Source organism: Candidatus Seongchinamella marina, assembly GCF_026262685.1.
Classification (GTDB): domain Bacteria; phylum Pseudomonadota; class Gammaproteobacteria; order Pseudomonadales; family Halieaceae; genus Halioglobus; species Halioglobus marinus.
In genome coordinates this window covers 519042-576712 of record NZ_SHNP01000002.1, presented here as the reverse complement: position 1 = coordinate 576712, position 57671 = coordinate 519042, and the positions used below count along the sequence as shown (strand labels likewise).

Genomic DNA, 57671 nt, shown 5'->3' with positions numbered 1-57671 from the left:
AGGGTACCCAGCCCGATATACTCTTTATTGATGGCGGTAAAGGTCAGGTGTCCCAGGCCATGGGGGTGCTGGAAGATCTGCAGATCAGTGACGTATTGGTTATTGGGGTCGCCAAAGGCGCAACACGTAAAGCGGGGTTCGAAACCTTGATCGATGGGTCCACCGGGCGCGAGTCGCAGTTACCGGGGGACAGCCCCGCGCTGCATTTGATTCAGCAGATTCGTGATGAGGCGCACCGGTTTGCGATTACGGGGCATCGCGCACGCCGGGATAAAGTCCGGCAACGATCAGTGCTCGAAGATATTCCCGGGGTTGGAGCCAAGCGGCGCAGGGAATTGCTGCGCCACTTCGGCAGCGCCTCTGGTGTTGTTAATGCGAGCGTTGAAGAGTTGAAGAAAATTTCTGGAATAAGTGCCACAATGGCGGCACAAATTTACGATCATTTACACGACGTGGGTGCTAATGCAGACAGGAAGTAGGTTTTTGACGATCAATGTACCCAATACGCTGACTTTGCTCCGTATCTGCCTTATCCCAGTGCTGGTCGTTGTGTTCTACATGCCCTTTAAAAATCATTTATTAGTGGCGGCCGGTATTTTCGGTTTCGCCGCAGCGACCGACTGGGTTGACGGTTATCTTGCCCGCAAATTAGGCCAGATGACGGCTTTTGGTGCATTTCTCGACCCTGTCGCTGACAAGCTCATGGTTGCGGTCGCACTGGTGCTGTTGGTAGAACGCCACGATACGCAGCTGTTTACTCTAGCGGCCTGCGTCATCATTGGTCGGGAGATCGTGGTCTCGGCTCTGCGGGAGTGGATGGCAGAGCTTGGAGAGCGAACCTCAGTAGCCGTGTCCTACGTTGGCAAGGTAAAAACCGCTTTCCAAATGATTGCAATTACGGGTCTTTTGGCCATTGATCCTGCCACTCATGAGAGCTGGCTGCTGGCACTGTGCTACGTGGTTTTGTATGTGGCGGCGATATTGACCCTGTGGTCTATGTTCGTCTACCTGAAAGCGGCCTGGGTGGTGATGAAAGAACGCGATAATTCTTTTTAATTCAGATGCTTGCGAGATTATTGTGGAATTGCTGTTGACACTTGGCTCTCGGTGCATACAATAGGCGCCTCTTGAACGTACGCCGCCCTGCGGGGTACGCCTTAAGCGGGAATAGCTCAGTTGGTAGAGCGCAACCTTGCCAAGGTTGAGGTCGCCGGTTCGAACCCGGTTTCCCGCTCCAAATTCTCTTCAACAAGACTGGTCCTCAGTCGATATGGCTCGGTGGCAGAGTGGTAATGCAGCGGATTGCAAATCCGTCAACGCCGGTTCGATTCCGACCCGAGCCTCCATTTTTGATACAGGTATCCAAAGACCGAATCATGCAGCAAGCGCACATTGTGTCGCGCGTCCTGGTGCTTGCTTTGGGCTGTTGGTGCCATTTTGGTGCTAGTTTTCTATGCTTAAAGGTTCCAAAATGCCCGCGGATGTTTGCTATGCTAAAAGCAGAGCAAAGCAACGTTTTTACAAGAGGATGGCAGTAGATGACAGCAAGTGGCCCCTGGGGTTTGGATGAAGTCGCACAGTGGTTAGGAGAATGTAGATTCCCGATTCGGCTCGCATGTACCGCTGCCGATGGCTTTCCGCGCGTCGTATCAGTCTGGTTTCTATATAAAGAAGGATCCTTCTTTAGCGTTTCCCATCGCAATTCATCGCTGGTTAAGTTGCTTGCGGCATCGCCTCGCGTTGGTTTTGAAGTTTCGCCGAACGAACCTCCGTATCATGGCGTGCGAGGTCAGGGAATGGCTACGCTGATCTCTGAGGGCGCCGGCGATGTGCTCAACCAGGTGATTGACCGATACCTCGGAGAAACCAACAGTTCACTGGCGCAGTGGCTGCTGTCTCGGGTGGATGACGAGGTCATCATAAAGGTGGAACCGCAACGCTTTTTCAGCTGGGACTATCGAAACCGGATGGAATCACCTACGCAGGAGTAACGCCAGCAGCAATGTTGGGGAGCAGCGTTTCGGCCACTTCATCCAGCTTTAGTGTCGCCATAGAGTCGGCTCGGGTTGCGCCAGGGTTGATAATCGCTATCGCTTTGCCGGTGGCTTGCGCGTGCTTGCAGAAGCGGAAACCTGAATAAACCTGCAGCGAGCTGCCAATCACCAGGAGAGCATCGGCTCGGTCCAGGGCAGTCATGCTGGACTCAACCCGAGCCCGAGGGATGTTCGCTCCGAAGAACACGACATCAGGCATCAGGTTGCCGCCGCACTGAATGCAGGGTGGAACGTCGAAATCGTCTAGCTCAGTATCAGGTAGTTCACTGTCACCGTCGGGGCGCATGTCCCCTCTAGACAGCACCTGTGCTGAATTGTGGGTTAACAAACGTTGTTGCATTGTCTGTCTTTCCGTGAGGTCCTCGCAGGATAAACAGCGCACCCTATCCAGTCTGCCATGTAAATCCAGTACACTGCGACTACCTGCGCGCTGATGCAACCGGTCTACATTTTGCGTAATTAAAAACTCCAGGCGACCGTCGGCTTCTAATGCAGTGAGTGCCTTGTGTGCGGCATTGGGTTGGGCATCGTTAATCGTTGGCCAGCCGGCCATTGACCTCGCCCAATAGCGTCGCCGGGTTGCTGCATGATTAACAAAATCGTTGTGCTGGATAGGCTTGCGATGCTGCCATTGCCCCAAACCGTCGCGATAGGCGGGGATGCCGGAAGCGACGCTAATGCCTGCGCCGGAAAGGACTACCAGCTTGGGATGGAGCTGTAGGAATTCGACCAATCTGCTGGTGGGGCATTCTTCTGTGTTCATATCAAAAGTATACGTCCCAGGGTTTGTTAGCAGATCTCTGATCCACGCGAGAGTTTAAGCGTACATAATAAAAAACGGAGTAACGTTCGATGCAAATTCTGGTCACAGGCGGAACGGGGTTCATTGGCGACGCGCTGCTGCCCGCATTGCGGGCAGCAGGCCATGAGCTCATTGTCCTATCACGACAAACATTATCGAACACCACAGACACCACCTATGTTCGTGCATTGACGCAGTTATCAGCAGAAACGCAAGTGGACGCTGTTATCAATCTTGCTGGGGCATCGCTTGCCGGCAAGAGATGGAATACTCGTTACAAGAATGAAATTGTCGATAGCCGGATGAATATTACCGGAGAACTGATCCTTTGGATCGAGTCACGGGAGCAGAGACCATTGGTGTTACTGAGTGCCAGCGCGATTGGTTACTACGGTCATCACGGGGACGAAAGGCTCGACGAGCAGGGGAGCAGAGTTCCTGGTTTTTCCCAAAACTTGTGCGAGGAGTGGGAGTCAGCTGCAGAGAAAGCGGCGACATTAGGTGTTCGAACTTGTCTGCTCCGGCTCGGTGTTGTTCTCGATAGTGATGGCGGTGCATTCCAGCAAATGGCACCACCGTTCAAGCTTGGCGTCGGCAACTGGATCGGAAGCGGTCGGCAATGGCTCAGTTGGATTCACCGCACAGACGTTGTTGCAGCGATGCTGTTTTTGCTGGCAGACGATGCTTTGGAAGGGGCCTACAATCTCACTGCCCCCGAACCGGTGACGAGCAAGGGCTTTAGTGAGGCTATGGGGCAGGTGTGCAAGCTCTGGATTAGCCTGCCGGTGCCCGCGATAGTGATGCGCCTAATGCTGGGTGAGATGGCCCAAGAGCTGTTGATTAACGGGCAGCGCGTGGTCCCCGACCGATTGCAAGCGGCTGGTTTTGAATTCATGTACCCCGATTTGGATCAAGCTCTAGCTAAAATTGTGAGCACCTAAAACTGCGTTGCACACTGGCTTAGGCCGCCGTAGCAGATAGGGCTGCTCGCGCGGCCAGTGAGCGCGGGGTCACGGCGGGCCCATAGGTGGCGCGTCCGAGCAGCACGAGCGGCAGTGAAACGCGGGTCCCAGGGAAAAATGGGATTGACGAAACATCCATATTTTGAATGGCTGCGTACTATTACTGAAACCTTCATTTGGTGTAGTAAAATGGCAGAGCAACAACTTCAAGCAAGACCACTGTACGGCATTGGCACGGTTGCCAGATTGACTGGTCTAAAGCCTGACACCCTGCGTGTCTGGGAGCGGCGTTATAGTCTGGGAGCAAGCCAGAAATCGGAAACCGGAAGGCGACAGTATACCCAGGCAGATCTTGAGCACCTGCAGCTGGTATCGGCATTACTGTCTTCTGGCTCGCGCATCGGTGAGATCGCGTCGAGCGAGAGAAAAACGCTTGAGAGGTTGGTCGAAGCTTGTACCGACAAGTCGAGGACACAGGTCGCCAAAAAGCCCAGTGTAGTATTCGTGGGTGAGGCAATTTGTGAATGGTTAGGTGATCACCAGGGCTGTCTGACCGGGGTGAGCGCCCAACTGGCCTCTACGAGACTGGAGGCAGTCGACTTAGATATTTTCGCCGGCGTCGAAGACGTGGACCTGCTCGTAGTAGCCTGCGAGCGGATGAACACTGCGCAGATGAGTAAGCTGAACCAGGTGCGAGAAGTTGTAAACCCAACGTCCGTGCTGGTGTTGCAGTCAGGAATGAGCGAGAGCTGGTTGAACGAGCTGAGCGCTGAAGGCATTGCGAACATGGCGTTTCCACCGGACCGCGCGGAGTTAGCATTTCACATCACTCGCAGCTCTGCGGAAAAAGCAACACGCGACGGCATCAACAGCCTTGCGGATTTAGTGGCAGCCAGGCCGCGATTGCACGCAGAGGCTGTTTTAGCCGAGGCTTTGACGATGGAAACCAGCATCGCCTGTGAATGTCCGCAGCACTTATCAGGCCTAATTACTCAGTTGGCCAAATTCGAGGCTTACTCAGCGGAATGTTCGGCTGACAGCTGGAAAGACGCGGCAGTTCACTCGTGCATTTACGCCTACGCCAGTCAGGCGCGGTGGCTGATGGAAAAAGCTTTGGACATGGCTCTACAAAGCCACGAGGATGAAGTGGGCCAGAAGCGTCTAAAAGGCGCCTGACAGGAAGGTTGCAATAGGCCTCGTTGAGCATAGAATTGATCTGGCAAGCCCGCAGTGCGGGTTCACCAGAGGGACCAAGGCTTGAGTAAAACAGGGAAGTTTGTAGGAGTAGTTGGGACGGCAGTAATGTTTGCCTTTAGTGGCTGGATGTTTCAGCAAACGGGCGACTGGGTGGCGGCGGTCTTTGTTGTAGGTAGTCTCGCTTACGGCGTGTTCTTTTTTCTCCAAGAGGTTTCGGAGTGAACGTAGGTGTGCGCCGGCATTTTCTTGGCATCATCGTTTTGCTACTCTCGGGCTGTGCGACGCTGATTTCAGAAGTCGATCCACCAAAGATATCGCTTGAGAGTTTTCGCCCTCTGCCTTCCGAGGGTGCTGTCCCACGCTTCGAAATAAAGCTACGTATTGTCAATCCAAATAGGCAGAGTTTTGACATTGCGGGGATCAGTTATGGGGTGGAGATTCAGGGCAAAGAGTTAATAAGCGGTGTCACTAATGAGGTCCCGGTATTAGCTGCGTATTCTGAAGAGGTGGTAACACTCGATGCTGGCTTGCAGTGGTTCCAGCTGGTGCGCCTGCTCACTGGAGCCGGTAAAGTGGCCGGCGACAGTCTCGATTATCGTTTTACTGCGAAAGTGGATTTTAATGGCTTTGTGCCAACGCAGCGGGTTGAGGAAACAGGGTCCTTTACGTTGAACTGACCTCTAGCCGAGCAGTGACTGGGCAAAGATTGCCAGAATAATAACCGGGCAAAAGAACTTTACATACCAGGGCCAGATCTTCCAGAAAAGGCCCTGCGCCACTTCAGGATTGCCTTTGCTTAATTCCTCCAGCAAGGTATTGCGGTGCATGACCCAACCTGCGAACAAGCAAAGCATAAAGCCCAGCAGAGGCTGACTGTAGCGTGTCGTGAGCGCAACGACAAAACCAAAGAGTGTGTTGAAGTTCAGCAAAATGATGGTGCTGGCAACTGCAATCAATCCTCCAATTGCCCAGACTGCGGTACTTCGCCTCACGCCGTGCTCTTCAATGGTGTAGGCCACCGGCACTTCCAGCATTGAAATAGAGGAGGTGAGGGCAGCGATGCTCATCAGGAAGAAAAAAGTGAAACTCACGACTGTGCCGGTAATGCCCATGGTTCTAAAAAGCTCTGGCAGTACGGTAAAGATAAGTGTGTCTTCAGAAATCAGCGCACCGGCCTCGTTAAAGATTTCAACCCCGTTGTGCAGGGCTACATACATAGCAGGCAGAACCAAAAAACCCGCAAGAACAGCGATGGAGATATCGACCAGGGTCACCAGGCCTCCCAGCACAGGGAGATTTTCACTGTCGGAGATGTAAGAGCCGTAAACCAGCATGGTGCCTACTCCCAGGGACATTGAAAAAAACGCAGCTCCCAGTGCGGCGATGATTAGCTTGGGAGACAGTGCTTTCTCAAAATCGGGTAGCAGGTAGATTTTTAGTCCATCTGACGCTCCATCCAGAGAAAGGACATAGGCTACCAACAATGCCAGAGTGATGAGTAAGGCCGGCATCAATCGCTCAGACCAGCGTTCGATGCCCTGGCGGACTCCAGCGGAAATAATACTGATCGTCAGCACCATGAATAGCAACATGAATGCGATGTTGCGAGTGATTGAGAATGTTGTCAGCCAATCTGACATCTCCTGCATACCCAAAAGACCTGCTAATGAGGACAAACAAAAAGCGATCATCCAGCCCGCTACAATGGCGTAAAAACTAAGAATAAGGCTGGCCACTAAAAAGCCAACAACACCCGTGGTGACCCCTATTCTTCGCAGCAAATTAGTGGGGGAAATCAGTCTCAGTGCACTGACTGCATTGGCGTGCGCATGGCGCCCTATGATCAGCTCCGCCATTAGGGCGGGATAGGCGAGCGTGAATGCCAGGATCAGGTAAACCAGAAGGAAAGCGGCTCCACCGTTACTGGCTGCCTGGGTTGGGAATCCCCATATATTGCCAAGACCGACAGCCGAACCAGCGGCCGCCATTACAAAACCAAAACGGGAAGAGAATTCGCCACGTACTGATGCCATGATTTACCTTAATCGATTGTTATTAGCGCCGGAGTGTAACACGGCGTCGGGTAGCGCCAAGTCGACTCAGGCCGGGGTCGGATCACACGGTCGTTCGATGCGTTTTCGCCTGTCGGATCCGAATATTCTTCGTACTAACTGTGGTAACAGAGACAGTATTTCAGCATAGGCATCTGCGGCCGCCGCCACTGGAGAAATAGTCACCTTGGGCTTTTCGAAGTTGCCTTTGACCCTAATGGATGAGGGCACCTGTAGCTTGCGGGTTTTGGAGCGCGGCGTAAATCTTACATCCAGCGATTGGTCAGCCAGATTAAGCAGCGCAGAGCCGGTGGCGACCATTTTGCTGGTTTCAATGTATAAACTGTCAGTGGAGGCAACACCATCATTGAGTAAAAATAGAGCCATAGTGCAGTCAATTTTCGTTGAATCTTCCAATGCCGCACCCGAGTAAAACCATGCGAGAAGATCGGTGGCTAAAATATCGTAGGCGGCTCCCTCAACAACCGCATTTTTTAAAGAAACAGCAAGATTGCCATTCAGTGTTTCCAGAAGCCTTTGATAAGAGCTACCTTGCGAGGTGATGCCTCCGCGCAAGTTCGCGATCCCGCTAATATCGAAGTCGATTCCCAGGTCTTTACTAATAAGCTCTACTGGTATGGCAAGGGCTTCACCTGCCAGGCTTACATAGGGTGGGGAGGTGTTGAGGTCGATAATGCCCCGTATCTCGGTATTGGACTGGTCATAGGCCGCTGAAAGCTGGCGCAGGGTGTAGCGGCGTTCGTTGCCCGTGAAGTGCATAACGAAGCTTTCTATATTGATGTTATTGCCCTCGATGCCGCCGAAATTGAGCATGATGTCCGTGTCATAGTTTGGTGTGTTCTGCAGGGCATTCTGCAAGCGAACTGCGTGGTCTATCTCGTTCAATTGCTCGAGTGGTTTGTATTTTTTTTCTTGTTTTGTTGTCGCTTGCAGGCCGATATCCTGTAGCTGAACGACCGGGCTATCGAGCTGCAGTGACAGGCTTTGCACAGTATCAGCATTGAGCACAATTGCAGCAACAGCCGACAGTTGAGTTTCGCCGAAACGGGTACTCGCTCGGGCACTTATCTTGCCTTTATTCGATTGCAGCTGCAGCACGCCACTGCTGGGGCTCATGTCCAGCCCGGTTATGGCCCGCAGGAACGAGGGGTCCCGAAGCTTGTAGTCAAGAGTCAGGTCCGCAGATGGCAGCCCGGTGATATCCTCTACATGGCCAAGTAGACTTGTTTCAAAAGGTCCGTCTGTCTGGGCGCTATGTATGTTCAACTTGCTGAGGTTCCAGCTTTCTGTGGGCTTGCTTATCTCGAATGAACCTTCCAGTTGCCCCAGGTCGCCCTCGTAAGTCAGATCTTGCAACACGGTCAAGAAAAGGGCTTTGGTATCAATCCCGGAAAATGTATTTCGCAGACGAACTCCCCGAAATTCGCCCAGGTCAAAAATGCTGCCCGAAGCGCGCAATTCAGCACCATCGTCACTCAGTGTTAACAAAATATCATCAAGACTAATCCGGGCGTCCTGCTGAACCAGAACAGCCCGACTATTAACTTCACCAAAAACCGGCACGGGAAACGCAACATATTGGGAGAGGGCGCTGGTATCGCTCAATTGGACGGACACTTTGCCCTTAAGCAGAGAGAGTGGAACTTGCTCCTGCAGGCGAATTACTCCAGCGTGTGGCTCCAATGTTGCATTAATGTCGCTTGATTTGGCGGTAATGATGCCGCCGGTGATATTTAGCTCGTCTCCATTACCCCGCAGTAGCACCTGGCCATCAACTTCAAAGCCCTCAGGCACCCCCGCCAGATTGTAGTCGGAGAGGTGTTTGGAGTCGGAGGTAAACAGGGACAACTTCAATCGAGAGTTTTCTATCTTTGAAAAACCGACTGAAGAGGGTGCGTTACTAATACTTGCGTCGCCTGTAATTCGCAGCAGCGCAGTTTCAGCTGTGCCGACCTCGGCGACAAAATTTTCCAATCTTAGCGCCGCGAATGACCCGAGTAGTACCCCACTGGCACTAAAAGCGCCCGGGTCATGGGGTAGTTTCCCGGTCCATGGCGACAGGGCGGTCAGAGTCGGGCCGAAAATGTCGATCGTTACCTTGTTTTGGATAGCATTGCTCAATTGCGGATTCAGGCGCCCCTGAATATTAACCGTCAAGCCTTGATCGTTCTCGCTGCGTAAAATGAACTGCTCCACAAGGGGATTCTCCAGGGTTCCGGAGATGGTAGCGCTGCCCATAGCGCCACCAAACGGGCTTAGGTCAATGCTAAGCCAGCCCAGTGCAGCCTCCAGGGAAGTGAGCTCGCCTGAGGCAGTCAGCTGTATTTCTTTGCTGCCGCCTAGGTCGTACTTCATATGGCCGTGGGCCTCTATCCCATACTCGGGCATGTTGTCGAGTACAAATAACGCATCTGACAAGACGAATCCTTGTGTATCACCTCGCATTCGAGCGCGAACTGTAAGGCTCCCTTCCAGCGGTCTAGGGGTATTGAACCCGCGCATGAACTGCGAAACGTCGTGGTAGTCGGCATCAAGGCTGAAGTCATAATTGAATTCATCGACTGTACCTTGAAGCTCGCCTTGCAGAACAACTGAACTGCCACTCTCAGGTGCGGTGAATGCGGCATTCAGTATGAGACCTGCCGATTGTTGCTCTTCAAAAGCGGCGGCAATATCGACTTGGACTGCCAGTGGTTCACCCTCGTACTCGGCGGTTGCCGTCGCCAGAAAGCGAGTTCGGTCTAGTCTTTTACCGACGATGTACTGCAGGGGAAATATCAGGGTTTCTTCAGCGGCGGTAATAAAGTGTAAACGTCCGATCTCTAATTCCTCAGGCAGCCAGCGCAGGTGTTTCAGAGACTTCACTGGCGAAGGCTTACTGGAATCATTGGACGATATATAAATGGTGACTTGAGAGGCCGTCAGCGTACTTTCCGCCAAAGTTCCTCGGTAGATGTCCATGACGTTGACGTCCCCTTTGAAGTTGAGGACGCTCAGGAATGGTGGGCCGGCACCAGTTTTAGGGTAGAGATGAATCTCGCTGGCAGAGGCCAGTCCGCTAAAGGGTTTTATTACGGGCCTGCTAAGCTCGAGACGCAAGTCAGTAAAGGTATTTACCGACCAGTGAGACACAAACAATAGGGCGCGCTCGTAACTCATCAGTCCTAAAGGCACCAGCAACATCACAAGCAACAGGCTGATAGCGGTTATCACTGTGCGCATGTAGTGTCGGATTCCGGGGGGACGAATACCGCAAATTGTAACACGGTGGATTTTTCGCAAAACCTAATGCGAATTTGCCTTGCACCGGGGTGAATATGCTATGATGCCGCCGCCTTCCAGGGGAGCCTTTTAGCCCCTTTGTAGCCCGGATGGTGGAATTGGTAGACACAGGAGACTTAAAATCTCCCGGCTTCACAGCTGTGCGGGTTCAAGTCCCGCTCCGGGCACCATGTTGCTTGCAGGCAAACCCTAATGCCTGCCTCAATTATAGCGGGACTGGACTGAATGCGTCTTAGGCCCCGTATCTAATCTATCTGCTTTAACTCATCGTTACAGACCCGCGCGCCTGCTTAATATATTTTGTAACGGTGTAAAGAGAGGTCGTGGCAAGTATGTAAGATATCGGGTACACCGGGATCGAATAACGAGGCAACCAGTGCACAATACTCAAACCCGCGATGAAGGAGAACCACACCACTGCGATCGGGAAAATATGAGCATACAGCCCGGATTTTTTCCGCTGTAGGAATGCGATTATTGCGAAAACACCGGAAAAGATAGCCAAAGCATATAATGGCCAGTGGAGCCATCTCATCAAAGTACGCAGGCTGCCTAGCAGTTCACTCGAGTCGAAGGTCGAAGCCCGCATGGGGTAAATCTCTGCACCCCCATTGTATGTATTATCGAAATGCCAGGCATAAAGCCAGCGAGCGCAGCAATTCCAGCTTAGATACTTCTCGGTAATTTCTGAAAAACTTCTCTCAGTTCTGAATCGTGAATCGGGATCTTTGTTATCGACAATGACATGAGTGTGCCCTGCTACGTAAAAATTTGGCGGTTTGGCACTGTTGCTAAGGTACTCCAGAGGCGTTTTTAGATTGGTGTAGTCACGCTGCAGCGCGTCATTTTTCCCAGCGACATCCATAGCGGTCGCGGCGAACCATTGAAAAGTGACGTAGACGGCGAGCGCGCCTACGCAGGCTGCTCCACCTACCGATATTCTGGCTTTCATACCTCGTGGTTCAATCCCGCCTGGCGATAGCAAGAGAATGGGTGCGAGCGCAAGCGGCACGACAAAGCCAATCGTGCGCACGTGCCCAGAGAAGCACAGTATCAGCATGCCCAGGAACGACATTGTCATGCTCGATCGGCGCCAGCCGTAAATCGAAGTAGCAAGACCTGTCATCAGCATAGAGGTATACAAAGTCTCCGTGAGAATAACTTCCGATAAGGCTATATGGTGAGGGGAAATCGCAACCAGGAATGCTGCAAAGAAAGCCCACCCGAGAGGCACAAAAGCATAGGCTAGTAACAAAGCCGACACGCAAGTTAGCGAGCCCAATATTGCCTGAGCCAATTGGACCCTGGGTTTTATTTTTCGCGAGTCCGGTGGGTCGGAAAAAAATAGAGATAGAAAAATGGGGTAGCCGGGCGCCAAATCGGTACGGGTCGACGGTGCACGAGTGCCGTTAGGCGGATCGAGAGAATGGGCCCCAAACTTGAAATTGTTATAAGCTGCTGTGAAATATTTTACGGAATCCGCACGTATATCGATGGCCTCTTCAGCGCCGGCAAGATATTGCCACCTTAAAAAAAAACTAAAAACAAATAAAGCGACGCATGCCGCGGCTAGTGGCACTATGCGTGAGTCATTGCGGTACACTTTCCTACTCCTGATGTATCGATAAGTGCTTTCCATGCCAGCTATTGCGCATGACATAAGCTGCGCAGCGCCAGTGTAACACTAGAATTCTATAGCCAGAAATGCGGAATACTGTTGCCTTACTTCCGGTTGACGAAGAGTTCAGAGCCAATTGCGGGGTTTGCTATGGCACGCTTTGGCGCCGCCGAAGTCGAGGTGCCGCTGTCGCATCGACGGTGGTGGTTTGCGATAAGCGGGTATCGTCGAGAGTTCTGCATATGAATATATGCTTGCTCGAGTCCCTTTATAAGCACCACATCGATGTACCTTGCCTTCTTTTTGTGCTGCAGCGCTGCTATGCTTTGGACTCTTTGCGATCCATTCATCGAGCGAGGCACGCTTTGAAACAAGCTCTTATCAACATGTTGACCATGCAGGACAAAATGAACACTCGCGTCCATGAGAACTGGGTGAGCCAGGGGTTCGAGTGGTATCGGGCTGCCTGGATAGAGTGTGGAGAGCTCATTGATCACTATGGTTTCAAATGGTGGAAGAAGCAGGAACCGGACCTTGAGCAGGTGCGCCTGGAAGCAGTCGACATTTGGCACTTTGGAATGTCGGCACTGTTTGTAGCTGGTAAATCCATCGAGCACATTGCCGATGATATACATGCTGAGCTGCAGGCGCATGAGCCATCAGGCTTGGGTGTTCGGGAAGCCACCGAGGCACTCGCGCTGCATTGTTTGGGGACCAAAGGCTTTTCCCCCAGTTTGTTCTGGGATCTCATGTTGGCATCGGGTTTAGATTTTGACGGCCTTTACCGGTCTTACGTGGGTAAAAATGTGCTCAATTTCTTCCGCCAGGATCACGGCTATAAGGCGGGCACCTACATTAAAAATTGGGACGGCAGAGAGGATAACGAGCATCTGGTGGAATTGCTGGAGTCTCTTGATGCCCAGGATGATCAGTTTGCAGAGCATGTGTATGCTGCGCTTGAAAAACGCTACCGGGAAATGGCTCTGGGTTAATCTATGTCTCAGGACGACGGCAAACTGTCTACCACCGCGCTGGCACGAAAGCTGGATATACCGGTTCAGCAATTGTTCGCCACTTTGCGCGACTATGGCTGGATTCAACGTTCTGAGGAGACTTGGGTATTGTTGCCCAAAGGAGAGTTTGAGGGCGGTTCCTACCAAAACAGCCGCCGCTTTGGGCGCTATATCGTTTGGCCCCAAACCCTCGATCGTCACCCCTTATTAGCTGCTATTGAGTCTAACAAGCGCATTACTGCTGCTTCTATGCGTCGCTATTATTCGCGGCTGCATGCGCGGCAGATCAACAGGGCGCTCGCGGAGATAGGCCTGCAGCATCACAGCATTCTCGGATGGGAGTTGACCGATCTCGGGCGGTCGATGGGCGGTCAACAAGAAGAAAGCGAGGCATCAGGTGCATTTTACGTGACCTGGCCACATGAAGTTATTGATCATCCTGTGGTGCATAGGGAGCTCACTCGCCAGTCTGACCAGATGCCGACCCTGGAACCGGGTGACTCCAGCGCCGAACCTGATCTATTCGCCAGCGCAGAGACAAAATTAAACTGTGATGGCATTGACGGACACCTGCTGAGAACCCCTTTACAGATGCGAGTATGTAACTGGTTGTATCTCGCCCAACTGGTGCATGCTTACCGACGAGCTTTGCCTACCGAAGAATTAGTTTATGCGGATTTCTATCTGCCGGCAGGCAGTGTCTATATCGATTGCTGGGAGGAGGAGACTTCAGCCAGTGATCTGCGGGAGCGTTTAAACAAGCGCGAGGTATATCGAGACCTGGGCTTGTGCTCTCTTGAAGTGAACGCCAGCGATGTCGACAGTCTGGACGAAGTTCTGGGTCGTGGTCTATTGGCACTGGGGATTCGCTGCTAAATCAGGGCTCTTTTTGCTTCAGTAACACACCGCACTCCATGTGATCGGTGTAGGGGAACTGGTCGAACAGAGCAAACATTTCTACCGTGTGTGTATTGCACAATACTGCGAGATTGCTCGCAAGCGTTTCCGGGTTGCAGGAAATATAGATAATTGTTTCAAAATGGCTCACCATTTCTACCGTTTGATCATCAAGTCCAGCCCTCGGCGGGTCGACAAACACCGTTCGTAAGTCGTACTCGTGCAGCGGTTTGGAAAGATCCTGCAATCGCCGAAATTCTCGTACCTGATTCATAGCCTGGGTTACTTCTTCTGCCGCCAGACGAATGATTTGAGTGTTTCTTACCGCGTTCATGTCCAGGTTGTTCCTGGCGGCGCGCACCGAAACTTTGGCAAGTTCAGTAGCAATAACGTTATCAAAACGCAGCGCCAAAGGCAGTGTGAAGTTGCCGTTGCCACAGTAAAGTTCCAGTAAGTCTCCGCTTAGATTGAGAGCCTGCTCGCAAGCCCAGGCAATCATTTTGATATTGACGCGAGCGTTGGGCTGGGTGAAAGCTTGTTCGTATTGCTGATAGCGAAAGCTCTGGCCTTCTATGTCCAACGTTTCACAGACCCATTCCTGTCCCAGTATAATTTTTTGTTTGCGACTTCGACCAATCAGGGAAAGCTCGGGGCACAGCGTACTCAAATCATCACGAAGTTTTTGCGCCTCGGCTTCCCAGGAAGGCTCAAGTTTTCGGTGGTAGACCAGGGTAATGAGTGACTCTCCTGCCAGCGTCGAAAGAAATTCCACTTGAAACAGTTTTCGGCGTAACTCCTGATTGCCCTTAATAACGTCTAGCAGGGCAGGCATGAGCTGCCGTATCGAATCGCATGCGATGGGGAAGGCTTTGATGGGGACCGGCGTTTTTGGATCGTCGCGGCGAAACATCACATAGTCTAGTGCATCACCCTGGTGCCACATGCGGAACTCCGCTCGCATGCGAAATCCGGTCAACGCAGAACGGAAAATGGAGGGCTCAGGCACAGCATAGGGGTCAAGAAGACGGCTGACTCGCTCCACTTTTGCTGCCAGCAGCTCCTCATATTGCTCTGGTATTACCCTTGATAAGGGCATTAGTTCAGCCTCCCTTGATCTCGCTCTTGCCACAGCCTCTGGCTGTACTGCTGACATTGCTCTAGATTCCACTGGGGCTCTAAAACCAGTAAAGCTGCGCTGGCGGTAGCAAGCACTGCGTCAAGACCAAAGGAATCTGGCTCCCGGTCATGCCACAGCTTGCGCAGGGGCTTGGTGTCGGGTGCGCTAACTGCGGCGACTTTGCGCTGAACACTGCGCGACATAACAAGTTCACTGCAGACGTTGCCCTGGAGGATCTGAAGTTTCGTATCGGCCTGTGGCTTAATTTCTATCTCGCCACTATCGCCTTTGAAAACCAGGGAGTGCGGTTGACCCAAGGCAATGTCGGCTTGCTGATGAAGTGCCGCATAGGCAGGATGGAAAACACTCTGGATGCTCGCCGTTGCTCGCAGGGGGTTTAGCATTCGAACCAGCGTATTGACCGGCGAACGCAGGCCAAGAAGCGGGCGTAACTGTATTAGGTCGTGTAGTTTCGGGCAAAAAGCCCGTAACGGAAGATAGCTCAAACTGTACTGCTCTAGCTGTGCTGAAACCTCTTGCCAGTCGGCGGCAACAGGAAGGCCTAATTCGTGCATTGCTTGTTCTGTATAAAGTCGGCCGACTGTGTGGCCGTCGCCGCCATGAACAAAGACTTTATAGCCGGCCTGCGAAAGTAATAACATCGACAGCAGGTACCAAGGGTGTTGATGCTTTTTCCCCGCGTAGCTTGACCAATCCAGGTCCGCGCTCAACCTTGGTAGCGGCTGTATCATCGCTGTTCTGCAGGCATCGACAAAACCAGCCAGCTCTTCACCGGTTTCTTCCTTGACCCTTAGCAGCATTAAAAATGCACCGAGTTGCAGTGGGTCAACTTCATCTCGCAGTATCATGCCGAAGGCATCGGCAGCCTCCTTGCGATTAAAAGAGCGACTGCCGGTTTTGCCTTTACCCAGAATGCGCACATAGGTCGCGAAGGGGTGCTCCCTAGAGGGTGTCTGGAATGCTTTTGGGCTCACGGACAGGGTCTCGGTTACAAACAATTGTCAGGTTTAGGAAGGCCCGCGATCTTGCTGCCGATTTTAGCGGGGGAGCCGGGAAACAGTCCTAGTAAATAGATGCTTTTACCTTTTTCAATACCCAGCTTCAGTGTGCAGTACTTTACTAGCGGACGCATTGCGGGCGATGCATCGTATTGTGCATAGTAGGTCCTCAGAAGATTCAGAACCTCCCAATGTGCAGGTGTAAGCTGGATGCCTTCGCCGGTGGCAATTTGCGCCGCCACCTCGGGCGTCCAATCGTCAAGGTCACGCAGGAAGCCTTCTTTGTCAAAAGCCATAGCATCCAGCATGTCTTAATACCACGCCAGCTGGCGGGGATAAAATTCACTGAGCGCGACAAAAGCATCCATATCGATAAGAGCCAAATCGCCAACGCTATCAGCAATACCTGCGGCGAAAACATCGCTGGCGAGCGCCAGTAGTCTAGCGGGGCAGTCATCCAGTGCCTGGCGCGCTGCGCTGTTTGCCAATGCGCAATAAACACCTTCTCCCAGCAACACAATGGCATCGCCGCTTTGTGAACTGCGTAAGCAATCCCGAAAACTATCGGTGCTCGAACCAGCGTTAAGAGTGTGCAGCAGCATGTTTAGCAGCCTACCAGGTGATCAGCGTCATTGAGAAAGCTGCGCAACCCGCTTTCATCCAATAGAGAGACAGGAAGTACGAGGTCAGCCTCGTTCAGGCCGTAGCGGTCAAGCGCCGCGGCATCGACATAAACCGATTCCATATCGTAAAGCGGCAGGGAGGTGAGTATACGGCCAATGTTCTTGGCACCAATTTTTTGACTGTCCTGGCCAGTGACGAGTTGCAGGACACCGGCACCCATAAATAGCAGATCATAGTTTTGTTCAAAAGCCCCCATTGCCAAAGCGAGGTCGACGGATGCACGTGCCAGGCTGCCGCCATAGGGCGATTGTCGCATGACGACGAGACTTCGCTTTTTCTCCGCTGCGCTCATTTCAATCACCGAATGTCATTAATCGATCAGAGTTAGACACTGCATCTATCAGCTGGCCCAGCCCTGAAATGATGAAAGCGGGGTGCACGGTGGCGCCGGCTCTTGCGTAGCGATCAGCCTCGTTTTCATCCAACATGCCGTGCTTCAGTGCGGAGGCAATGCACAGCACCAACTCGACGCCATGCTCGTCGGCGAGCAGTGTCCACGGCTGCAGTTTGTCTGCTTCGTCCTGCGGAAATACCGCCGCTTGGGAGCCATTGGTGGTGCCCTCGTCGAGGAAAAATATACGCTCGATGCTATGCCCCCTGACGATAACGCTATGCGCAAATTTCGCAGCCGTTTGCGCGCTGTGGCCAGAGGTGGGGGAGGACAGAACCAATAGGGTGTAGTTCATGATTGAGAGGCTATAAAAACAAAAAACCCCGGTGTTAACCGGGGTCTGGTGCCGCCATAGGCTGTATTAGTCATCACCACTCAGCGCGGTCAACAAGTGCAACATGTGAATGAACAGATTATAAATGCTCAAGTACAGGGACACGGTTGCGCGGATGTAGTTAGTTTCGCCACCATTGATAATGCGGCTCGTGTCAAACAGTATCAGGCCAGACATAATCATGATCACTGCGGCTGATATCGTTAGTGACAGGGCGGGGATATTCAGGAAGATATTAGCGATCATTGCCACTACTGCAACCAACAGCCCAACCGTCAAGAAGCCGCCCATATAGGAAAAGTCCTTGCGAGTCGTCAAGGCATAGGCAGAAAGGCCGAAGAACACCACTGCTGTTCCACCTAATGCCTGCATAACTAGTGCTGAGCCGCCTGGCATGGACAGGTAGTAATTAAGCATTGGTCCGATAGACGCGCCCATTACGCCGGTGAATGCAAAGATCGCTAACAGCCCCTTACTACTATCTGCCATTTTGTGAACCACGAACAGTAATCCGAAGCCCACCAGGCTAAGTACCAGGGCGGCGCCATGCCCCAGGCCCATGGCCATGGATATGGTTGCACAAACTGCACTAAAGGCCAGGGTCATGCCCAGTAGCATATAGGTGTTCTTCAGCACCTTATTAGTGCTGAGAACGCTGTCTATGCCTGCAGTGTTCATGTCGTACAAACTCTTGTCTTGCATCGTCTACTCCGTAATGCGTCGCACGGCTCGTGCGGATAGTGTTATGACAGATAATAAGGCCGAGAAGTTCAAATTTAAAGGGTTTAAACCATCAAATTATTGAAGTCTAGGTTACTGAATTTGAGACGTTTTTTCTACTACGGTAAAGATCACTGGGTCCGCAGCACTATTTTGCTCACTTTATGACCAGAATACTCTATCCCGGGGTTGGCTGTCAGAGGTTTTATGGCTGCGCGCGATAGATACATTGGTCGCCCAAAGGGGCTTTGTCGGTTTAATAGATCGCACCTTTGTTCCACTCAGAGTTGAACGTAAGCACAGCGACACTGTTTTAGATGAATTGTCCTGGCGTAGCAGTTATAAAAGATATTCAGTTAATTCACCCTGGCGCAACGGAGGCAATAACAATGACAAGCGAAGCTGAACAAAAAGTGCTCGATGGCACTGCTTGGGACGAATTCTGTGATGCGCTAAAGGAAGCTGGCAACATTGTGCGCAGCGACAGGGCTCCTAATGACGCGTTTAACCAGGCCGAGGGTTATCGTTATCTGTCCAGGTTGCTACGTGGTGGTTTGGAAAGCTTTCTTGAGTTTCGCGATCCCATGTTTCCCCAGCTTCGCTGCGGAGCTCATGAGACCATTAAACTGGGAGCGGACAACCCGGATAACCGCTACGAGAGCGCCACAATTAACCCCGCATACGACTATCGGATTATAGGCACGCGGGGTAGTGTCGATTATCTAGGCATTAGTACGGTGATCAATAAGTACGCTTCGGGCGGCACTATGGAAGTCACCGGTCATATCGATCACAAGGAAATGGATATTGGCGCCAACGGAGAGATCGAAATTATCATCAGCCCGACGGAGAAGCCCGGTAACTGGCTGCCTATGGGTGACGAAACCAATTCCATTACCGTTCGCCAGACTTTCCAGGATCGGGTTAACGAGAAGCCCGCAGAGCTTAAAATAGAGCGGATTGGCGCGAGCGACGACAGACCCGCGCCATTGACCGCTGAGAAGCTGCAGCGTGGATTGCAGGGCGCAGTAATGTTTGTGCGTGGTTCTGCCACGCTGTTTGAAAATTGGTCCGAGAGCTTTTTAGCCACCATCAATGAATTGCCGCCTGCCGATCAGGCTTATTGCCAGTCGATTGGCGGAGACCCCAATATTTTTTATTTTCATAGTGCCTGGCAGTTAGCGGATGATGAAGTGTTCGTGATTGATGCGCCGGAAATTCCCGAGTGCCAGACCTGGAATTTTCAGCTGGACAACTGGTGGATGGAATCACTGGACTATCGCCATCACACTATCCACGTTAATAAACACACTGCCCACTATAACGATGATGGCAGCGTGCGGGTGGTGGTATCGCATGCTGATCCTGGTGTGCCGAACTGGATAGAGACCGCCGGTCACAATATGGGCACTATGTGCTGGCGCTGGATAGGGGCTAATAAACACCCGCTATTAAAGACCAAAGTGATGAAGTTGGTGGACCTGAAATGAGCGCGGAGCCCATTGGTTTTGACGCAAATGAACTGATCGCTGAGGCAATATCCCAGACTGGTTTCGATGATTTTGGTGAGTTTCCTTATCGGGAAGGTCTTGAGGTTTTACTACAGACTTATGATGCGCATATTGAGGATCTTGCGGGTCGCAAAAGTTGTCGCGACCGGGTGGTCATGCAATTGGCCACGAGATTAAAGTGCGAAAATGCATTCAAGACCATTCCCCAATGGCAAGAGCAGAAGATCGAGGCGCCGATTTTTGTCACCGGTCTGCCGCGCTCGGGCACTTCAGCACTGTTGAATTTGCTGGTGTCAGCTCCAGAGAATCGCGGCCTGCTGCAGTGGGAAGTTCAGTTTCCAGACCCCTGGCCCGGGAGTCAGCCGGGCGACAAAGACCCTCGCTACGATTATCTTGCCAAGGCCCTGGAAGCAACACGGGATTCCGACTTCGCCAAAATTCATTTTGTCGATGCAGATACCCCCGAAGAGTGTGTTCTACTGCATGCATTTGCCTTTGGCGGTGTGCAGCTGGGCTTTGAAATTATGCTGGAGCCCTATCACAGCTGGCTGTTGAAGCAGGATCTGGTGCCCCTTTATAAGTATCAGAAGCAGCAACTGCAAATGCTTAATTGGCGGATGCCCGGTAAGCAATGGATGCTCAAGGCGCCGGCACATATGATGGGAATAGACGCTATTTTAAAGGTGTTTCCGGATGCGCGTTTCATCTGGTGTCACCGCGACCCCCAGGCAGTGGTGCCCTCCATTAACAGTATGAATAAAGCCGTGATGAATATGTACGCCGGTGACTACAACCACCTGGATGGGGGGGAGATTGGGCGAGCAGTGATGGAGTGGTATGCACTCACCCTTGAGATAGGGCTGGCAGCCAGGGACAAGCTACCCCAGGAGTTGTTCGTGGATTGTTCCCAGCAAGAGTTCGTGGACGACCCAATAGGAGTGGTGGAACGAGTTTATGGCGGCTTTGGCATGACCATGGGCGATCAAACACGCGATGCCTTGGTGTCTCACATCGAAGCGAACCCCAAAGGTAAGCACGGCAAGCACGAGTACAGCTTGGAAGAATACGGCCTGACCCGTGAGTTAATTAGTCAGCGCTTTGCTTTTTACACCAACGATTCGCGCTGGCCAATCAGTACATAGTCGGGAGAACGCAATGTCGAATATTATTCAGGTTAGCTCCGAAACACTGACCATCGCCGCTCCGGCTGAACTGGTCTGGCAAGTCGTCATAGATTTTAAGCACTATCCGCAGTGGAATGAATTTTGCCCCAGTATAGAAGCGGCGCTAGAAGTAGGCTCGCCGGTCAAAATGCAGGTAAATCTTGGTAACGGGCTGCAGGAACAGGTGGAGTACATCACTTTCATCGATGCTCCGGCTAAAATCACCTGGTCGATGGAAAATAAGGACGGAGATCCCATCCACGCAGATCGTTCCCAGGTCATCACAGCGGTAAGCGATACCCAGTGTACCTATGTCACCTACGATGACTTTAGTGGAGATTTCGCTGCAACCATGGTAGATCAAATGGGAGAGCAGGTACGGACAGGGTTTAATCTCTGCGCCAGGAACCTGAAGGCGCGGGCCGAAGCGATTTATAAGGCCAGTTAATCTCTAACTGCTTTTCCGGCTGCGTTTCGATAGCGCATGTTTGCGGACCAGTCCGCGCATCTGGTCGTAGCTGAGGCCCAGGGATTCGGCGGTTAAGCGCTGGTTAAAGCCGTATTGCTCCAATGCCTTTAACAGCAGCTGCTTTTCCAACTCCTCAATATGGGCAGTAAAGTCGTCGGAGATAAGATCTTGAGTCTCGGCCTTTGCGCTCACAGGCGCGTTGACTGTTATCGGCTGGGGTTCACTGAAAGGGTTCTTGAACGGATCTAGTACGATGTCACCTACCGGCTGGCTGCCATCGCCCCAGCGATAAAGCGATCTTTCCACTGTGTTTTTCAGCTCCCGAATGTTTCCTGGCCATTGGTGCTTGGACAGGGTTTCCATTGCTGCAGCGGTGAACCCGGCGAATAGCTCCCAGCCCAACTCTGAACTCATTTGTATGGCAAAGTGTTCGGCGAGTTCCGGAATATCTTCAGGTCGATGACGCAGGGCAGGGATATGCACAACGTCGAAACTCAATCGATCTAACAAGTCAGCTCGAAACTGTTCGGTTTTTGCAAGCTCGGGAAGATTGCCATTGGTCGCTGCCACCACTCGTACATCAACTTGCAAGGTCTCTTGCCCACCCAGTCTTTCGAATTCGCCGTACTCTACGAGTCGCAGTAGCTTTTCCTGCAGGCGGGTGGACATGTTGGCCAGTTCGTCCAGAAACAGGGTGCCGCCATCGGCTCGTTCAAACAGTCCTTTATGCATGCGATTGGCACCGGTGAAAGCACCGGGTTCATAACCAAACAGCTCCGACTCCAGCAATGCTTCAGCAATCGCTGCACAATTTACTTTCAGCAGGGGTGCTTCCCAGCGGGTAGAGAGAAAGTGCAGTCGGTTAGCAGCCAGTTCCTTACCCGTGCCTCTCTCGCCAATGACCAATACTGGCCGGTTGATAGGGGCGAGCAACGATATTCGATCTAAAGCGCTAGCCAGCGCCGTGGAGTTACCGATAATGCTTTCTGGTGTTCGCTTCATAGGTAAAATATACCATTAATTTTGGCTTTAAATACCTATTATTAGGTAATTTAGACCTTATATGATAATAAAAAACCGTCCTCACACCAGGAGAATCTGAATTAAATCAATAAAATCAATTAGATAGCGTGATTGGCATGAATTCTGTATTAGTAGAGCTGTACGACGCAGAGAAGTCGACAGACAACGTAGGGAAAACAAAGCAATGAACAAACTGGGTGAACGATGCCTGATTTATACCGCACTGGGTGTGCTGTGCGCGCTGACTGGCGCGGTTGTTGGATCCGCCGTCGGCCTGTGGAGCTTTGTGCAGGTGGTAGCGGTGATTGAATTTATTTACTGGATAGCCAGGCCTGAGGGAAAGTCTCAGGTAAAAGGCTGTTAAGAGAGCAAAAGGAGAAACACCATGGGTATATTTTCCCGTATGACAGACATTATCAACTCGAACATAAATTCGCTTCTGGATCAGGCGGAAGACCCTGAAAAGATGATTCGCCTGATCATCCAGGAGATGGAAGATACGCTGGTAGAGGTCCGTTCGTCTTCCGCGCGCGTGCTGGCAGATCGTAAGACAGCGGCCCGTCGTTTGGAGCAAGTTCAGGAAGAAGCTGACAGCTGGGAAGAAAAGGCGAAGCTGGCTATCAGTAAAGGGCGCGAGGACCTGGCCCGTGCTGCGTTGCAGGAAAAGCATGCCATAGAGGACGAGCTTGCAACGGTGGCGGCGGAACTTAAGGCAACGGATGACCATATCGCGCAGCTCAATGAAGAGGTCTCTCAGCTACAACAGAAGTTGACGGACGCCAAAGCTAAGCAGAAAGCGTTGATGATGCGCAGTAAAACGGTAGAGTCTCGCATCAAGGTGAAGCGCCAGATGCACCGGGAGGCCCTCGATGGTGCGTTCCAGCGGTTTGAAAACTTCGAACGGCGCATGGATACTCTAGAAAGTCAGTTGGAGTCGATGGATGTAGGTCGTGATGTCCCTCCCGATCTTGCCGCTGAAATAGATGCCCTTGAAGAGAACGAACGAATCAGCGACGAACTGGCGCGATTGAAGTCTTCAATGGACGGCAAACCTGAGCAATCCTGAAGGGTTTGGTAATCCGGTTTAACAATGGCAGCATGGTGTCACTTGATACCGTAGCCTAAGGAATAAGTTAATGGAATTCTGGCAATTTATGGTCGTCCCCACCGTTTTATTCATAGTGATTGTGGCGCCCCTCTGGATCACCATGCATTACCGCAGTATAAGCCGCTCCTCCAGAAGTTTGTCCCAGGAGGATCGGGAAACTGTCGAGCACATGCTGGAAACGGTGGACAAATTGACTGACCGCATTGAGACATTAGAGTCTCTTCTGGATGCGGATCATTCCGACTGGCGGGCAAAACCCGGTCGGAGTAACAGGGAGGAGGAGTAAATTATGACTAGACGCAGACGCAGAGGCGAACACAAGAAATATCGCGATACCTATAAGCGAGAAAGCCGTCGCTTCCGCTCGAACAAGCGGGGCGGTTGGAGCATGGGCTTATACCGTAATACCCGTGAAGGTAAAGTGGCTGGAGTGTGTGCTGGACTGGCCGACCATTGGGATATTGCCCACTGGGTAATGCGCCTGATTTGGGTAGGAGGCTTTTTGTTTACTGGCACACTGGCCCTTTGGGTTTACCTGGGCGCATGGGTTTTGTTAGCTCCGCAACCCACCCGGCGCAGCTCTGATGGTGGCTATGAAACAGAACCTGAATATGAAGAAGCGGAGATTGAAATGGAGTACGACGAACGTCATCACGACTACCGCCCGCGCAAGGTTTTTCGCTATAGCGAATCGGGCGGTGTGCGCCTAGAGCGCGCGCGTGAGCGTCTGGACGCTGCATTGCGCAGGGTAGAAAACATGGAGTCCTACGTGACTTCCAGGCGCTACAATCTCAACAAAGAGTTTTCACAGCTCTAATTAACTCACCATCATAACCACCCTTCATGCTCTCGCTCCTGAGGGCTGAAAGGGCGGTTTGATTAGCATCAGCCACCACTCGAGCTCGCTTTAATCATAGCTGCCTGCGCTGCAGCGACGTATGAGCTACTGTTTGCAGGCAGACAGGTGTTATATTGGCCTTTTCCGTCAGGGATAGTCCATGAGCGAAGCAATACCCTTGCAGTATTCCATCCTCGGTACATTTTTGCTACCTGTTGCTCAAGCGCTTCGGCTGCATGGAGTGGATCCAATGGAACTGATGGCCGAAGTTGGTATTGATGTCGCAAAAATCGCAAATCCTGACTGGCGGGTTCCACACGATAATTTCAACCTTCTAATGCAGCGTTGCGTGGAAGAGTCTAATGACGAGGCGTTTGGATTGCTCGCCGGGAAGCAGATGCAACCGCAGGCATTGCACGGTCTGGGCTTTGCATGGCTTGCCAGCGATACAGTTTATGGCGGTCTCAAGCGACTGGCACGTTTTGGCAAGCTGGTTAGTACCGCCGCAGACATAAGTCTGCTGGAGGAGGCCGATCTGGTGGTGCTGGATTTGGGTCGCATTCCATTGTCAGAAACTTTTCACTTTTCCAGCCGAGACTACGCTATCGGTATGGTGGCGCGCATGTGCTCGCTTGCTCTTGGCGATTTTCTGGCACCGGTCAAGGTGCAGTTGGAACGGCCTGAGCCGCAGTCGGCAGAGCGCTGGGAGTCGATGCTTGCGGCCAGAGTGGAGTTTGAAAGTTCACGCAGTTGTTTGGCTTGGTATCGCGCAGATATTCTGGAACCGCTGGTTACAGGCGACCCTGAGCTGGCGAGGGTCAACGATGAACAAACTCAGACCTACCTTGATAGTTTCATGGTCCAGTCCATTTCGCGAGGGGTTGTGGATAAAATTGTCGAGCATTTGCCAGATGGACCGCCCAACCAGCAGCAAATTGCTCAAGCCCTGCATGTTAGCAACAGGACGCTGCAGCGAAAGCTTAAGGACGAAGGCACCAGCTTTATGGATCTGTTGCAGGACACTCGGCTGCAACTGGCTCGTAAATACCTCAGTCACCCTAATAGATCGGTCGTGGAAACCGCCTATATGCTTGGCTTTTCAGAGCCTAGTACGTTTTCTCGTGCCTTCAAGCGATGGACTGGAGTAGCACCCGCAGACTTCAGGGACTCTCACAGGCTATCTTGAGTTTTGATGTCCCTGGCCCTGCAATGGGTGCCCGGGGCAGTGTTTTACCAGGCGGTGGCGTAGATTTTTTCTATTCTTATTGACCTGACCCACTTCCCTCTGACATTCAACCCCCTATAATCCATAGTTTGTGTCAGTACAGGATTTAGCGCATGAGTAAATTACTGGTTATCGCAGACGTCAAAGGCGATGGAATTGCGACTCCTCGGGGACTCGAGTTGGCGAACAAGCTGGGCTTGAATGCTGAGGTTTATGCTTTTGTTTATGCGCCCTTGAGTCGGTTGAAAGTGACTGCCGCTGAAAAGGCCGCGATTAAGAAGCGCTTGCTGGCCGAAAGGGAAGCTGAAGTAGGGAGCCGTATCAGCAAGTTTTCCAGAGACGATCAAAAGGTGAAGCTCAAGGTCTTATGGGAAAAGGATGTTGCCGATTGGGTGAGCAAGAAGTGCTCCAAGAGCAACTATCAAATGGTAGTAAAGACGGGAAGCCAGACAGAGAGCTTTGCGCATGCTTCTACTGACTGGCAGCTTCTGCGGGAATGTCCTGCGCCCGTCGTCATCGTTGCGGAGAAAAAATGGCGACGGACCCATCTGGTGATGGCCGCGCTGGATTTGGGCAGTCGTCTGCCCGCAAAAAAGAAACTCAATGCCGATATATTGCGTCGCGCTATTGAGTTGGCAGATGCAATGAGCGCCAATCTGGAAATTATAAGCGCCGTTGAAGTACCGACTCTGCTGGACGACCTGGATCTTATCGACACACATAGCTACGTGGAAGATGCAAAAGAGGATATGGCTCCGCATGTCAGGGCCCTGTCGAAACAGTTCGCGATTCCTGAAAAGAATTTCGTCGTAAAACGGGGGCCGGTCGAAAAAGTCATTGCCAGTCAGGCAGCAGGCAGGCGAGCGCAAATAGTGGTCATGGGCACGGTGGGGCGCAAAGGTGTGAAAGCGAAGCTGATTGGCAATACAGCAGAAAGAGTACTCACCCACTTAAAAACCGATATCCTCGCGCTTAAACCCTGATGTGGGCGAATTCTTTACCCTGAAAAGTTTGCATTCTAGCCAAGGGGGACTACTTTTTAGTAAGCACGTTGCTAACTGCATGTGCTGACACGTCCCCTAGCCGATGTTTCTGCCCCGAAACATACGGCTGTTGGCCCGTTACACTCTGTGTAGGCGGGCTTTTTTTATATCTTTCTATACCAGAATTTAATCTAATAAACTCATAATTAACAGACACTTGCGGTCGATTTTTCATATAAAAATTACGGCTGACATCAGCCTTGTCGCAGATGGCCATGCGATTGGCGTAAGCGGCCATGTGGCAATTTTACTGCAGCCTCTAATATGTTTTCCATACCGGGCGCAACTACACAAGTGCGCAGGTTAAATAGAGGGGAAAAACATGCACGAGTTAGTAAAGAGAATCAAAGAGCCGGAGTTGTGCTATGTATTTGCCAAAAACGCGATCCAGCGTGGGCACCCACAGTTAGCCCAGCAAGCGTATCGTCGAGCAGTGGATTTGCGAGCCGAGCAGTATGGCGCCAAATCTAAGGCTGAGTTTGCAGCAGTGCGAGCGATCTATGCCTACGAAGAGTGTTTGGGTTATGCCAAGGGTAAGCGCACCAGAGCCACAGGTACCTGGCAGATGGTTAACCGCTTCGGCCTGCTGACAGCAGTAGATAAACGCCTGCAGTCTAGCAGCGGTGAAGACGTTATGCAGGCCTTGAGGGAGCTCGATATGGCGGACTACAGCTTTGAGGCTGTAGCCACAGAATACGGACAGGAAATTCAGCAGGCAGCAGCCTGATAGATAGAGATTATCGGGAAACCATCCCTCACTAAGCCTGACTCTCGTAGTAACAGACTTTTTAACATCGCGGCTGGCAGGCCACCCCTGACTGCGCGGCCGCACCTTAATCCCCTGTAGGATTGAATCCCTACTTTGCCCGGCTCTTGAGTCGGGTTTTTTTGTCGACTTCTTCTATATTAATCCGATCACCTTTATACCGGTCACTTACCTAGTCATTTTTTTGTAGTATTGTTGCTGCAATGGAGCAATCCCATTTTCTTTAGGCGACAGGAGTATCATGGTCAATCCCATCAAAACTCGCGTAGCTGACCTACGCGAACACGATCTTTTTTACCCTCGGGAAATGAGCTGGCTGTCTTTTAACGCACGTGTTCTGCAGGAAGCCGCGGATGAGTCGGTGCCTATTATTGAACGACTCAGGTACCTGGGAATATTTTCCAACAACTCAGATGAGTTTTTTCGGGTTCGGGCAGCAGAAGTGCGCAGGCTGATTTCAGTTTCCAGTGGCGCCAATAGGCAGCACTTCAAGGATTTGCTGGCGGCCATTCTCGATGGGGTGGTTGCGCTGCAGGCTGAATTCGACCGTATTTATCTGCAAATCATGAGTGGCCTTGCACAGCGAAAAATTTATCTGATAAATGAGCGCCAACTGGACGAGGGGCAGGCAGCGTTTGTGCAGGATTACTTCACTGCAACCGTACTACCTGAGCTTGAACCTATTTTGTTAAGAGAGGGTTTGGCAATACCGGCACTGAATGACGAGTCTCTTTATCTCGCTATTGATATCCGTTCCGGGGAAGGATATGACCACGCTGTGGTGGAAGTGCCGACCGATCGCCTTGAGCGCTTTGTCGAAATTCCCAGACGCAAAGGTCGCGGTGGAAAAGTATTTATCGTGTTGGACAATATTATAAGAGCCTGTCTTCCGCAAATGTTTCGAGGGGTGATCCCTGTCGATGCAGTGCAAGCTTATTGCTTTAAGTTTTCCAGAGATGCGGAGCTTGAGATAGATACCGGCATTTCCCAGAGTTTGATCGATAAAATGACTAAGAGCCTGAAACAGCGTCGCAAGGCAGACGCAGTGCGAATGGTTTATGACGGCACCATGCCTGAGCGACTGTTAGAGTTTGTCAGTGCCCGATTTGGCTTTGGTAAGTACGACAGTCTTATCGCCGGAGGTCGATATCATAACTCCAAGGATTTTATGAGCTTTCCTAATGTTGGTCCAAAATATTTGGAGTTCAAGCCGTTGTCCCAGATACGCCTCTCGCGCCTGGATGAGCCAGGCAGTATATTTGATGCGATTCAGCAAAAAGATGTATTTCTCTACTATCCCTACCACCCCTTTGACTATGTCGTGGACCTGCTCAAGACAGCCGCAATTGATCCGGATGTCACCGATATTAAAATATGCCTTTATCGCGTGGCAAAAAACTCCAGAGTCATCGATGCGCTGGTCAATGCCGTGGATAATGGGAAGCGAGTGCTGGCAGTAGTGGAACTTGCTGCACGGTTTGACGAGGAAGCCAATATTAGCTGGGCGCAGCGTCTCACAGAGAACGGCATTAATGTCATATTTGGGATTCCAGGTCTCAAAGTCCATTCTAAAATTGTATTGATTGAGCGAAGAGAGAAGGCGGGTAGGCGTTTTTACAGTCATATTGGCACTGGCAATTTCAACGAGAAGACTGCTCGTGTCTATACTGACTTCACCTTGATGACCTATGACCAGAATGTCGGCAAAGACGTCTATAACGTGTTCGACTTTCTACAATACAACTACAGGCGCCCAGAATATCGTTTGTTGTTGGTTTCTCCGCACAGTAGTCGAACTGGTCTTACAGAATTGATCGAGCAGGAGATTACCAACGCGCGCGCAGGCTATCGCGCGGAGATGACGCTTAAGTGCAATAACCTCGTTGATCGTGATCTGGTGAAAAAGCTCTACGAGGCGAGTGAAGCGGGCGTTAAAATCAATCTTATTGTACGTGGGATGTGCTCACTCCTTGCAGGAGTAAAGGGGCTTTCCGAGAACATTCAGGCTATAAGTATTGTAGATCGATATCTGGAGCATCCTCGGACCTACGTGTTCTACAATCGTGGTAACCCGCGCTATTTGATTGGCTCAGCTGACCTGATGACACGGAACCTGGATTTTAGGGTGGAGGTGTTGGTTCCCATTTTTGATGAGGACGCCCAAAAAACAATACAGAATATTCTCGATCAACAATGGCACGATAACGTCAAGTCGAGAGTACTGGATCAAGAGCAAAAAAACGCGTATCTGCCGGTCAAGAGAAAAGTCGCCAGAATTCGCTCTCAGGAGACTATTCATCGCTATTTGGAGAGCGGTAAGCTGCCGCGTTATCCCAAGTCGCTAATGAACGTTCCGGCAACTCGCAGGCGGAGTAAGCCTGTGGTTAAACCTGGGTCGGGCTGAATGCATTGTGATTAAGCGCTCTGCAATCCGCTAACTAGTTTTTTGGGATGTATGTAGGCAAACTGCATCGACCACTTGAAGTTGGAGAAAAACATGGCTGGTAGCAGTCTGCTGTTATTGATTGATGACATTGCCGCGGTATTGGACGATGTGGCACTGATGACTAAAGTGGCGGCGAAGAAGACCGCTGGCGTGCTGGGCGATGATCTGGCAGTAAACGCAGAAAAAGTCACCGGTGTTCGGGCCGAACGCGAGTTGCCGGTAGTCTGGGCCGTGGCCAAGGGGTCGTTTGTCAACAAACTGATTCTCGTACCTGTGGCGCTGCTGGCCTCGTTATTTGCTCCCTGGCTGATTATTCCCGCGTTAATAGCGGGCGGCCTTTATCTGTGTTTTGAGGGTTTTGAAAAAATTGCGCATAAGTTTTTCCACGGAGCTGAAAAAGCAGCAGATCATGATGAATTGGTAGAGCAGTTGGCAGACCCGAGCGTCGATATGGTGGCGTTTGAACAAAAGAAAATTAAGGGTGCAATTCGTACAGACTTCATTTTATCGGCCGAAATTATTGTGCTCACGCTGGGTATCGTGGCTGAATCAAAATTTATAACCCAGGTAGGTGTGCTAGCGGGCATTGCAATTGTAATGACGGTTGGGGTTTATGGGTTAGTTGCGGGAATCGTGAAGTTGGATGACGCCGGTTTATATCTCTTTCAGAAGCAAGGTGAAGGCTTATGGCCTCGGTTCATGCGATGGTTTGGCCAAGGCCTCATCAGTTTTGCGCCATGGTTGATGAAGGCGTTGGGTATCATCGGCACCGTCGCAATGTTTATGGTCGGGGGAGGTATTCTTTTGCACAATATTCCCCCGTTGGGCGCTGCAGTAGAGCACTTCGCGCACAACCTAACGCCGGTTATGGCTGCGCTAACACCCACCATTGCAGGCATGCTGATCGGCCTTGTCGCCGGTGCGCTGGTGGTTGTAATGGTAGAGGGAGCTAAGAAGCTGCGAACCTGAAGAGGTCCGCAGCAGATCACAGATCAGCCTGAAGCATCAGGCTTTGTCTTCCAGAGTCGAGCTTTTTTTCTCCGCAATGTACTGATCGACCTGTGCCTCCAGCAGATTCATCGGAACTGCACCGTTTTTCAGGACCGCATCGTGAAACTCTCGAATATCGAAATCGTCGCCCAGTGCCAACTGCGCCTTGCTGCGGTTCTCGAGAATTTTGAGCATACCGATCTTGTAGGCAGTGGCTTGTCCGGGCATGACCGCATGCCGCTCAACCATTTTTACGGCGTCGATCCGCGGATTGGGCGTATTGCTCGTATAAAATTCGATTGATTCCTCTCGGGTCCACTTCTTGGAGTGCATGCCGGTGTCGACGACCAGGCGCACGGCACGCCACAGCTCCATGGTCAGGCGACCAAAGTCTGAGTAGGGGTCTTGATACATCCCGATTTCTTTGGGTAAGAGCTCGGAATACAAGCCCCAGCCTTCACTGTAGGCGGTGACTCCGCCAAAGCGACGAAACTTGGGGAGCCCTGTCAGCTCTTGCTTGATCGCTATTTGCATATGGTGACCCGGCAGTCCTTCATGGTATGCCAGCGCCTCCAACTGATATTTTGGCATCATGCTCATGTCATACAGGTTGGCATAGTATCTGCCCGGTCGTGAGCCGTCGGCAGCTGGGTGCTGGTAAAAGGCTTTACCGGCGGAACGCTCGCGAAACTCTTCCACTCTTTTTACGTCAAGACTGGCTTGAGGGCGGACCAGAAAGAGCTCGTCTAGTCGTTCGTCTATTTCTGCTAACACTACATTAGCTTGCTGCAGATACTGCTCACGGCCTTCATCATTGTTTGCGAAGTAGAACTGGCTATCAGTCCGCATGAATGTCATAAAATCGCCCAGGCTGCCCTCGAAGCCAACCTCGGCTTGAATTACTCGCATTTCATCGCGGATTCTAGCGACTTCGGTGAGGCCGATTTGGTGAATTTTTTCTGCGGAAAAATCGGTAGTAGTCACGCGATTCAATCGTATGTTGTAGTAATCCTCGCCCGCGGGAAGCTTCCATACACCCGCGTCGGCGGTAGTCTTGCTCTGCAATGATTCAAGGTAGCTGATCAAACCCTGGTATCCAGGTTGGAAGCTGTTTAAAAGGGCGAGTCGAGCTTCTTCGTTGAGCCTGGCTTTTTCTAGGGCCGGTATATCGAGTTTGGCCACTTTCGAACTGAAATCAATCATCAGGGTACTGGGTTCGCCACCGTCGAAGGGGGCACCTACTAAAAGGTTGCTTGAGTCACGCAATACGTGTGGCAGCACAAAGCTCGGAGCAATAACGCCTTCCTTTTCCCGGATAGTCAGTTGATCAATCACTTGTTGCAAACGTTGATTCACGCCGTTTAGGCGAGAAATGTAGGCCTCAGCCTCGCTAACGTTGCTGATCGTGTGTTGGTTAATGAGAAATGCCGGAATCCTCGCATGCTCACCAAACATTTGATTAACAGGGTAGTTGTGGTGGCGCCACTTGTAGTCCTCAATTTCTTCCAGCAGTTTCTGTTCCAGTAAGTTGTAACTCACCAGCGTTTCTGCTTTTAGTTGCTCAGTATCGATGTCTTGCAACAATTTCAGATCGGCTTGCCTGTGAGCGAGGTTGGCTGCTTGCCCGGCCTCCGAGAGATCGGACCATTTGCCGTAGTTAGTCTTAAGGCCAAGATACGTTTGATAAACTGGATCGCGGGCCACCTTACGGTCAAAAATCTCGTCGAAAAGGGCGTTGGCTCTGTCCGACTCCGTCTGGGCTGCCTGTAAGTGGGGCTCTGCCGGAACAGCCGTTTGCGCTGTTGCTGCTAGAGCAGTGCCGAGTAGGGCAGTGAGAACTGCGCCGAAAATAATTTTAAGCATGTTGTTGCCGTCCTTACATTGCTTGCAGTGTTCGCGTGGGCGCCGATTCCAGCCTGGACGGCGTCGCGATAATAATCGCGCAGGCTAACAGCATTACTGCTTCTTTTGCTGCGCACCAACGCGCTGTATCTGGACAAAATCATGTCACCGAAGCGCAAAGCGTTTGACAACGACGGTGAGTCTATTTAAGCAATGATCCTAAAATCCCTCTCAAGAGTTCCCTTCCAGTGGCGGACCCAAGACTGCGGGCAACGCTTTTCATAAACGCTTCGCCAACACTTTGGCGCGAACTGCCACTGCTTTTTTTACTTTTTGCTTTGGTCGTGCGTTCGGCCGATTCAAAGTCTTGCTGCTGCTTCAAGCGAGCCTGTGTGCGTTCAGACAATACCTCGTGCGCTGAACGAGGGTCGAAGGCCTCTCCGTAACGTCGCATATTGGGGTCACGATCTAAGATGGCCTTGCGTTCGGCGACTGTTGCTTTGCCCATGCGGGAGTGGGGCGGCCGCACCAGTACGCGCTGAACCGGGGAGGGTACACCCTTTTTTTGCAGTGTTGATACCAGCGCCTCGCCAACGCCCATTTCGGTAATAGCGGTAACCGTATCCAATTTCGGGTTGGCGCGAAAAGATTGCGCTGCCACTCTGACGGCTTTCTGCTCTTTGGGTGTATAGGCGCGAAGCGCGTGCTGTATGCGGTTGCCAAGTTGAGCCAGTACGGTATCGGGGATATCACTGGGGCTTTGGCTGACGAAATAAACCCCTACTCCTTTGGAACGAATCAAGCGCACGACCTGTTCGATTTTTTCCAACAAGTGCTTGGGACTGTCTCTGAACAGCAGGTGTGCTTCATCGAAAAAGAACACCAATACCGGTTGCTCCGGATCGCCCAGTTCTGGCAGCGTTTCAAAAAGCTCAGAAAGCAACCACAGCAGGAAGGTTGAATAAACTCTTGGGCTCATGATGAGCTTGTCTGCAGCCAGGATGTTGATCATTCCACGGCCGTCGCGACTGGTCTGCATGAAGTCCTCTAACTGCAGTGCCGGTTCGCCGAAGAATTTCCTTCCACCTTCGCGCTCCAGCATCAATAAGCGACGCAAAATGGCGTTCACAGAGGCTTTTGATACTCTATAACCGGTGCCCATGTTTGCGCTGTTATCTCCTAGGTATTCCAGAGTCGTGCGCAAATCTTTAAGGTCTACCAGCAAGACTCCTTCCTGGTCGGCAAACTCGAACACCAGGGTCATCACGCTTTCCTGGGTCTCATTCAGATCCAGCAGACGCGAGAGCATTTGCGGACCCATCTCTGACACGGTGGACCTCACAGGGGTGCCCTTCTTGCCAAACAAGTCCCAGAAAGCCACCGGGTAGGCGCGCTGGTTGTAGTTTTCGATACCAATTTTCGCCACGCGTTCGTCTACCTTGGGGTGCGGTTTGCCCGGCTGGCTCATTCCCGAAATATCACCTTTGACATCCGCTAGGAACACCGGCACTCCCAGGTCCGAAAACCCTTCTGCCAGGCACTGCAGGGTCACGGTTTTGCCAGTTCCGGTGGCGCCTGCAATGAGGCCGTGGCGGTTAGCGTATTTCGGATTTAGCGTAACTTGGCCAGCATCATTGCCACCGATGAGTATACTCATGTGTTGTTTCCGTATAGCGAGTGGTAGAGCAGTGAGAGTATATTTATCGTGCGCTTGTTGCCAGTTTTCACAGGGCTGCTAGATTAAATAGAAGGATTGGGAGTGGAATATGCGTTGGAAGGGCGGTAGGCGCAGCGACAACATTGATGATAGGCGCGGCGATTCCCCTGGTTACGCATCGGCAGGGGCAGCTCCATTGATACTGCGTTTTCTGCCGGCCATGCTGCGCAGTAAAACCGGTCGTTTTATTCTGATAGCGGGCGTATTAGTGGTCTTCGGTGGCCGTATGCTCGGTGTAGACGTGTTGGGCCCGGCTCTCAGTGGTTCAGGAGCTGCTTCGGGTGGGCAGTTTCAACCGACGCAAGAGCAGCAACAATTGGCAGATTTTGTTGCCGTTGTGCTCGCCGACACTGAAGACACCTGGCACCAGCTGTTTCGCCTACAGGGTAAAACCTATAAAGAGCCTACACTGGTCTTGTTCACTGGCGCGGTCAATTCCGCCTGTGGTTCGGCGAGTGCCGCTGTGGGGCCGTTTTACTGTCCGGGGGATCAGCAGCTTTACATAGATCTCTCGTTTTTCAGGGACCTGAGTCAGCGCCATGCAGCGCCCGGTGATTTCGCGCAAGCCTATGTTATCGCTCACGAGGTCGGGCATCACGTACAAACTCTGCTGGGTATCAGTCAAAGCGTGCGCAAGGCAGGACAGGGCCAAAATAAGGCTGCTGTCAATGCACTTTCTGTACGACAAGAGCTGCAGGCCGATTGCTTTGCCGGTATATGGGGCTATGCTGCAAATGCAGACAGGCGGCTGCTGGATCCTGGCGATCTGGAAGAAGCTCTCGCGGCGGCTACCGCCATTGGTGATGACCGCCTGCAACGTGAGGCCGGCCGACAGGTGGTGCCGGACAGTTTTACCCATGGGAGCTCATCTCAGCGGGTGAAGTGGTTTAAGGTCGGCTTTGAAAGCGGTCGACTGAGTGACTGCGATACGTTCGCCGCCGACGATTCTTAAATCTTACCTGTCGCTTTTTCAATCGCGTTCATTTAGCGACAGATGGTATCGGCGGGCGAGCATCTCCATTATTGGCCTTGTTAATTTGGTCGACTGGAGCACCACCTATGACTTCTGCCAGAATCATTGAATACCGCATTACCCGAAACCTCATGGAGCCGGGTGTGCAAATTGAATCTCATCGTCAGTACGGTCTGGCGGAGCGCCTCATTGCAATCGTCGCTACAGCCGCTGCTTTGCTGGCATTTGGTAGTTATCTGCCGGAGTTGGTCACGGCGGGTGTTGTCGGAGGTGCGGTATGGGTTCTGGGTACCAGATGAGGTTTTTCTCATTTATATAAATAAATAGCTATATTAATCAAATATATACGATAATAAACTAAAGTAAAATATAGTTTTTATTATGGTCATCTGCAGGGCGGCAAGAAACCGATAATCCATCACTAAAGGCGCATTGATGATGGGATTGTCAGGAACGGCACCACTAAAAAGATCATGAAATAAATGTAATGACCTCTGCTTCAAATGCCTTCGGATCTTGAACGGACAGAGGATGCCCCACACCGGGCATAACAACTCGCTTTGCATTGGAAATAGTGTTTTCTAGTAGTTCGGCCTCGACAAGGTAATGCGTGTCATTTTCCCCAACCAAAATAAGCGTGGGGCATCTGATAAGCTTTAACTCGTCCACAAGCGAGGGACGGTCGATTGTCACTCGAAAGCAACCTTTGAAACCTTGAGGCGTCGCTTTCTCTCGGAAGAGGGCAATCATATGATGCAATTTTTTCTGCGCCATTAGTCCATCAAATAGCGTTCCTGAAAAATAGAAATCATAGGTTTCTTCCAGGCCTTTTTCATCGAGCATTGTTTCGACCAAGCGTGCGCGAGCAATGATTGCTTGAGGCAAACGTGATGCCATCGCAGACGCCAATATAAGACGGTCTAGCCGTTCTGGCCACCTTGTAGAAAAGGAGAGGGCGGCCACTGCACCCATCGAAAAACCAAGTATAGTCACTTGGTGAATACCCAGGTGATCCACAACTGCTTTCAGATCATCGCCGAATTTTTCGACGGTGTAGTAGCTCTCGGGGCCCTCATCAAAGGGAGGATGATCTGAGTAGCCAGAGCCACGCTGATCGAAAGTGATTAGTCTGTGTGACTTAGAAAAGGCTTCACGATGTTCATCATACATTCTGTGATCATTGGCCATGGCATGACACAAAACCAAGGCTGGCCCTTGTCCGGAAACCTGGTAGGCGATATTAACGCCGTCTTCTGTCTTTGCTATGCCATGTTTCATGTGGATGATTTGCCAAGGGCTCCACTGCATCCGAAGGCGAAGGCATTCTGCGATTGTGACGCCTGCCGACAAACAGCACAGTCGGGCTTAGGGCCAGCATAGGTCATTTATAGTGCAGCCCGTCAGGTAGCCAAGACACTATTTACTCCTGGGTTTGTATTGTGTGGAGCAGTACCCACGGCTAACTTCCGGACTTCGCAGCTTCACGTGTTTTGTTTTTTTACTCGTTACTCTCTTGCGCCACAAGCGAAAGCTGGAAGGCTTTAGCGATGACCTCATGAACTTAATGACTTCCGCTTCGGTAAAGCCATAATTTGCATGTATTGCTTCAAAGGGAGTTCGGTCTTCCCAGGCCATTTCAATAATTCTGGACTCAGCTTCTTCTGAGAGAGCAGTAATCTTACGCTGATGTTTCATCAAAATTTCCAATCGAAGGTCTATTGTCGCGGGCTATAGTTTGCCACGAAACGCATGCCCGCGTGTTTCGTGGAATATCAATCAGGGGCAACCACCTCATGCTCTTCGGTGAAGAAGATCGTTGAGGCCTCCATGTCGATAAATCTCGCCTCATCTTCTGCGAGTATTGCGCCCGCAATCTGACCAGGCTCTGTCGCTAATACAGTCTCCAGGTGTTCAAAACTATCCCACCAGATTTCTGCGAGTCCATCAAACACCGCCTGTTTCATGCCCCTCCCAGAGGAGGCGGTATTGCCGAGGTCTGCTCGCTTGGTGTGGCTCTGTACATAACGCTTTATGCCTAGATCTTCAACTTTGCTACTCACTAAAGGGCCATGCATATCGAGCCAATAGTTGTAGAAATCCGTCTCGGAAATTGAAGGTTTCCTTTTAACGCAAAAAACCATTTTTATCATAATGCCTCCGTTGGCTATAGCGACGTTGAATGAGTTCGCAGAGGACGCCCGCTGTTGCGGCGCCGAAACCGCTTGCTAACGATAAGGACTGGTGAGCGAGTCACCTTCGCCCCGGACTTGAAAGTACCAGTCTGTTAAGCGCTCAACATTTGAAACAGATTCACTGATTGGGTTCCATTTGCAATGTGCGCAGATCGTTCACCACAGTGTCTACGTGTAAGAAGCCTGCGCTGTAGATATTGCGGATACGTCGATCCCTATCGATCAGGTAGACCCGCAGTATGTGTGACATGGTGCCGGCGTAGTCGCCATCTTCGTTGTAGAACATCTTACGGTACTGGCCGTAACCCTCAAGAATAGGCTGCAGTTCATTTTCATTTTTTGTGGTCAGAAACTCCCAGTCAAAGCCCTGGCGGCGAAAGTGCATGGAGTAGTCTCGCATGGCTGCTGCTGTGTCCTGGATTGGGTCGAAGCTCAAGCTAATAAGACGTACCCGATCTTTGAGGTCTGTCGAAGCAAGCAGCCGCAGTTGCAGTTGTTTCATTACATAGCTGGCGAGGGGGCAGCCATTGACATCCGGGCAGTGAGTATAAATAAAGCCCATCACTACCAGCTTGTCTCCCGTCAGATCATGCAGTGGAAACGATTCACCATTCATGTCGATAACAGCGCCGTCAGCCGCAGACCCCAGTGGGGGTAGCTGGTAACTACCAGCAGCGGGCGGCTCGAACTTGAGGGGTCCATATCCAGGCGCGAGAACCTGAGTGGTTTCTGACCAAACCTTGAGGCTGGCACAGAGTAACACCGCGCCGATTGCCAACCAGCGCAGTGACCAGTGGATGGGATTCAACGCGCCGAGACCTTTTCTCCATAAAGCGCATGGGCACCGAAACGCATTTGATGCGGGGCACCGAGTTTTTCGGCAATGAAGTCAATGGCCATTGTTTGTTCCAGCTTCTCGCCATCGAAGTTATACACCTTCAAGTATTGCAAATCGGGCCCCGCGGGCGCGGTCTTGTCCCAGTTAGCCAATAGGGAGGAGGTGTAGTAAACACGCTTGCCGTCCCAACTCTGGGAGACCATGTTGACCTGCTCGCCAATGCGCTGCTCCCACATCTGTTTTGCGTTGAATGGATCGCTGATGTCATAAAGTCGGGTCATGCCGTCGTTCCAGGTATTTATCCAAAGACGGGTATCATTGTTGGAGATGGAGATGTCCACAGGCAGAGGAATCTTTGTCGCATCGCCAATATCGCCAACGGCGCTGGCCTGCCACTCACCCTGTTCGTCGAGGTAGATCAGCCAGACCTTGGAGGTGAGTGCAGTAGTGGTGAAGCAGTAATCGTTTTCCTCGTTCCAGGCGCACCGGATTTCAAGGGGAGCGCCGGGCACATCCAGCACTTTCGTCGGCTTACGGGCATGCATATCCCAGATTACAACGGTGTTGCCGAAAGCTTTCATAGCCTCCGGGTCTGCCATCATAGTGCCCAGATTCATCATATAGTTGTTCCAGCCAGTGAAGGAGGAGGTCACCATAGCGTTGCGGCGGGGCAGCACACGAACATCGTAGCCGAAGCCGTCCGCATACTGGCCGGACTTGACTGCCCCCTGCAGGTTATCGTCAGTAGGCATCCAGTAAGTCTTGACGAAGTCACCTGCATTGGTGTATTCCACCATTGCGGTGCGTCCGCCATGGTCGCGATTGTTGGACAGACCGCTAATCATCATGCGCCCGGGTAGAGCGTAGTTGGTATGGGGGCCGACCACTCCGCCGCTTTTTGCCACAAAATCGGTAATGGTCTTGTGCAAGGTGGGCTTGGCTGGATCGGTATGTACATCGAAAATGAATATATGGTTAGTATCCAGACCAGAGGCCCACAGGAAACGGCGGTCATCGGTAAGGCCCGTATGATGGGCCTCGTTGCGCCCGCCAACGGAAATTGAATGGACAACCTTGCCGTAACCGTCGGAATCGGGGTTGACGTCGACCGTCACCAACTTGTCTTGTTCGTCACCTACCCCTTCCAGGCCAAGTGTCCAAACGTAGACGAAGTCCTCCTGACCTTCTATCTTGGCCATGTAGGGTGACATGCAGGTTTCATCGGCAATTGCCGACATAGAAAACAAGAGTACAAGGAGCAGTGTAATTCGCATGACGAGCCTCAGCTTATTATGAACTTTGCAGTAAACTTAGTCGAAATCCTCGATTATTCCAAGCGAAAGTTAGCAGCCGCTTCGAGAGGATGGCGGCATGCTGCATTGCTTCTGGCACTTGCCGTGAACATCGTGAATGCTGGGTCTGATCACCCAATCCCGTCCGAGAGCTTGTCCTTGATTATTGGCGAGCCAGCACCGCTGCTGGAACAGATTCAGAGTCCACCTCTGGGATTGCCCGTAATGGATATTCCCAAGCAAAATCCAGTCTCAGAAAAAAAGATCGCGCTCGGACGTAAGTTGTTTTTTGATCGCCGTTTGTCGTTTAACGGCACTCTCTCATGCGCGATGTGTCACGTGCCGGAGCAGGCGTTCACCCAGCGTGAACTGCGCACTCCGGTTGGCCTGGAGGGTCGCTTCGTAAAGCGCAATGCGCCTGCGCTCTACAATGTAGGTTATCGCCGGGTGTTGTTCTTCGACGGCCGCGAGCACAGCCTGGAGAATCAAGTATGGCAGCCGTTGCTGCTGCACAACGAGATGGCTAACCCTTCTATAGGCTTCGTGCTTAGTACTATCTCCAATGCCGAAGATTACCGGGGGTTGTTTGAGATGGCCTTCGAGCAAGGCCTGACCGTCGAAACCCTTGGCATGGCGCTGGCCAGTTACCAACGGGGTTTAGTGTCCGGTGATTCCCCCTTCGACCGCTGGTATTTTGGCAATGAACATGCACTTCCTGAAGCTGCACGTAATGGCTGGCAGGTATTCCAGAATGCGGGTTGCGCCACCTGTCATACGATTGCGGATGACCATGCCCACTTTACCGACGATCAGTTCTATGACACCGGAATTGGCTATGCTCGCTCAATGAAAAGTGAGTCAAAGCCTCAGCCGGTGCGCCTTGCACCAGGTGTCAGCGTGGTACCTACAGTCAGCTTTGAAACTGCCAAGGCGAATGATCTTGGGCGTTATGAGGCTACTGGGCGCAGCGAAGACAGGTGGTTGTACCGAGTGCCGAGCCTGCGCAATGTGGCGCTGACCGCTCCCTATATGCACGATGGTTCTTTTCCTGATCTCGACTCGGTGATTGCCTGGTACAACGATGGCGGTGAACCTCATGCCGGGCTCGATGTCAGAATCAGGCCGTTGAACCTGACGGCTGAGCAAGTATCTGACCTGCTGGTTTTTCTTGAGTCGCTTACGGGTAGCAATATAGCGACATTGGAAGCCGACGCAAGATCCGCGCAAATTGGCGACCCATAAAAAGCGGGCTATTGTGTAGGATCGACAAAGTCTACGTTATGTTTCAAGAACCACTCACGCCCTTTGAGCATGTAGTGCCAGTAAAAAATTGGAAGCCCCGTCGCCTTGATCCACCAATAACTCCAGCGCTCCTTGGCAGGATTCAGGGGGAACGTAGGGGTAACTTTGCCGCCGTAGCAGAATTCTGCCATCAGGACTTTGCCATAAGCTGTGGTCAAGGGGCAGGAAGCGTAACCGTCGTAGGTATCTTCCAAACTACGGCCATCCATAACTTTAAGCAGGTTTTTGACGACGACCGGAGATTGCTTGCGAATCGCCGCGGCTGTTTTTGAGTTCGGTGTAGAACCGGCGTCGCCGAGGCCGAACACGTTGCCATATCGGGTGTGGCGCATCGTGCCCTGATCGAGATCTACGAACCCTGCTTCATTTGCCAGCGGACTGTTCTTGATTTCAGCCGGGGGAGACTGCGGTGGTGTGACGTGCAGCATGTCGAATTCTATGTCCAGGCGCGACCCGGAATTTTCGCCCCCAACGACTTCGAAGGTTGCCCGGCGATTCTCGCCATCTATAGCGACGAGGTTATGTTGGAAATGGACATTGATCTTGTGCCTCTCTGCCACCTTTACCAACTCTTTGGCAAATAGGGGCACGGCAAACATCCCGGGGGCATGGGTAAGAAAGTGCAAATCACATTCAGCGCCGATGCCTTTCTTGCGGAGATAATCTGCTGACAAGTACGCCATTTTCTGCGGCGCTCCAGGACATTTGAAGGGCAAAGGGGCTTGGGTGAATAGTGCTTTGCTGCCGGGCTCAAGGTTTTGCAGGCACTGCCAGCTATACTCGGTATAGCGCGGGTCGTAGTTGCTGCAAACTCCGTTAGATCCAAGCGACTGTGCAGCGCCTTCGATTTTATCCCAATCGAGACAGAGTCCGGGGCAAACAACCAGGTAGTCGTACCCCAGGGTTTCCCCGCTGTCTAAGGTGATACCGTTGTTGTCGGGATCAAAAGCCGTTGCCTTGCTGTTGATCCATTGAACGCCGCTTGGCACAAGTTTGCCTTCTTGCCTGCGCGTTTTATCCAGACTGTAAGCGCCTGCACCCACCAGTGTGAGTGCAGGCTGATAGTAGTGATCATTCTGCGGTTCGACTACAGCAATGCTGAGTTTACGACTGCCTTGGCGTTTAGCCAGGCTGGAAGCAACGGTAATGCCAGCGGTGCCGCCGCCGATGATAAGGACATTGAATTTAGTCTGATCAGCCACGGTATACCCTCTCGAATGTCAGGATTCAGTGACTAAGAGTATAGCTCATTCCAGCGCAATGACACGTCTCGCATCGGTGAAACTGTTGTGCAGACCAATCTAACAACATCACCCTTGGCCTTGCGCTGTGAAATTCCCGGTACAGTGCAAAAAGCGGCTCTTTCAAAAAGCGACTTTGGTAAACACCGTGGACCTGTCCCCGCTGTGAACGGGCAGGGCTTCGCTGGGTCTAGCTTTTATAAGGCCATTAGCGATGTCTGGTAGGCTCGGACTCGAGTCAACGAGAAAACCCGTTACCGGCTCAGTCGAAGCCAGGGTCAAGTTCACGATGACATCATGGTTTTGGGTGCCATAAAACAGCAGGCCAGTATAACTCGGGCTGTTTTCTTGCTCGTACGACGGCAATGAAAGTTTCACCCCATCGACGGTTGCACTTTTTATCGCAGCCGATGCAGGTAGGTATAAACGCAAGCGCCATGCATGGCGCTGAGACGACAAGCGCAGTCGAACCTGCCTTTCATCTTTTATGGTGCGGCTTTCCACTACATCAACAGTTGGCGCCGGAAGATGAACGTTAGCTACCGGGGCAAGGAAAGGAATCGGGGTGCTAGACCAGGGCACTGCTTGCCCGGCGTCGGGCTGGAAGGGCGAGGCTTCCAGCATTGCTGGCGGCACCTGTCCCTCGGTTTCTATATGCAGCATTGCTTTGCTGGCATCAGTATCCTGGATGTACAGCACATTTAAATGTTGGGGTCGGTGTTCTGAGTAAACAGGCAGTACCGAGGCGGCCACTAATCCAGTGAGTAATGCGGCACCAACCAGTCTTGTGCTTGCGATTAACGCCGGACCTCTCAAAAAGCCAAGCAAACAAATCACATAAAGCCCTACCCATGGCCACACGGTGACAACCAGACCATAGCCTTGAGTCTGTTCCAGCAGCAGTGCCGTCGGTAAAAACAGCGCTGCTACCGCCAGAGTACCAAGAAAGAGTCCTGCTTTTAATGCGGGATAACGACCCAGGCAGTTAGCCAGGGAAAGCAAGGTAGCCGCCAACAGCAGTTGCGGCATTAACATTGCCGCAGCATCTGGCATAACCAATAACACGGGCAGTGTGAGTAGCCACACCCCCAACCATCCCGCCACTAGCAGCGTGTCTAGCGCAAAACGCTCAGCCAGCCAGCGGCCGCAAAGCAAGGCGGGAAGAGTCGTGCCCGATAAGACGATAAGTCGCTGCGGCCATAGGTATGCAGGCCACGGTACGGTGACGCCATTGATAGCACTAAGCAGCGCCATGCAGAGATGCACCAGCATGCCGCCGATGATCAACGTCGACAGAGGTAGCACTACAGAGGCGAGTAATATTTGCTGAACACTGCCACCTGCGCGAATGCTCGCCCAGAACAGCAGAACGCCTGCCAGTCCATACATAATGGGGGTCCAATGAGTAGGCCATTGCAGCCAAGCGCCAAACGAATTGAGATAAGCCACCTTGGTGTCGTGCTGTGTCGAGAGGTCAGCGTTTGCAAGTTGCAGGGTGAGAGGAAATAGGTTGTCGCCATGATGCTGAACTGTTCGTGGATCGAGGTTTTCAGGATTATCGTTAGGAGTATGGTAATGATTGCGTTCGCCCGCGAAACTGAAATCTATGCCCGGAATTTTAGCGGTCAGCGAGACGGAAAAGTCCGTGTCGTTTGGCATGCGCTTGAAAACTTCATCGGCCAGACTGGAACCCATCGGTTGGGCGGCGGTATCAGCAAAAAAATTCATGTACCAGGCATTGGCCATCGAGGTGCGCAACACCATGCTCGCACCGCGAGTACCACTGCCTTCCAGGTTGAGTAATACACCAATCTGCGCAGCAAGAGGGTGCTGTTTGAAAAAAGCCTCAGCGCCATGCAGGCCTGTTTCCTCGCCATCGGTGATGAGAAGCATGATGGGGTGACGAAAACCGCCCACCGCGCGCGCCGCCCTGGCGGTCTCAAGAACGGCCACCACCCCGGCCATGTCGTCACCGGCACCGACCGCGTGGGGCACGCTGTCGTAGTGAGCCATCAGGGCTACGTAGGGGCCTGTTACCTGGCCCGGGATTATTGCAATTACGTTTTCGACATAGGCGCAGCTATGCCGTTTTGCATTGCAACCCCATGCGCGTTGCTCCTGGTGGTCAATGCCTTGCTCGTCTAGCCAGGCTTGTATTCGTTGTTTAATTACCCGGTTTTGCTTCGACCCCACAGGGTGAGGCAGATTTTCTGCCAGCAAGTGGTTTAACAGGGACATCGCTCGCTCGCCTGAATATTCGGTGGCGGGCGCTGAGTTGGGTGTCAAGGGGTGAGGCTGCTCCAGCCAGAGCGCAGTCGACACGGTGAGCAAACTAATAAGAGCAGCAAGCGGCAGCGGATTTTTCAATGGAAGGCGACCTCGTTTAGATGCGCAGGGCTGAGTCTACTTAATCCATTACATTACAGCACCTCGAACACCTGCCAGTAGGCTAATGTGCCGATCAGTGCCAGTTGCAAGATAGCTTAGTCCAGGTCAGGCCAGTGTAGGTCTGTTCAGGAAGGCGGGCAATTTTTCTCTTTGTGCCTCCACAGGCACCCCATCCGGCCGCGCAATGGCACATACCTGGGTCGGATATGACCTGCATTGTTGCGCATACGCCTTTGACGTTTGCCGGGCCTTAAGTATTAAATTTCATCCCGCGATAACCCCTCGACAAGTACTGGACACGCTTTGCGTTTGCGGCATATTTACTTGACCGTGGGAGGGGGCAGAGGGGACACTGGCCGGATAATTCATAACACACCCACAGGAAAACCCCATGGTATCAACATATCTCGCCACGCCCCTGTCTGCGAAACGAAAACTCGTCCCAGCGGTTGGAATGGCTCTGGCACTTGCAGCCGGTCAAAGTTATGCCCAGTCAGCACTGGAGGAGGTCATTGTGACTGCCTCTAAACGAGCTCAGACCTTGCAGGAAGTCCCTATTGCTGTGTCCGTTGTCAGCTCAGAGCAAATAGAGCAGGCCGGGGTTTTGGATATCAAGGACCTACAAACGCTAGTCCCGAGCCTGCGAGTTACACAGTTGCAAAGCTCTGCCAATACTAACTTCATCATCCGAGGCTTTGGTAACGGCGCCAATAATGCGGGTATCGAGCCATCCGTGGGTGTCTTTATTGACGGGGTTTACCGCTCACGAGTTGGAAGCGCGCTGGCTGATCTGCCCAAACTGGAGCGCATAGAAGTGCTACGTGGTCCGCAGAGCACACTGTTTGGCAAGAACGCATCAGCTGGTGTTATCAGCGTCATAACCGCCAAGCCGGATTTGGAAAGCTATAGCGGCTCCGCCTCGGTTACCGTAGCCAACTATGATCAAGTTATAGTCAAGGGTGATGTGACTGGCCCCATTACAGACAATCTGGGCTTCAGCCTGTTCGCGAGTTATAACGAACGAGAGGGCTACTATGAAAATATTGAACTGGGTACTGAAGAGAACGATCTGGACCGCTACAGTTATCGTGGTCAGCTACTCTGGGAGCCTACAGATCGCATGGGCTTTCGGTTGATTGTCGATGGTGAGAGTCTCGATGAGATCTGTTGTGGCGTTTCTAACCTCGTAGATGGGCCTACGGGAGATGTGGTGAGGGCCATTGGTGGTGACCTGGTAGGCAATGAGCCTTTTGCCTATGAAGGTTACTATGACTTTGATCCTGTTACAGTAATCGACACATCGGGTGTTTCACTCGAGTTCGGCTATGACTTTGATAACGTGACCCTAACTTCTATCACTGCGTATCGCACTCTGGAACAAAATCAATTTGGAGATGTGGACTACACCAGCGCACGTCTGGTCAGCGCGACGCAGGCGAACCTTAGCGACACCAGCATTGATACGTTCACTCAAGAACTTCGCCTAACGTCAGACGGCGATGGTAGCTTGGCCTGGATGGTCGGCGCTTTTTACTTTACCGAGGAAGTGGAGATCGACGGTGCCTTTGGCTATGGCGATCAATTCAGAGACTACGGCAATGGCATCAGTGGCGGCGCAGTCAATCTCCTCGAGGCTTTATTGGGCCCCGTTCTGGGATTTGCACCCGGATCATTTTTTGCTGAGGGTACTGGTTTCCCATCCGAGAAATCGACACAGGACGACGACACGATTTCGGTATTCGCCCAGGGTGATTTTGCATTCGCGGATAACTGGACACTCACCTTAGGTGTAAACTATACAGAAGTCGAAAAAGACGTGAAGATCGATTTCACCAACAATGACGTATTTTCTTCGATTCCACTTGGTCTTTACTTGCCGCCAACGTTGGCCGCAGATGCGCAAGCCTTTCAGTTTCTGCCCCCTGTCGTCAATTATCCCAATGCTGTTGAAGACGGGAGTAGCAAGGACGATGACACCACCTATACGGTTAGACTTGCTTGGGACGTTACTGACAGCATGAACGTGTATGCGGGAGTGAGTACTGGTTTCAAAGCATCTTCATGGAACCTCTCTCGCGATAGTAAGCCGCTTGCAGAAGACATTCCTGCCCTGGACGCAGCAGGCCTTGTGGTGCCGAACTTGGCGCCGGGCACTCGTTTTGCTAGCCCAGAGGAATCCATCGTCTATGAAATTGGTCTGAAAGCGCAGTACGAAACCATTAGTTACAACATGGCTATCTTCTCTCAAGAAATTGACGACTTTCAATCAAATGTGTTTTCAGGCACCGGCTTCAACCTGGCTAATGCTGGCAAGCAGTCCGTTGAAGGCGTTGAGTTTGACATGAACTGGTATCCCATTAACGACCTTCGCGTGTCGTTTGCGGCTACTTATCTGGATCCAAAATATGATGAGTTTGAGGGAGCCCTGGGTGTTGATGGGCCTACCGACTTGTCTGGTGAGACACCTGCTGGTATCCCCGAACTATCCACCAATACATCAGTGACCTATAACTTCCAGGCCGGTTCACTCGCAGATGGCTACGTGCGTGTTGAGCATGTTTATGAAGATGAGGTGCAGGTCGTTGACAACGTACCCAAGGACATCGCATCGCGCGAAATTAACATGGTCAACGCTAGTCTTGGACTGTACTTTGCAAACGGTTGGGAAATGAACCTCTGGGGTCGCAACCTTAATGAGGACGAATACTTGCAGTCAGCCTTCCCCTCAGTGGCTCAAGAGGAAAGCTATAGCGGTTATCCGAATACTCCTCGCACCTACGGTCTCACTGTTCGCTACTCGTTCGAGTAACATCCACGGGAGTTCCTTCATCCCGTGTGGCGAGAGGCGATCGCCACACGGGATGGCCTTCAGCTCGATTCAATCAAGCCGCTTGCATCCGCAATCCGGCTCCATGTACTAGCTCCAAGTACTCATAGTGCCGGTGTTCACTCATACTCTCCTGAACGCGTGCGTATAGCTCACTTGGGCATGGGCTAGTCCGAGCAATTTTTAGGCGGGTGCTGCCTCCAGGTCTTTGCGCAGGTGCTTGGACGCAAAGTAGAAATGGCAGGCAGACCAAAACATCACCGCCGGCAATAAATAAAGCATGGCCAAACGCAGTGAGTCAGCTCCGTGACTGGCACTTAGCTGATCGCTGAGTACTCCAACAAGAAATGGCCCACAACCGAGGCCAATAATATTGAGAATAAAAAACAGAATCGCAGATGAGGTCGCGCGCATTTTCAGGCCAACGAGATTGTGAGTCGTGGCTAGAGTGTTGCCCAGATAGACTTGGTGGAGCAGTCCCGGTATCAACATCATGCTCAGAGCGACATAGGGGGTGTCCGCAAGATACACAGCAACCATAAACGGAACCGCAATAAAGCCCGAAATCGCAGGCAGCCACATATACCAGCGCTTATCCCGAGGCGATAGCCAATCTGCGGCCATGCCTCCAAAGAAAACGCCTATTGCGCCGCATAAACCGATAATAATCGCAAGCCAGGTGCCCAGCTCACCAGTAGACATTTCGTGGCTGCGAATCATGAAGGAGGCGGTCCAACTGGCAGTGCTGTAACCTGAAAATGCATTCAGCGAGGCGGCGAGCGACAGATGACGGAATGTTCGGGATTCCCAAAGGGTTTGTATCACTTTCTTTAGCGGCACGGACTCTGCTGTCACCGTTTTCTGTTCGATCAAACCGCGAGTGGGTTCGCGTAAAGTCAGCATAATGAGCCCGGAGAGAAATACACCGGGTATGCCGACGACAAGAAATGCTGTGCGCCAGCCGAAGTACTCGTTTAACCAGCCGCCGAATAGAAAACCAAACAAGATGCCAAAACTAACACCGGTGGAATAAAACCCCAGGGCCGTCGCCCGTCGGTTCGGGGGGAAGATGTCAGAAATCATTGAATGTGAGGGAGGGCTGCCGCCGGCCTCACCGATGCCAACGCCAATGCGCGCCAACACCAGCTGCGTGTAGTTTTGTACCATGCCGCTAAGGGCTGTCATGAAGCTCCAGATAAAGAGGCTGCCTGCCACGATGTTGCGGCGATTGGCATGGTCTGCCCAGCGCGCAATCGGGATCCCAGCAGTCACGTAGAATATCGCGAAGGCAAACCCGGTTAGCAGTCCCAATTGGCTGTCTGACAGGCTCAGGTCGGCCTTGATTGACTCTTGTAAAATGGCCAGTAATTGCCTGTCAATGAAGTTAAAGGCGTAGACCAGGGTCAACATCCCTAGTGCGTAGTAAGCCGCTTTGGGTTTGTCGTAATGATTTCTATTGCTATCAGACAACTGTAGTACTCCGAGTTTTTATTCTATGACCGCTGAGGCTTGCACAACGCAATGCACATAAATATTGTCATTCAACGGCTCGATCAATCGCACGCAGGAAAGCGGGGCGGGTTCGCAGGCGTTCGACATAGGCGACAAGTGACGGGAATGGCTCAAGCAAGCCAAGCATGTGTGCCATGTTAACCATATAGCCAATGCCGAAATCAGCACCGGATAAATCGGATCCTAAAATGTAGTCGCTGTCGCCCAGTTTACTGGCGATATGCGAAAAGTGCAGCTCCACTTCAGGATCTGCGAACATATCCAGTAATTCCACCGTACCACCTGCACGCATCGACAGCAGCTTCATCATTAAGGGAGTGAATACCGAACCTTCCGCATAGTGCAGCCACTGGATGTATTCGGCCCAGGTGTTGAGGTCCGAGCGAGGGGGAGATAGCCGGTTCTCGGTGTCGTGCTTTTCCAGTAAGTAGGTCGCAATGGCACCAGATTCTGACAAAATCAGTCCATCATCATCGATGACTGGCGATTTACCCAGCGGATGCACTGCTTTTAACTCTGGTGGCGCTCGCATGGTTTCCGGGTGCCTGTTGTATTCGATGAGTTTGTACTCGAGTTCGAGTTCTTCGAGTAGCCAGACAGTGAATAGAGAGCGGCCGACCCGCAGGTGGTGAATAGTGAGCATGGCTAGTCCTTGTGAGTTGATTTATGTCGAGGTTACGACTGCCAACTTAGCAAGAGTGGAAGCTGAAAGAAACGATCGTAAAAATTTATTGTGGCAGCAGGGCCCCAGGAGTGATTGCTAGGCGAAAGACTGGAGGCGACTGAAGACGAAGCCTTGGCCTGAGTAATGGCTACCTAAATGAGTCGCTCATCGACTGCGCCATTGACGTGCATTGCGCTTGCCGGATGATCGTCGCTCTACATGTCGGGTCAGGATTCGCTCAGTTTCTTGCTGAACAGTGTTGCTGTGTTGCAGATCCCAAAGGATCTCCCTGGCGCGACGATAGCTGCTGGTGCAATCTATGATGGGTTCAGGGTAATCGCAGGAAAGTAGCATTCGCTCCATGGGGTTGGCGTTCCATGGCTGGTGAATAAGGTGCTCAGGCATCGTGCGCAACTCAGGAACCCACTGCCTGATAAAGTGGCCCTTGGGGTCATGATCTAGTGCTTGCTTAATGGGATTGTAAATTCGCACCGTATTGATGCCGGTGACACCCGCCTGCATTTGTAATTGTGGGTAATGAATCCCCGGTTCGAAATCCAGAAACAGACTGGCTAAATGCACTGCGGCGTCATGCCAGGGTTGCCACAGAAGATGGCAGAAGAAACTGACCAGCATGGCCCGGCATCTAAAATTGACATAGCCGGTTGCCTGTAAACAACGCATGGCTGCATCTATTAAGGGGTAACCTGTTCGCCCTTCACGCCACGCTAACTGCGCAGCGGGATCGTAACTGCGTTCCACGTCAAGGTAGCCGCGATTGAGATCTCGCCATTCCATGGAGCATTCCATTTCAAATTTCTGGATAAAGTGACAGTGCCAATGTAGTCGTGACTCGAATGCGTTCATTGAACGCTCCCAGCCAGCATAGGGCCTGCGTGCCTCCAGTGCCTGGGAGACCTGCCTTATTGAGATGTTTCCCCAGGCGAGGTGTGGAGAAAGCCGTGAGCAGTGAAGCTGGCTTTTGTCCGGTTTAGAAATATGACGTTCATAGTGGGCGCCTCGCTCTGTAAGAAAACTGTCAAGAACTTGGGTCGCAGCTGTCTCACCTCCCTGCTGCAGGTCTTGCACCGGCCGCAGCCATTGCTCGGGCGGCGAGCGCAGTAGAGCCTCGCCCAAAGCGCCGCCCGCTAATGGAGGCGGTGCACACACGGCGTCCCAAACCGGCTGGTCCTGGGGCATTTTCATGACTTCGCTCCAGCGGCGATTCCAGCCTTTGCGATCGGTGCGGCCCCGTTGGACCCCGTTAGTCGGTGATTCATGCCAGGCAATGCCTTCGTTGTTCAACCAGCTCGCGATGCTGCGATCTCGACCAAAGGTGGAATCGACCCCGGTTTCCTCATGACTGTAAACGGCAGAAATGGGGGACTCAGCGTGAATGAGTTTGAACAACGGCAACGCATCGCTCTGGAAAACCAGGACGCGAAATCTATTTTGGCGGAGTTGACGGTTCATGTCTTGTAATGACTGGCTGACGAAACGCCAATGTCGCTCAGAATAACGAGGGTCGTTGAGTAACATCGGCTCAAAGCAATAAAAAATGAATACGGGGAGTCCGCTGCTGAGCGCCCTTAACAGTGGCTGGTGATCATTCAGCCTAAGATCGCGCTTGAGCCAGACAACAGAAACGCTCATCGTGTAGTCAGCGGCTCGAGCCACTCAATGGTCTCCAGCGTATCAGCGCGCAGGATAGGGCCAGGGTGATGTTTAAGCGCTCTACGCAGGATGTGGTAGGTATCCTTATCAAACATAAAGCCTGGTAGCAGCTTTGCCGAGCGGGCGAGCTCAAGGGTGTCAAAGGTTCCAAGGTAGGCCCAGTTGTGCAGCAAATGCCATTCTTGAGCGGGCTGAAGGGTGGGATCACTCGCAACTTCATGTAGCAGCACCGGACTTGCGACGGGCCAGGCACTGAACCCTTTAAATCGGAGTGCGGCCTTTAACCGCCGATTATGCGATTCAGCGCTCTCAAAGTCAGCACAGGCTCCTCTGCAGCGCCCAATCTGAAAGTTAAAGCAGGGCCCTTTGCCTGCCTCGAGCCCAAGAATGCGCGGGCACAGGCCGTGGTCACGCGTTGCTTGCTCAAGAGCTTTTTTGGCACGCGACGGGCTCGTATAGGCGCCATAACTCGCCAAAATTTCCGGTTTGTGCATTGAATACGATTGAAGCGTTGGCACACAAAACTCACCTCGGCCGCTGGTGAGGGCATATGACCACATTTTTTTAATACTTCGCTGTCGACGATTGAAGGCTGGTGCCTGTTTTTTGATCGCATCATTCTCAAGCAGCAGTGCGCCGATTTCTCCCGCGGTGGGTCGCACATCGATACATTTTGTTTCGCTGAGCATCCTGTGTTTACGCGATAGACCGCGGGCCTCAGCCAGGTGAGTTTTCACGCGGCTCCGGATATTAATGCTTTTGCCGATGTAAAGAGCGCAGCCATTCCGATCAAGGAAGCGGTAGATACCCGGGCAGTCAGGTAACGTATGTATGATGTTGCCGGCCTGTGTGAGGCGTGGAGGAGATGGCTGGGGCATTTTAGAAATTCAGTAAGTCGACTACGTCGATACGTTGGCAATACAGCTTCAGTTTTACGAGACCAGTCTTTGTCCAGACTGCGATAGTCGCTATGTCGATGCTAGCAACGTACTATTCGCCAATGAATAGACCGACTGAAATCCTACCGAGCAACCACGAGCTGTTATCCCCCGGCATCGCAGACCTCTGGTTCGTGCCGCTCGGTGGTTGCGGCGAAATTGGGTCAAACCTGAACCTGTACGGCCACGATGGCCAGTGGCTTATTGTTGACTGTGGGATTGGTTTTGACAGAGAGCCTGGCGCTGAAGCTGTCATTACCCCGGACCCAGGGTTCATCAGTGCTCGTCGCGAGTCTTTGGTGGGGATGGTGATTACCCACGCCCATGAGGATCATGTCGGTGCGGTGGCTTACCTCTGGGAGGAACTTCAGTGCCCGGTTTACTGCACGTCGTTTACTGCGGTTATCCTAAGGCGCAAGCTGGCTGAGGCAGGACTGCTGAGCAAGGTTCCGTTGCATGTACTACCCACTGGAGCATCTCACCGCCTGGGCTGCTTTGACTTGCGATGGATCGGTATTACTCATTCGACGCCTGAGGCCCAGTGCCTGTTGATTGAGACGTCCGCGGGGCGAGTGCTGCATACCGGGGATTGGAAATGGGATGCTGATCCGCAGGTCGGACCTAGCTACGACGAGGAGACTTTCAGGTCTTTAGCGGCGCTTAAGCTTGACGCACTGGTCGGCGATTCGACCTGTGCAACCGTTGAGGGGCGATCGCCCAGTGAGGGCGACGTGGTAGCTGGTATTAACCAGGTAGTTAGCGGCGCTAGCGGACGTGTAGTGGCAACCTGCTTTGGCAGCAACATTGCAAGGATGCAAACTCTTGCCCGGGCGGCATCCGCCAGCGGGCGTTACCTTGCCCTGTTTGGTAGATCATTGGTGAATAACTACCAGGCGGCCCTTGAAACGGGTTTTTGGGACAGGGACCTGACGTTCATTGATCCAACCCATATAGGATATTTGCCGCCAGAAGAGGTCATGATCATTGCGACAGGCAGTCAGGGCGACGCGCGTGCGGCGCTCACTAGAATCGCAGCGGGGAATCATCCTGATTTAGAGCTCGAAGCGGGTGACACCGTTGTTTTTAGCTCCCGTGACATTCCTGGTAATGAACTGGCAATTGAGCGCGTTCGACAGGCGCTTGTGTCGAAAGACGTCAAAATAGTTGAGCAAACCGAGCATGGACCTTTGATTCATACTTCAGGCCATCCGGGGAGAGACGATCTGAAAGATATGTACGAGTGGGTAGCACCTCGCATCGCTATTCCCGTGCATGGGGAGCCTCATCATCTTGCGGCGCATGCGAGTTTGGCTGCGGACTGTGGAGTTCCGCAACAGCTATTGGGTCGTAATGGCGATCTATTCGTGCTGGCACCGCAGCCGGGAGTTCGCCCGGGCGCTGTTGCTGTTGGCCGACGTACGATTCGTCAGTCTGGCTCTTGATCAGTTTTGCGATGGTGCCGCTTTGATGTGCAGGCGAGTCAGCGTCTCTATCGCATGTAGGCTCTAGGGCTGGTGCCTGTCCAGCGTTTAAAAGCCCTGAAAAAAGAAGGAGGGTCGGCGAACCCTGCTGCCAACGCGATGTCATCGATGCTCATTTCTCCCTCCGCAAGATGATAAATTGCAGAGTCTCGACGGACGGCATTCTTGATGCTTTGATAAGTACTGCCTTCGGCGATCAGTCTTCGCTTGAGGGTGGTAGGGGCGTAACCCAGTGTTTTGGAAACCTCGGCCAGCGTAGGGAAACCCTTGGTTGCTTTCCCTTTCAACACATTTCTTACATTAGAAGTCAGGTTGTTGGACGATGCTGGCTTTGACATCAACGTAATCGCTGCATTTAGCAGGAACCGGCGCAAATCATGATCATTGCGCGAGATTTTCCGCTCCAGCTTGTTGGCGAAAAAGCGCAATCAGCGGCCCAGCTCATTAGCCGGTGAGTAATTGCCAATGCCAGCATGACGAATACATCCTTTTCATAAATCCTGTCGGCATTTGTCTCTAGCGTGAGCGCCCCGTATTCCGCATCTCGACTAAGTTAAAAGCTGGCGTCGTTGTTAACCAGTGCCAAGTGTTTAATCATGCGCCTTAGAAAGTGCTCTAGCGAGTCACAGTTGATGCAGGAATGGCACAGCATAGCGAATGTCCCTGGCTTCAGCGGCGTCGCCAGAAGTCCAAAGTTTTCATCCTGAAGCTTTAATGCAAGGTATCCAGTGAAATTCAGGTAGCTGGAGCGCGCGATGCGAGCCTTTTCAGCATCGAGGATTTCATCCGAGACGCCTAGTTTCAGCAGTAAAGTCTCTCGGTCCCATCCACGAAGTTGCAGAGAGGTTACGATGGCCTTGACGTAAATGGCAGGGATAGTCTCTATTGCCATTGTCCCTTGGGGCTCTCAGGTTGTTATGACCAGTGTTTTCGGTCTCTACGGCTATTTCGTAGGCCCTTTAGATTTGTTACGCTCTTAATTCGCAACCATCGTTTAGTCTACATAACCAATAACCATTACAGGGAAGTTTGCTTATGCGAAATTTCAGAGTCGGATACCTTTCAAACACAGCAATAGCGCTAGCAATTGTTGCTTCTATGGAAGGCGCAGCGCAACCGATGCTTGAAGAGGTGATCGTGACTGCGACCAAGCGAGCGGAGAGTATGCAGGACGTGCCCATCGCCATTTCGATGATGAGTGGGGATAAAATCAGCCAGCAGGACATTCAGTCTCTTGAGGACCTCGCTGTCTATATGCCGAATGTGCACATCGCCGAGGGCGGAGCAGGGGACCAGGTGTTTATTCGAGGTGTTGGCTCTGGCATTAACTATGGCTTCGAACAATCTGTCGGTACTTTTGTCGACGGGATTTATTTTGGCCGGGGGCAGGCTTCTCGAACTGCATTTTTGGATGTAGAACGCGTTGAGGTCTTAAAGGGGCCGCAGAGTACCCTTTTCGGGAAAAATACGGTCGCCGGGGCAATTAATATCACAACCAGGCGTCCCGGAGACGAATTCGAGGGTGTAATAGAAGGTAGTCTAGAACCTGAGTTCGATGGTTGGAGCACCACGCTGACGCTGTCTGGCCCTATCACGGACACTTTTGGTGCTCGCCTAGTCGTCAAACGGGAAGAAAGCGATGGCTACATGGATAATTCATTCACCGGAGACACAGAAAGAACAATGGAAGATACGGTCGGTCGTCTGGTTTTAGGCTGGGCCCCCACTGATTCATTAGACGTCCTTTTCAAGTACGAAAACGGCAAGAGTGAGTCAGAGGGCCGTCAGGACCTGGTATCAATTGCTACTGAATTTGCAACCCAAAGGTATCAAGTCGCCGATCCCGATTTTCAAGCTGGATTCGGCTATGATAAATCGGCTAAAAATATCGGCGGCATTCGACCCGATACTAATTATCACGATAGCGACTGGGATATCTTTACTCTGACCGTAGAATATATGTTCGGCGATCACTCCATTAAATCTGTTACCGGGTATGTCGACTATCAATTTGATAACTACCTGGATTCCGACTACGGGCCGCTGGAGTTTCTCGGCCGCGGTCGTGATGAGACTCATAAACAGTTCACGCAAGAGTTCCTGCTTTCTTCTCCTACCGGCGAAACCTTCGAGTATCTTGCCGGGCTGTACTATCAGGACGAAGAGCTCTCACATGATCGCTACACTGACGCTATTTTGTCTGCCGCGGGCATCGGAACAGGTAGTCTTGATGCAAGTGGTCTTGGACAATTTGATCAGGACAGTTCGACCTGGTCTGCCTTTACACAGCTTACCTGGAATCTTGGTGACAGTTTTCGCTTGATTGGAGGCCTACGCTATTCCGATGACGAAAAGGAAATGACGAAAGACGCTTTCGTCACAGACCCGTTTACCGAAACTTCGAATACTGGACTCGCCGGCATTTACGATGCGGTATTAAATTTCTCGACCGACCACTTCATGAACTCGCAAGGCGCGACTGTGTGTAGCGGGGTCGCTTATATATGTACCTCTTATCCCGATTTTGATAATAAGCGCAGTGAAGATCACGTTACAGGTGACGTCACCCTTCAGTGGGACGCTACAGATGATGTCATGACCTATTTCAAAGTTGGAAATGGTTACAAAGCGGGTGGATTTGATGAAGCCAACGGCCGAGGTCTTATTGACGCACAGGAGTATGAAGACGAAACTGTTGTGACCTACGAAATTGGCGCCAAAATGACAATGCTGGATGGGCGTGCGCGAATGAATGTAGCGGCTTTCTACAGTGAATTTGAAGACCTTCAAGTTAGCGCCTTCGATGGTAATGCCGGGTTTATTGTGGGTAATGCGGCTGAGTCGGAAGTGCAGGGCGTTGAGCTCGATGGGTCCATCGCCATAACGGAAAGCTTCACCTTCGTAGCGAGCGTCGCATACCTTAATGCCGAGTATGCAAATTTTGGAGATGCCGCTTGTAACGAGCCTCAAGTGCAAGTATTTATAGCCGACGGTGGCACCCGCGCTGGGTGTACTCAAAATCTGTCGGGCAAGCCACTGCAGTTCTCACCGGATTGGTCTGCTCATACGGCGCTAGATTATGCGACTCAGTTAGGCGATAGCCTGGCGCTTCGAGCCAGTATCGATCTCATGTACTCTGATAGTTATGAGGTTGCTAACGATCTCGACCCTGCTGTGGCGCAGGGTTCCTACACCAAGGTTAATGCACGAATAGCTTTAGCTAATATCGATGATGTATGGAGTATAGCTGTTCTGGGTAAAAACCTTACCGACGAGAAAACCAGTACTTGGGGCAACGACGTTCCATTGGCTTCGCAGGGTTTCAGCGAAACCTATTTTCAACACATTGATGCTCCAAGAAGCTACGAATTACAAGTACGTTACAGCTTTTAGACAAAGCCGAGAGCCCGGGGATCATATCCCGGGCTGATTCTTTCATGCCCTTCCAGAAAAGTGACCAGGCGGTGCTCTCTCCAGACCAGCAGACGTCAGTGTGTGACGCATTTATCTGGCGCCGCGACAATTACAGCCTGTGAATGATGCCGTATATGACGACGTTTAAATTAGACAAATTGTTCTTTGGTGCAGGCCTCTCTCTTGCTGTTGTCAGTTCTCTGGTTTTCGGAGGCGATGAAAAAACGCTACGTGCATCAGCGCTAGGTGATAGCTATTTGGGAGAGTTCTATCGAGTTGATGAGCTGTCTTCAACGTCGCCCGGTGTTCTTATTCGCCACGAAACACTTGACGAACATCAGTCTCTGAATCGGGCCGCCGACAATATCAGATTGCTGTATACCTCAACAGAGGGCCTGTTTGCAGAAGATATCGTCGCTGTGTCCGGTGCGCTGTTCATCCCACGGGGAACACCTCCGGAAGGAGGGTGGCCGCTGCTCGGATGGGCACACGGTACGGTGGGTATCGCCGACATCTGTTCACCTTCCTACAATGGCAGGCAGCAACGGGATGAGACTTATTTGAATCATTGGCTGGCAAACGGTTATGCAGTTGTCGCCTCGGATTATCAGGGGCTTGGAACACAGGGAACA

The 57671-nt window shown here is 52.0% G+C and carries 54 protein-coding genes and 3 tRNA genes (2 of these 57 cut by a window edge); 30 read left to right on the top strand and 27 right to left on the bottom strand.

What is annotated here, in order from left to right; all coding sequences use genetic code 11:
- The 5 genes from uvrC to EYC87_RS07555 all read left to right on the top strand — a co-directional run.
- Positions 1-479: the 3' end of an excinuclease ABC subunit UvrC gene (uvrC, locus tag EYC87_RS07575; protein ID WP_279252341.1), read on the top strand. It extends 1360 nt beyond the left edge of the window; 479 of the gene's 1839 nt are visible here — the last part of the coding sequence; its start codon lies beyond the left edge, outside the window; it ends in the stop codon at positions 477-479.
- 10 nt (positions 480-489) lie between these two features.
- A complete protein-coding gene (gene pgsA, locus EYC87_RS07570) occupies positions 490-1056 on the top strand; it encodes a CDP-diacylglycerol--glycerol-3-phosphate 3-phosphatidyltransferase (RefSeq protein WP_040540254.1) in 567 nt (188 codons plus the stop codon).
- Positions 1057-1161: 105 nt separating this feature from the next.
- Positions 1162-1237 (top strand) — tRNA-Gly (locus EYC87_RS07565).
- A gap of 35 nt (positions 1238-1272) precedes the next feature.
- Positions 1273-1346, top strand: a tRNA-Cys gene (locus EYC87_RS07560).
- Positions 1347-1538: 192 nt separating this feature from the next.
- Positions 1539-1991, top strand: coding sequence for a pyridoxamine 5'-phosphate oxidase family protein (locus tag EYC87_RS07555; protein ID WP_279252340.1), 453 nt, complete (start codon positions 1539-1541; stop codon positions 1989-1991).
- Here EYC87_RS07555 and EYC87_RS07550 read toward each other — a convergent pair.
- Positions 1978-2817, bottom strand: coding sequence for an NAD-dependent protein deacetylase (locus EYC87_RS07550; protein ID WP_279252339.1), 840 nt, complete (start codon positions 2815-2817; stop codon positions 1978-1980). The two genes, EYC87_RS07555 and EYC87_RS07550, sit on opposite strands and share 14 nt — an antisense overlap.
- A gap of 89 nt (positions 2818-2906) precedes the next feature.
- Here EYC87_RS07550 and EYC87_RS07545 point away from each other — a divergent pair, with 89 nt between their 5' ends.
- The 3 genes from EYC87_RS07545 to EYC87_RS07535 all read left to right on the top strand — a co-directional run bounded on the left by EYC87_RS07545 (position 2907) and on the right by EYC87_RS07535 (position 5692).
- A complete protein-coding gene (locus EYC87_RS07545; protein WP_279252338.1) occupies positions 2907-3797 on the top strand; it encodes a TIGR01777 family oxidoreductase in 891 nt (296 codons plus the stop codon).
- 210 nt (positions 3798-4007) lie between these two features.
- Positions 4008-4994: a MerR family transcriptional regulator gene (locus EYC87_RS07540; protein ID WP_279252337.1), complete on the top strand. Its 987-nt coding sequence runs from the start codon at positions 4008-4010 to the stop codon at positions 4992-4994.
- A gap of 239 nt (positions 4995-5233) precedes the next feature.
- Positions 5234-5692, top strand: a complete 459-nt coding sequence (locus EYC87_RS07535) for an LEA/WHy family protein (protein ID WP_279252336.1) — start codon at positions 5234-5236, stop codon at positions 5690-5692.
- A 3-nt stretch (positions 5693-5695) separates the two neighbouring features.
- On the opposite strand, the gene EYC87_RS07530 is transcribed toward EYC87_RS07535, so the two are convergent.
- A complete protein-coding gene (locus EYC87_RS07530; RefSeq protein WP_279252335.1) occupies positions 5696-7048 on the bottom strand; it encodes a sodium-dependent transporter in 1353 nt (450 codons plus the stop codon).
- Positions 7049-7114: 66 nt separating this feature from the next.
- The gene (locus tag EYC87_RS07525) at positions 7115-10309 is read right to left on the bottom strand and encodes an AsmA family protein (RefSeq protein ID WP_279252334.1); all 3195 of its coding nucleotides are present in this window, start codon (positions 10307-10309) and stop codon (positions 7115-7117) included.
- Positions 10310-10452: 143 nt separating this feature from the next.
- Here EYC87_RS07525 and EYC87_RS07520 point away from each other — a divergent pair.
- Positions 10453-10539 (top strand) — tRNA-Leu (locus EYC87_RS07520).
- A gap of 89 nt (positions 10540-10628) precedes the next feature.
- Here the strand turns inward: EYC87_RS07520 and EYC87_RS07515 are convergent.
- A complete protein-coding gene (locus EYC87_RS07515) occupies positions 10629-11450 on the bottom strand; it encodes a hypothetical protein (RefSeq protein WP_279252333.1) in 822 nt (273 codons plus the stop codon).
- A 923-nt stretch (positions 11451-12373) separates the two neighbouring features.
- Here EYC87_RS07515 and EYC87_RS07510 point away from each other — a divergent pair.
- Complete coding sequence (locus EYC87_RS07510; protein ID WP_423243967.1) at positions 12374-12979, top strand: dUTP diphosphatase; 606 nt, start codon at positions 12374-12376, stop codon at positions 12977-12979.
- 3 nt (positions 12980-12982) lie between these two features.
- The gene (locus EYC87_RS07505) at positions 12983-13876 is read left to right on the top strand and encodes a hypothetical protein (protein ID WP_279252331.1); all 894 of its coding nucleotides are present in this window, start codon (positions 12983-12985) and stop codon (positions 13874-13876) included.
- A gap of 1 nt (position 13877) precedes the next feature.
- On the opposite strand, the gene trmA is transcribed toward EYC87_RS07505, so the two are convergent.
- The 7 genes from trmA to EYC87_RS07470 form a co-directional block, all read right to left on the bottom strand.
- The gene (trmA, locus tag EYC87_RS07500) at positions 13878-14993 is read right to left on the bottom strand and encodes a tRNA (uridine(54)-C5)-methyltransferase TrmA (protein WP_279252330.1); all 1116 of its coding nucleotides are present in this window, start codon (positions 14991-14993) and stop codon (positions 13878-13880) included.
- Positions 14993-16009 carry a glycosyl transferase family protein gene (locus tag EYC87_RS07495; protein WP_279252329.1) on the bottom strand — a complete coding sequence of 339 codons (1017 nt, stop codon included), beginning with the start codon at positions 16007-16009 and terminating at the stop codon, positions 14993-14995. The genes trmA and EYC87_RS07495 overlap by 1 nt, the downstream gene beginning before the upstream one ends.
- 14 nt (positions 16010-16023) lie before the next feature.
- Positions 16024-16341 carry a TusE/DsrC/DsvC family sulfur relay protein gene (locus EYC87_RS07490; protein WP_007227926.1) on the bottom strand — a complete coding sequence of 106 codons (318 nt, stop codon included), beginning with the start codon at positions 16339-16341 and terminating at the stop codon, positions 16024-16026.
- A gap of 3 nt (positions 16342-16344) precedes the next feature.
- Complete coding sequence (gene tusB / locus EYC87_RS07485) at positions 16345-16635, bottom strand: sulfurtransferase complex subunit TusB (protein ID WP_279252328.1); 291 nt, start codon at positions 16633-16635, stop codon at positions 16345-16347.
- 2 nt (positions 16636-16637) lie between these two features.
- A complete protein-coding gene (tusC, locus tag EYC87_RS07480; protein ID WP_007227977.1) occupies positions 16638-17009 on the bottom strand; it encodes a sulfurtransferase complex subunit TusC in 372 nt (123 codons plus the stop codon).
- Position 17010: 1 nt separating this feature from the next.
- On the bottom strand, positions 17011-17403 hold the full coding sequence (tusD, locus tag EYC87_RS07475) for a sulfurtransferase complex subunit TusD (RefSeq protein WP_279252327.1): 393 nt from the start codon (positions 17401-17403) through the stop codon (positions 17011-17013).
- A 66-nt stretch (positions 17404-17469) separates the two neighbouring features.
- Positions 17470-18144, bottom strand: coding sequence for a Bax inhibitor-1/YccA family protein (locus EYC87_RS07470; protein ID WP_007227668.1), 675 nt, complete (start codon positions 18142-18144; stop codon positions 17470-17472).
- A gap of 407 nt (positions 18145-18551) precedes the next feature.
- Here EYC87_RS07470 and EYC87_RS07465 point away from each other — a divergent pair, with 407 nt between their 5' ends.
- The 3 genes from EYC87_RS07465 to EYC87_RS07455 are packed head-to-tail and all read left to right on the top strand — an operon-like array spanning position 18552 to position 21284.
- Positions 18552-19652, top strand: coding sequence for a DUF1214 domain-containing protein (locus tag EYC87_RS07465; RefSeq protein ID WP_279252326.1), 1101 nt, complete (start codon positions 18552-18554; stop codon positions 19650-19652).
- The gene (locus tag EYC87_RS07460) at positions 19649-20815 is read left to right on the top strand and encodes a sulfotransferase family protein (protein WP_279252325.1); all 1167 of its coding nucleotides are present in this window, start codon (positions 19649-19651) and stop codon (positions 20813-20815) included. The genes EYC87_RS07465 and EYC87_RS07460 overlap by 4 nt, the downstream gene beginning before the upstream one ends.
- A 13-nt stretch (positions 20816-20828) precedes the next feature.
- On the top strand, positions 20829-21284 hold the full coding sequence (locus EYC87_RS07455) for an SRPBCC domain-containing protein (protein ID WP_279252324.1): 456 nt from the start codon (positions 20829-20831) through the stop codon (positions 21282-21284).
- 3 nt (positions 21285-21287) lie between these two features.
- Here EYC87_RS07455 and pspF read toward each other — a convergent pair whose 3' ends face one another.
- Complete coding sequence (pspF, locus tag EYC87_RS07450) at positions 21288-22307, bottom strand: phage shock protein operon transcriptional activator (protein WP_279252323.1); 1020 nt, start codon at positions 22305-22307, stop codon at positions 21288-21290.
- Positions 22308-22512: 205 nt separating this feature from the next.
- Between pspF and EYC87_RS07445 the strand changes: the two genes are divergently transcribed.
- The 9 genes from EYC87_RS07445 (at position 22513) to EYC87_RS07405 (ending at position 30723) form a co-directional block, all read left to right on the top strand.
- Positions 22513-22692 carry a hypothetical protein gene (locus tag EYC87_RS07445; protein WP_279252322.1) on the top strand — a complete coding sequence of 60 codons (180 nt, stop codon included), beginning with the start codon at positions 22513-22515 and terminating at the stop codon, positions 22690-22692.
- Positions 22693-22713: 21 nt separating this feature from the next.
- Positions 22714-23394, top strand: a complete 681-nt coding sequence (gene pspA, locus EYC87_RS07440) for a phage shock protein PspA (RefSeq protein WP_279252321.1) — start codon at positions 22714-22716, stop codon at positions 23392-23394.
- A gap of 70 nt (positions 23395-23464) precedes the next feature.
- The gene (gene pspB / locus EYC87_RS07435; RefSeq protein ID WP_279252320.1) at positions 23465-23722 is read left to right on the top strand and encodes an envelope stress response membrane protein PspB; all 258 of its coding nucleotides are present in this window, start codon (positions 23465-23467) and stop codon (positions 23720-23722) included.
- 3 nt (positions 23723-23725) lie between these two features.
- The gene (locus tag EYC87_RS07430; RefSeq protein WP_279252319.1) at positions 23726-24253 is read left to right on the top strand and encodes a PspC domain-containing protein; all 528 of its coding nucleotides are present in this window, start codon (positions 23726-23728) and stop codon (positions 24251-24253) included.
- A gap of 181 nt (positions 24254-24434) precedes the next feature.
- On the top strand, positions 24435-25460 hold the full coding sequence (locus EYC87_RS07425; protein ID WP_279252318.1) for an AraC family transcriptional regulator: 1026 nt from the start codon (positions 24435-24437) through the stop codon (positions 25458-25460).
- 152 nt (positions 25461-25612) lie between these two features.
- The gene (locus EYC87_RS07420) at positions 25613-26482 is read left to right on the top strand and encodes a universal stress protein (protein WP_279252317.1); all 870 of its coding nucleotides are present in this window, start codon (positions 25613-25615) and stop codon (positions 26480-26482) included.
- Positions 26483-26864: 382 nt separating this feature from the next.
- Positions 26865-27269 carry a hypothetical protein gene (locus tag EYC87_RS07415; protein WP_279252316.1) on the top strand — a complete coding sequence of 135 codons (405 nt, stop codon included), beginning with the start codon at positions 26865-26867 and terminating at the stop codon, positions 27267-27269.
- A gap of 280 nt (positions 27270-27549) precedes the next feature.
- Entirely contained in the window at positions 27550-29712 is a 2163-nt protein-coding gene (ppk1, locus tag EYC87_RS07410) for a polyphosphate kinase 1 (RefSeq protein WP_279252315.1), read from the top strand.
- Between the two features lie 93 nt (positions 29713-29805).
- Positions 29806-30723 (top strand): DUF808 domain-containing protein, encoded by a 918-nt coding sequence (locus EYC87_RS07405; RefSeq protein WP_007227647.1) that lies wholly within the window; start codon positions 29806-29808, stop codon positions 30721-30723.
- 36 nt (positions 30724-30759) lie between these two features.
- On the opposite strand, the gene EYC87_RS07400 is transcribed toward EYC87_RS07405, so the two are convergent.
- Together EYC87_RS07400 and EYC87_RS07395 are read right to left on the bottom strand one after the other, a co-directional pair.
- Positions 30760-32607, bottom strand: a complete 1848-nt coding sequence (locus tag EYC87_RS07400; protein WP_279252314.1) for a DUF885 domain-containing protein — start codon at positions 32605-32607, stop codon at positions 30760-30762.
- A gap of 181 nt (positions 32608-32788) precedes the next feature.
- Complete coding sequence (locus EYC87_RS07395; protein ID WP_007227865.1) at positions 32789-34243, bottom strand: helicase HerA-like domain-containing protein; 1455 nt, start codon at positions 34241-34243, stop codon at positions 32789-32791.
- Between the two features lie 109 nt (positions 34244-34352).
- On the opposite strand from EYC87_RS07395, the gene ypfJ reads away from it, so the two are divergent.
- The gene (ypfJ, locus tag EYC87_RS07390; RefSeq protein WP_279252313.1) at positions 34353-35255 is read left to right on the top strand and encodes a KPN_02809 family neutral zinc metallopeptidase; all 903 of its coding nucleotides are present in this window, start codon (positions 34353-34355) and stop codon (positions 35253-35255) included.
- Positions 35256-35362: 107 nt separating this feature from the next.
- Positions 35363-35575 carry a hypothetical protein gene (locus tag EYC87_RS07385; RefSeq protein WP_007227667.1) on the top strand — a complete coding sequence of 71 codons (213 nt, stop codon included), beginning with the start codon at positions 35363-35365 and terminating at the stop codon, positions 35573-35575.
- Between the two features lie 172 nt (positions 35576-35747).
- Here the strand turns inward: EYC87_RS07385 and EYC87_RS07380 are convergent, their stop codons facing one another.
- The 5 genes from EYC87_RS07380 to mtoX form a co-directional block, all read right to left on the bottom strand.
- A complete protein-coding gene (locus tag EYC87_RS07380) occupies positions 35748-36554 on the bottom strand; it encodes an alpha/beta fold hydrolase (RefSeq protein ID WP_279252312.1) in 807 nt (268 codons plus the stop codon).
- Positions 36555-36692: 138 nt separating this feature from the next.
- Positions 36693-36971, bottom strand: a complete 279-nt coding sequence (locus EYC87_RS07375; RefSeq protein WP_007228018.1) for a TIGR03643 family protein — start codon at positions 36969-36971, stop codon at positions 36693-36695.
- A gap of 77 nt (positions 36972-37048) precedes the next feature.
- Positions 37049-37417 carry an EthD domain-containing protein gene (locus tag EYC87_RS07370; protein WP_279252479.1) on the bottom strand — a complete coding sequence of 123 codons (369 nt, stop codon included), beginning with the start codon at positions 37415-37417 and terminating at the stop codon, positions 37049-37051.
- A gap of 169 nt (positions 37418-37586) precedes the next feature.
- Complete coding sequence (locus EYC87_RS07365) at positions 37587-38276, bottom strand: SCO family protein (protein ID WP_279252311.1); 690 nt, start codon at positions 38274-38276, stop codon at positions 37587-37589.
- The gene (gene mtoX / locus EYC87_RS07360) at positions 38273-39580 is read right to left on the bottom strand and encodes a methanethiol oxidase (protein WP_040540131.1); all 1308 of its coding nucleotides are present in this window, start codon (positions 39578-39580) and stop codon (positions 38273-38275) included. Before mtoX ends, EYC87_RS07365 begins: the two co-directional genes overlap by 4 nt.
- An 18-nt stretch (positions 39581-39598) precedes the next feature.
- Between mtoX and EYC87_RS07355 the strand changes: the two genes are divergently transcribed.
- Positions 39599-40840, top strand: a complete 1242-nt coding sequence (locus tag EYC87_RS07355) for a cytochrome-c peroxidase (protein ID WP_279252310.1) — start codon at positions 39599-39601, stop codon at positions 40838-40840.
- A gap of 8 nt (positions 40841-40848) precedes the next feature.
- On the opposite strand, the gene EYC87_RS07350 is transcribed toward EYC87_RS07355, so the two are convergent.
- A complete protein-coding gene (locus EYC87_RS07350) occupies positions 40849-42102 on the bottom strand; it encodes an NAD(P)/FAD-dependent oxidoreductase (RefSeq protein ID WP_279252309.1) in 1254 nt (417 codons plus the stop codon).
- Positions 42103-42264: 162 nt separating this feature from the next.
- A complete protein-coding gene (locus tag EYC87_RS07345) occupies positions 42265-44508 on the bottom strand; it encodes a M20/M25/M40 family metallo-hydrolase (RefSeq protein WP_279252308.1) in 2244 nt (747 codons plus the stop codon).
- 412 nt (positions 44509-44920) lie between these two features.
- Here EYC87_RS07345 and EYC87_RS07340 point away from each other — a divergent pair, with 412 nt between their 5' ends.
- On the top strand, positions 44921-47338 hold the full coding sequence (locus EYC87_RS07340) for a TonB-dependent receptor (protein WP_279252307.1): 2418 nt from the start codon (positions 44921-44923) through the stop codon (positions 47336-47338).
- A gap of 201 nt (positions 47339-47539) precedes the next feature.
- Here the strand turns inward: EYC87_RS07340 and EYC87_RS07335 are convergent, their stop codons facing one another.
- The 4 genes from EYC87_RS07335 to EYC87_RS07320 form a co-directional block, all read right to left on the bottom strand.
- On the bottom strand, positions 47540-48826 hold the full coding sequence (locus EYC87_RS07335; RefSeq protein WP_007227772.1) for a spinster family MFS transporter: 1287 nt from the start codon (positions 48824-48826) through the stop codon (positions 47540-47542).
- A 67-nt stretch (positions 48827-48893) separates the two neighbouring features.
- Positions 48894-49511 (bottom strand): glutathione S-transferase family protein, encoded by a 618-nt coding sequence (locus EYC87_RS07330; protein ID WP_279252306.1) that lies wholly within the window; start codon positions 49509-49511, stop codon positions 48894-48896.
- Between the two features lie 186 nt (positions 49512-49697).
- Positions 49698-51209 (bottom strand): FAD-binding domain-containing protein, encoded by a 1512-nt coding sequence (locus tag EYC87_RS07325; protein WP_279252305.1) that lies wholly within the window; start codon positions 51207-51209, stop codon positions 49698-49700.
- On the bottom strand, positions 51182-52084 hold the full coding sequence (locus tag EYC87_RS07320) for a GIY-YIG nuclease family protein (protein ID WP_040540137.1): 903 nt from the start codon (positions 52082-52084) through the stop codon (positions 51182-51184). The genes EYC87_RS07325 and EYC87_RS07320 overlap by 28 nt, the downstream gene beginning before the upstream one ends.
- A gap of 122 nt (positions 52085-52206) precedes the next feature.
- Between EYC87_RS07320 and EYC87_RS07315 the strand changes: the two genes are divergently transcribed.
- Positions 52207-53586 carry a ribonuclease J gene (locus tag EYC87_RS07315; RefSeq protein WP_279252304.1) on the top strand — a complete coding sequence of 460 codons (1380 nt, stop codon included), beginning with the start codon at positions 52207-52209 and terminating at the stop codon, positions 53584-53586.
- A gap of 47 nt (positions 53587-53633) precedes the next feature.
- Here the strand turns inward: EYC87_RS07315 and EYC87_RS07310 are convergent, their stop codons facing one another.
- Together EYC87_RS07310 and EYC87_RS07305 are read right to left on the bottom strand one after the other, a co-directional pair.
- Positions 53634-53963: a helix-turn-helix domain-containing protein gene (locus tag EYC87_RS07310; RefSeq protein WP_279252303.1), complete on the bottom strand. Its 330-nt coding sequence runs from the start codon at positions 53961-53963 to the stop codon at positions 53634-53636.
- A 215-nt stretch (positions 53964-54178) separates the two neighbouring features.
- Positions 54179-54517: an AraC family transcriptional regulator ligand-binding domain-containing protein gene (locus EYC87_RS07305; RefSeq protein WP_279252302.1), complete on the bottom strand. Its 339-nt coding sequence runs from the start codon at positions 54515-54517 to the stop codon at positions 54179-54181.
- A gap of 143 nt (positions 54518-54660) precedes the next feature.
- Here EYC87_RS07305 and EYC87_RS07300 point away from each other — a divergent pair, with 143 nt between their 5' ends.
- Positions 54661-57018 (top strand): TonB-dependent receptor, encoded by a 2358-nt coding sequence (locus tag EYC87_RS07300; RefSeq protein WP_279252301.1) that lies wholly within the window; start codon positions 54661-54663, stop codon positions 57016-57018.
- 155 nt (positions 57019-57173) lie between these two features.
- Positions 57174-57671, top strand: the 5' end (the start) of a protein-coding gene (locus tag EYC87_RS07295; RefSeq protein ID WP_279252300.1) for a lipase family protein. Its footprint extends 744 nt past the window's final position; 498 of the gene's 1242 nt are visible here — the first part of the coding sequence; its start codon is at positions 57174-57176; its stop codon lies beyond the right edge, outside the window.

Coding starts and splice junctions, on each gene's coding strand:
- EYC87_RS07415 (WP_279252316.1), top strand. CDS start 26,865: ATGCACGAGTTAGTAAAGAGAATCAAAGAGCCGGAGTTGTGCTATGTA.
- EYC87_RS07540 (WP_279252337.1), top strand. CDS start 4,008: ATGGCAGAGCAACAACTTCAAGCAAGACCACTGTACGGCATTGGCACG.
- EYC87_RS07395 (WP_007227865.1), bottom strand. CDS start 34,243: ATGAGTATACTCATCGGTGGCAATGATGCTGGCCAAGTTACGCTAAAT.
- EYC87_RS07460 (WP_279252325.1), top strand. CDS start 19,649: ATGAGCGCGGAGCCCATTGGTTTTGACGCAAATGAACTGATCGCTGAG.
- EYC87_RS07510 (WP_423243967.1), top strand. CDS start 12,374: ATGTTGACCATGCAGGACAAAATGAACACTCGCGTCCATGAGAACTGG.
- tusB (WP_279252328.1), bottom strand. CDS start 16,635: ATGCTGCTGCACACTCTTAACGCTGGTTCGAGCACCGATAGTTTTCGG.
- EYC87_RS07525 (WP_279252334.1), bottom strand. CDS start 10,309: ATGCGCACAGTGATAACCGCTATCAGCCTGTTGCTTGTGATGTTGCTG.
- EYC87_RS07550 (WP_279252339.1), bottom strand. CDS start 2,817: ATGAACACAGAAGAATGCCCCACCAGCAGATTGGTCGAATTCCTACAG.
- EYC87_RS07400 (WP_279252314.1), bottom strand. CDS start 32,607: ATGCTTAAAATTATTTTCGGCGCAGTTCTCACTGCCCTACTCGGCACT.
- EYC87_RS07385 (WP_007227667.1), top strand. CDS start 35,363: ATGACTTCTGCCAGAATCATTGAATACCGCATTACCCGAAACCTCATG.
- EYC87_RS07330 (WP_279252306.1), bottom strand. CDS start 49,511: ATGCTCACTATTCACCACCTGCGGGTCGGCCGCTCTCTATTCACTGTC.
- EYC87_RS07355 (WP_279252310.1), top strand. CDS start 39,599: ATGAACTTTGCAGTAAACTTAGTCGAAATCCTCGATTATTCCAAGCGA.
- EYC87_RS07320 (WP_040540137.1), bottom strand. CDS start 52,084: ATGCCCCAGCCATCTCCTCCACGCCTCACACAGGCCGGCAACATCATA.
- EYC87_RS07530 (WP_279252335.1), bottom strand. CDS start 7,048: ATGGCATCAGTACGTGGCGAATTCTCTTCCCGTTTTGGTTTTGTAATG.
- tusC (WP_007227977.1), bottom strand. CDS start 17,009: ATGAGCGCAGCGGAGAAAAAGCGAAGTCTCGTCGTCATGCGACAATCG.
- EYC87_RS07470 (WP_007227668.1), bottom strand. CDS start 18,144: ATGCAAGACAAGAGTTTGTACGACATGAACACTGCAGGCATAGACAGC.
- EYC87_RS07380 (WP_279252312.1), bottom strand. CDS start 36,554: ATGAAACATGGCATAGCAAAGACAGAAGACGGCGTTAATATCGCCTAC.
- EYC87_RS07425 (WP_279252318.1), top strand. CDS start 24,435: ATGAGCGAAGCAATACCCTTGCAGTATTCCATCCTCGGTACATTTTTG.
- EYC87_RS07310 (WP_279252303.1), bottom strand. CDS start 53,963: ATGTCAAAGCCAGCATCGTCCAACAACCTGACTTCTAATGTAAGAAAT.
- pspA (WP_279252321.1), top strand. CDS start 22,714: ATGGGTATATTTTCCCGTATGACAGACATTATCAACTCGAACATAAAT.
- ppk1 (WP_279252315.1), top strand. CDS start 27,550: ATGGTCAATCCCATCAAAACTCGCGTAGCTGACCTACGCGAACACGAT.
- ypfJ (WP_279252313.1), top strand. CDS start 34,353: ATGCGTTGGAAGGGCGGTAGGCGCAGCGACAACATTGATGATAGGCGC.
- EYC87_RS07375 (WP_007228018.1), bottom strand. CDS start 36,971: ATGAAACATCAGCGTAAGATTACTGCTCTCTCAGAAGAAGCTGAGTCC.
- EYC87_RS07430 (WP_279252319.1), top strand. CDS start 23,726: ATGACTAGACGCAGACGCAGAGGCGAACACAAGAAATATCGCGATACC.
- EYC87_RS07505 (WP_279252331.1), top strand. CDS start 12,983: ATGTCTCAGGACGACGGCAAACTGTCTACCACCGCGCTGGCACGAAAG.
- EYC87_RS07305 (WP_279252302.1), bottom strand. CDS start 54,517: ATGGCAATAGAGACTATCCCTGCCATTTACGTCAAGGCCATCGTAACC.
- mtoX (WP_040540131.1), bottom strand. CDS start 39,580: ATGCGAATTACACTGCTCCTTGTACTCTTGTTTTCTATGTCGGCAATT.
- EYC87_RS07555 (WP_279252340.1), top strand. CDS start 1,539: ATGACAGCAAGTGGCCCCTGGGGTTTGGATGAAGTCGCACAGTGGTTA.
- EYC87_RS07545 (WP_279252338.1), top strand. CDS start 2,907: ATGCAAATTCTGGTCACAGGCGGAACGGGGTTCATTGGCGACGCGCTG.
- pspB (WP_279252320.1), top strand. CDS start 23,465: ATGGAATTCTGGCAATTTATGGTCGTCCCCACCGTTTTATTCATAGTG.
- EYC87_RS07300 (WP_279252301.1), top strand. CDS start 54,661: ATGCGAAATTTCAGAGTCGGATACCTTTCAAACACAGCAATAGCGCTA.
- EYC87_RS07315 (WP_279252304.1), top strand. CDS start 52,207: ATGAATAGACCGACTGAAATCCTACCGAGCAACCACGAGCTGTTATCC.
- EYC87_RS07445 (WP_279252322.1), top strand. CDS start 22,513: ATGAACAAACTGGGTGAACGATGCCTGATTTATACCGCACTGGGTGTG.
- EYC87_RS07465 (WP_279252326.1), top strand. CDS start 18,552: ATGACAAGCGAAGCTGAACAAAAAGTGCTCGATGGCACTGCTTGGGAC.
- tusD (WP_279252327.1), bottom strand. CDS start 17,403: ATGAACTACACCCTATTGGTTCTGTCCTCCCCCACCTCTGGCCACAGC.
- pspF (WP_279252323.1), bottom strand. CDS start 22,307: ATGAAGCGAACACCAGAAAGCATTATCGGTAACTCCACGGCGCTGGCT.
- EYC87_RS07370 (WP_279252479.1), bottom strand. CDS start 37,417: ATGGTTTTTTGCGTTAAAAGGAAACCTTCAATTTCCGAGACGGATTTC.
- EYC87_RS07515 (WP_279252333.1), bottom strand. CDS start 11,450: ATGACAATGTCGTTCCTGGGCATGCTGATACTGTGCTTCTCTGGGCAC.
- EYC87_RS07490 (WP_007227926.1), bottom strand. CDS start 16,341: ATGCTGGATGCTATGGCTTTTGACAAAGAAGGCTTCCTGCGTGACCTT.
- trmA (WP_279252330.1), bottom strand. CDS start 14,993: ATGCCCTTATCAAGGGTAATACCAGAGCAATATGAGGAGCTGCTGGCA.
- EYC87_RS07455 (WP_279252324.1), top strand. CDS start 20,829: ATGTCGAATATTATTCAGGTTAGCTCCGAAACACTGACCATCGCCGCT.
- EYC87_RS07420 (WP_279252317.1), top strand. CDS start 25,613: ATGAGTAAATTACTGGTTATCGCAGACGTCAAAGGCGATGGAATTGCG.
- EYC87_RS07340 (WP_279252307.1), top strand. CDS start 44,921: ATGGTATCAACATATCTCGCCACGCCCCTGTCTGCGAAACGAAAACTC.
- EYC87_RS07405 (WP_007227647.1), top strand. CDS start 29,806: ATGGCTGGTAGCAGTCTGCTGTTATTGATTGATGACATTGCCGCGGTA.